A 57,671-nucleotide genomic window follows, 5' to 3' on the forward strand; every position below is an offset into this window, starting at 1 on the left:
AACCTCGATCAGCCAGAAATCGCCGCCTCACTCGGCCTTCAAAAGGCTGGGTCGGTGATCTCCACCGGTGCCGAGATCGTCGTCAGCGGTAACATCGGCTGCCTCACCCAGCTAAAAATGCACCTCAAGAAGCTTGGATCATCGATTCAGGTGAAACACACGCTGCAAGTTCTGCGTGATGCCATGCGCACATCCTCATGACCTGGTCCCAAAACTACGATCCCCTCGGCAATCTGATCCTTTCCTCGCTGGTGGCGGCGATCCCTGTGGTGGTGCTTCTCGGCCTTCTCGCCTTCTGGCATGTACGCGCGCATTTCGCGGCGCTGGCAGGACTTCTCACTGCCGCCGCCATTGCGATCGGAGTCTATGGCATGCCGGCAAAACTGGCAGGCATGGCCGCCGTGAACGGCGCTTTCTTCGGCCTCTTCCCCATTGGCTGGATCGTGCTGAATGCGATGTTCGTTTACAACCTCTCCGTGGAGACCGGACAGTTCGCGGTGCTGCAGCGGCAGATCGCCAGCGTGACCAGTGACCGCCGCATCCAGGCTCTTCTCATCGCTTTCAGCTTCGGAGCCTTCATCGAAGGTGCCGCAGGCTTTGGCGCGCCCGTGGCCATCACCGGCGCGCTCATGATCGGTCTCGGCTTCAAGCCTCTCGAGGCCGCGAAGCTCGCACTTATTGGCAATACCGCCCCGGTGGCTTTCGGTTCGCTCGGCATCCCGCTGACCACGCTGTCCAGCGTCACCGGACTCGATCTGATCCAGCTGAGTGCCATGGTCGGCCGCCAGCTGCCTCTGTTCTCCTTGATTGTGCCCTTTTGGTTAGTCGCCGCACAGGTGGGCTGGCGCGGCATGCTCGGCGTGTGGCCCGCATGTTTCGTCACAGGCGCCAGCTTTGCTGTGATGCAGTTTGTCGTCAGCAACTACCACGGCCCTTGGTTGGTGGACATCATCAGCGCTGTGGTGGCCATGGTGTCGCTCGTCCTCTTCATGAAGGTCTGGAAGCCCGCGGACGAACCGAAGAAAGAGCCAGCACCACCTGAGCCGCGCGGAGCGGCCCCATGGAAGGCCTGGCTGCCATGGATCTTCCTCACAGCAGGTGTCTTCCTCTGGAGCGTGCCAGCCGTGAAGAGCGGCTTGAACGGCCTTTTCAATTGGGAAATTGAGGTGCCACACCTGCACAACGCCGTGGAGCGAGTTCCTCCTGTTGTCGCCCACCCCGAGGTGGAGAAGGCCGTGTTTAAGTTCAATGCGCTTTCAGCCACGGGCACAGCCGCCATGATGGCAGGCATGCTGGCTGGTTTGTGTCTCGGCCTCTCTCCGCTGAGAGTGCTTCGCGTGTATGGCGCCACTCTCTGGAAGCTGCGTGTGTCCATGCTCACCATCTCCCTCATGCTCGCGCTGGGTTTCGTCACACGCTACAGCGGCACGGACACCACCATGGGACTCATGATGGCTGGCACCGGAGTGCTCTTTCCTTTCTTCTCACCCATCATCGGCTGGCTCGGCGTGGCTCTCACCGGCAGCGATACTTCGTCGAACGTCTTGTTCGGCAATCTTCAGCAGGTTACCGCAAATCAGCTCGATCTCTCTCCCATCCACATGGCTGCTTCAAACAGCAGCGGCGGTGTCATGGGCAAGATGATCGATGCGCAGAGCATCGTCGTCGCCAGCGTGGCCACCGGTGGCCGGCCGGACAGCCCGGACGCAGGCACCGTGCTGCGCAGTGTGTTCTGGCACAGCGTGGTGCTGGCCGTGCTCATGGGTCTGCTGGTCATGGCCCAGGCCTATCTCATGCCCTGGATCGTGCCTGGGAAGTGATGATCGGCTGACATTTTCGCGGGCGGTTGGCGTTCTTGACCGGCAACCACCATGAACCGCACCCGCCGCCGCTTTCTCCGCCAGGCTCTCCAGGCCTCCACCGCACTGGCTCTTCCACCTGTGCTGAAGGCAGCGGACAAAAAGGACGCCTTCTCCTTCGTCCTGCTCGGAGACCTGCACTTCGACAAGCTGGAGCACCACGACATGAAGTGGCTGCAGGAGCACAAGGCGGGCGACCTGAGCCAGATCAACAACTACACCCGCATCACCAAGGACATCACCCCGCGCCTTTTTGCGACGGTGAAGGAGACTCTCGCGGCGCTCAATCAATCCCCCGAAACCCGCGCCGCCTTTGTCCTGCAGGCAGGCGATCTCGTGGAAGGTCTTTGCGGCACCGAGGAACTCTCCGCTGTGCAAAATCGTGAGGCACTGGTCTTTGTGGAAAGCATGAAGCTCGGCGTGCCCTTCGTCTTCACCAAAGGCAATCACGATGTGACTGGCGATGGCGCGGTGGAAGCCTTCAAGCACGTGTTTCACGACTTCCTCACGCAACAAACCTCCAGCTTCACCGGTGCTGGCAAGATCGACAGCGCGTGTTACTCCATCGAGCACGCCAACGCACAGTTCTGCTTCTTTGATGCCTATGAAAAGCCCAGCCTTGAATGGTTGGAAGCCGCTCTCGCCAAGCGCACTGCGCAGCACTGCTTCGTGACCATTCACCCACCCGTGGTGCCGTATGGCGCACGTGCCACTTGGTATCTCTACAATTCCGAGCGCGACAAATCACGCCGCGAAAAATTGCTCGACTTGTTAGGCAAGAACAACGCCTTCGTGCTCGGTGGCCACATCCATCGGTTCAACACCATCTGCCGCACCACGCCCGGCGGAGGCCGCTTTGCCCAGCTCGCCATCAGCAGCGTGGTCGGCAATGCCGAGGTGAAGCCCGACACCGAGCTCGACGGCCTGAAAGACTACAATGGCGACCAGATCCGCGTGGAGCCCAAGCACTCACCTGAAACAGAGGCCCAACGCCGTGCCGTGTATGCCTCTGAAGCCCCGTTTGTGAAGTCCTTCGCCTATGCGGACATCCCCGGGCATGCGACAATCAGCATCAATGGCTCTCAGGTGCAGGCCGTGATGTACTCCGGCATCACGCGAAACGTCTACAAGACCGTGGACCTGACGAAGCTGCTGGCATCGTAGGCGATAGGTATTGTGGCTGCTTCGCGCGCCCTTTGGGGGCTAACCCCTAGTTAGTCGGGTCACCCAAATTGGCCTGCTTCCCAGGTTCTCCCCATCAATATCATGCATGACTCACCAGGAAAAATTTTCCTGGTCCCGCCTCGCTGCTGTCTTGACGAACGAGCTGAGTCTAATCAGCTTTCTCTCTGCGCGGCCAAAATACGGCCCACCCCCGTTTGTCGCGCCGACCATCCACCCAACCCATGTCCACAGCCCCAGCTCTTTCGCCTTCGTCTGTGAAGGCGCTTCGTAATGCCGTCATCCGCCTCGCCGGTAATTCGCAGGACGGCATCCAGTCCATCGGCGGCATCCTGGCCCGTCTCGCCGGGCGCACGCAGCAGGACGTGATGACCTACATGACCATTCCGTCCACCATCAGCGGCGGTCCGTCCATCTTCCAGGTGCATCTCGGCAGCGGGGAAGTCCTGCACCCGGGTGATGACAGTGACGTGCTCGTGGCCTTTTACCAGCACAGCTATGACAGCCACATCAGCGCGGTAGCGGATGGCGGCATCTGCTTTTACGACAGCGGCGAGGTGACGGAGCTGAAGCATGAACGTGGCATCCACCACATTGGCGTGCCCTTCACCAGTGCCACCGTGGAGGCCGTGGGCGGCAGCGCCCGTGACCGTGGCAAAAACATCTTTGTGTTAGGCATGCTCTGCGCCGTCTTCCGTCTGGATAAAGACAAGGTTGCAGGGATCCTCGCTCGCCAGTTTGGCAAGAAGGATGAGAGCGTGCTGCGGAATGCCATGCTGGCCTTTGACGCTGGCTTTGCCTACCCAGTCGGAGACATCACCACCTTCCACTTTGAAGAGGGCGAGCATAAGGACGAGCACCGAATCAGCAGTGATGGAAACACCGTCATGGCCATGGGCCTCATCGCCGCCGGTGTGCGCTATGGATCGGCCTATCCAATTACGCCGTGGTCCAGCATCATGGAAACCCTGCGCACCGAGCTGCCGAGGTATGGCGGCATCTATGTGCAGGCTGAGGACGAGCTCGCCGCCGTGTCCATGACCATCGGCGCGGCCTTCGCCGGGCATCTCGCCGTCACCGGCAGTGCAGGTCCTGGATTGAGTTTAAAGATGGAGGCGCTGAGCTATGCCAGCATGGCGGAGATCCCGCTCATCGTCATCAACGTGCAGCGCGGCGGTCCCTCCACCGGCATGCCCACAAGCATCGAGCAGAGTGACCTCATGCAGGCCATCTACGGCAGTCACGGGGATTGCCCCCGCATCGTCCTGGCCCCGCAGGATGTGGAAGATTGCTTCTACATCGCGCTTGAGGCCGGCCGCCTGGCCCGTGAATACTCCTGCCCGGTCATCATTTTGAGCGACCAGGCCCTCAGCAGCCGCATCGAGGCCTTCACCGAGCCTGACCTAACCAAACATTGGATCGAGCCCACGCTGGATCTCTCGGACCGTGGCGCGGATTTCAAGCCCTACCCGCTGGATGCCATGACCCGTCATGCGCCTCCCGGCACCAAGATCAATGGCAAATACCCGCACGTCACCGGTCTGGAGCATGACGAGTGGGGCCACCCGAGTGGCAATGCCAAGATGCACCAGAAGATGACGGACAAGCGCCGCAACAAGCTGGTGGACCTCAGCAAAAAGCTGCCGCTCCCCGAGATCTATGGCGATCAAGAGGGCGATCTCCTGCTCATCTCCTGGGGCAGCAACTATGGCCAGATGAAGGAGAGCGTGAACCGCCTGCGTGCTGAAGGTCACAAGGTCGGAGCTGCGCATCTGCGCCACATCCACCCCATGCCCGCCGGTTTGGACAGGCTCTGGGCAGGCTTTAAGAAAGTGGCCGTGGTGGAGCTGAACGACGTGGGCGTCTACGGCTACGGCCAGCTCGCCATGATGATCCGCGCCGCCTATGCGGATCCAAAAATCCAGTCCATCTGCAAGACGGACGGACTCACCTTCCGCATCCGCGAGATCGTGACCGGCTCTGAAAAAATCATGCGTGGTGATGCCTGACCATCTCCATTTCTCCACCACTCCAGTTTCGTTGAACCACTTTTCTAACTAACAATATGTCCTCACCCACCCTGGACACTTCATCCGCAACTCCTGCCACCGCCCTGGTCACCCCGCCTGCGGAGGAGAAGCTCACGAAGAAAATCCTCACCGCCGACCACCCCACCTGGTGCCCCGGCTGTGGTGACTTCGCCGTGCTCGCCGCCTTTTACAAGGTGCTGGAGAAGCTCCAGTATCCGCATGAGAAGATCGTCTGCGTGGCCGGCATCGGCTGCTCCAGCCGCTTCCCGTATTTCATGAATACGCACGGCATCCATTTCATCCATGGCCGTGCGCTGCCGCTGGCCACGGGTGTCTCGCTGAGCCGTCCGGACGTGCACGTCTTTGTCTTCGGCGGTGATGGCGATGGCTTCTCCATCGGCGGCAATCACCTGAACCATGCCGCGCGCAAAAACATCAAGCTCACTTATGTGATCATGGACAACTACGTCTATGGCCTCACCAAGAAGCAGACCAGCCCCACGAGCCCCATCGGCTTCAAGTCCAAGACGGATCCCACCGGCAGCATCGACCGCCCCATCAACCCCATGAAGCAGCTCCTCGCCAGTGGTGCCACCTTCATCGCCCGCACGCATGCCGCGCAGGTGAAGCATATGGTGGATACCTTTGAGCGCGCCATCAAGCATGACGGCTTCAGCGTCGTCGAGTGCCTCAGCGAGTGCGTCATGTTCTACGAAGGCAGCTTTGACGACAGCACCCCGCGCAAAGGCGGCACCTATGAGATCATCGACGAAGCCCAGCACGACGTGAAGGACGATGTGGCGGCTTTCCAGCTCGCGGACCTGCCCAGCCCCGGCAAGTTCGGCGTCTTCTACGAAGTCCAGCGCCCAACCAAAAATGCTCTTGAGCAAAAGTGGATCGATGAAACCCAGGCCAAGCTCGGCGACACTCCCCAGCGCGAGCTGCTGAGGAAACGCTTCGAAACCATGCGTTGATCAGTTTCACAGTCCCTACCTTCAAGGCAGGAGTCCACATCGGGCTCCTGCTTTTTTATTCGCTTTCACCCAAATTTTCCAACCGCTGATGAGACGCTAATAGGACGCTAATACCCAAGCCATTTTTCAACCACTGATGGACACTGATGAGCACTCATATCAAACCTTCAGATGCTTGGGCATTAGCGTTTAATTAGCGTCCTATTAGCGGTTAAAGAACTTCTTGGGCTCGGTCATTAGTGACTATCAGTGTCCATCAGTGGTAAAAAAACCATCGTTTAGACGGACTGGGTGCGTCCGATTTCACACAATCCTTGTCCGATGCCTTTTGGCTCTGATAGCGTTGGTTTGACCTGTCCCAACCCGTCCCGTCCAGCCTGCCATGAAAAGCCTCCTTTTCACCCTCCTTGCCGCCTCCTGCCTTCCCGCCACGGCCGCCACCCAGATCACCTGGAAGCGCCAGCAGCTGCATGGCGACTTCTACTCCGAAGGCGCGGCCATTGGCGATATCAATGGCGATGGCAAGCCGGACGTGGTCTCCGGCCCCTTCTGGTGGGAAGGCCCCGCCTTTGAGAAGAAGCACGCCTTCTACGAGCCAAAAATCTTTTCCATCAATGGCTACTCCGACAACTTCTTCGCCTATGTCCATGACTTCAACGGCGACCAGAAGAACGACATCCTCGTTCTCGGCTTCCCCGGCAAGGAAGCGCGCTTGTATCTGAACGTAGAACGGACTTTCCAGTCCGTTCCTCCGGGGGCACCAGAGGAAACGAGTTCGAAAACTCGTTCTACGTATTGGCCCATGCACATCGTCGCGGACGTGGTGGACAATGAATCCCCCGTCTTCACCGACATCACTGGCGATGGCAAACCCGAGATCGTCTGCAGCACCGGCGGCAGCTTCGGCTGGTTCGCCCCGAACTGGGAGAAGCCCACGGAGAAGTGGAATTTCATCCCAGCGACCGATGACCTGAAGGTGGCCAAGTTCACCCACGGCCTCGGTGTTGGCGATGTGGATGGCGATGGCAAAATGGATCTCCTCGAAGCACGGCGCTGGTGGGAGAACACAAGTGTGGTGCAGGCCTCTGGCCTGCCCAATGCAGCCGGGACGGCTGCACCACTCTGGTCTCAGCACAATTTTGCGGCAGGCATCGGCGGAGGCGCGCAGATGTTCGCCTACGACTTTGATGGCAATGGCACCAATGATGTCTTCACCAGTCTGGCTGCGCATCGCTATGGCGTCGCCGTCTTCCTTCAGAACAAAACCGAGAACCGAGAACCAGGAACCGCGAACTGGCAGCGCATCATGCTCGCCACCGAGCAGCCGCAGGACAACGACTACGGCATCGTCTTCTCCCAGCCGCACGCCGCGTACCTTGCAGACATCGATGGCGATGGCGTGAAGGACATCGTCACTGGCAAGCGCTACTGGGCGCACAATGGTCATGACCCGGACGAGCGCGGCGCCCGTGTGATCTACTGGTATCAAACCAAGCGTGATGGCAAGGGCGGTGTGGACTTCGTCCCGCATCTCGTCGATGCCGAAAGCGGTGTCGGTGTGGACGTGCAGGTCGGTGACGTGAATGGCGACAAGCTCCCTGACATCGTCGTCGGCAACAAAGCCGGTGTCTATATCCTCACTCAAGAGCGCAAGGAGACTACGGCTGATCTCACGCCGAAGAAGCTCTACGGCCCGGCCCTCAAGCCGCAGAAGGACTACGCGAAAGGCCAGTCGCCTCAGGATGCGCTGAAAGCCATGCAGCTCCCTGGTGGCTTCAAGGCCGAGCTCATTGCTGCCGAACCAGATGTGGTGCAGCCTATCGCCTTCACCTTTGACGAGCGCGGCCGCATCTGGGTCGTGGAAGGCAACAGCTATCCAAAGCCCCGCGAAGTCGGTGCTGGTCAGGACCGCATCAAGATCCTCGAGGACAAGGACGGTGACGGCACCTATGAGACGAACCAACTCTTCTGCGAAGGCCTGAATCTCGTCAGCGGCATCGAGCTCGGTTTCGGTGGCGTCTGGGTCGGTGCCGCGCCCTATCTCATGTTCATTCCCAGGGATGGAGACAAGCCACTGCCGCTCGGCAGTACCCGGGCCATTCCTGGCCCGTCTGGAGCCGATGGAGCCAAGAATAGCCCGACTACACAGGTCCCCGGCATCAACTTCACCGCCTACGCGTTGTTAGACGGCTGGGGCTCCCAGGACACTCACGAAACGCTCAACAGCTTCATCTGGGGGCCAGACGGCTGGCTCTACGGCTGCCACGGTGTCTTCACGCATTCGAAGGTCGGCAAGCCCGGCACTCCGGATGACCAGCGTCAGCCCATCAATGCGGGCATCTGGCGTTATCATCCCGTGCGTCATGAGTTTGAGATCTTCGCCCACGGCACCAGCAATCCCTGGGGCCTCGACTACGACCAGCATGGTGAGTGGTTTGTCACCGCCTGTGTGATCCCGCATCTTTATCATATCGTCCCCGGCGGACGTTATCAGCGCCAGGCAGGCCAGCACTTCAATGCCTACACCTATGAGGACATCAAGACCATCGCCGATCACGCGCACTATGCTGGCAATCCGCGTCCGGATGTCTCCCAGGACAAGACCACGGGTGCAGGCATCGTGAACAATGACACGAATGCCCTCGGCGGCGGTCACGCGCACTGCGGTCTCGCCATTTATCAGAGCAGCCAGTTCCCGCTCACGTATCGAAATCAATTGTTGTTCGGCAACCTGCACGGTCATCGCCTCGTCGCGAACTACACCGACCCGCACGGCAGCACCTACACCGGCAAACACGGCGCGGATTTCATGCGTGCGAACGACATGCACTTCATCCCCGTCACCCAAAAGGTCGGCCCTGATGGCTCCCTCTACGTCAGTGACTGGAGTGACCAGCAGATCTGCCACCGCGGCAGCAACGCCGTCGAAAACTGGGACCGCAGCAACGGGCGTATTTATCGCGTGTCGTATGACCGTAAAACGAGTTTTCCAACTCGTTTTCAGTTTCCAGGGGGGGAGGCGATCTGGGGAACGAGTTGGAAAACTCGTTCTACATTCGACCTCGCCAAGGAAAGCGATGAGACCCTGGCCAAACTGGCCGTGCAGACCGAAAACGAATGGTTCTCCCGCATGGCGAGACGTGTGCTGATGGAGCGTTCGACGGAACGCATGTGGCTGCTTGATGGCGACAAAGGCCCACCGTCCAGGGCATTGTCGTTTCTGAGTGACGAAGTTTTGTATCCGGTAGGTGGCAAGTCAGCCTACTCTGACACTGCCAAATTGCGCGCATTCTGGACACTCAAGCTCTCACCCATGCGGATCAGTCTCCAATCCGAAGAGCATGCATGGCCAAGGAGTGACGCGGAGCGGGCTTGGGCGATTCGTATGCTGCCCTATCCAGGATTTTCCTCCAAACATGAGTCGAAGGATGTCAGGGTTGAGCTTTCCCAAGATGACTTGGCTCTGGTGGCAAAATTGGGAAATGAAGAGAAGGTCCCCGTTCTTCGTCGCGAGTTTGCCTCCCTCCTTCAGCGTCTTCCGCAAGACCAGCGCAAGGATCTCGCCGCTTCCCTCCTCAAGCACGGCGAGGACAAAGATGATCCCATGATCCCGCTGCTCATCTGGTATGGCATCGAGCCTGTCGTGGCCGCTGATGCCGCCACGGGCCTGCAACTCGCCTCCGTTTCCAAACTGCCGAAGGTCACGGAGTTCATCTACCGCCGCATGGCCAGTGAGGAAGCAGGCCGTCAGGGCCTCTTGAAGCTTGCCGCCGAGACGAATGACAACGCGCAGCGCGACTTCCTCCTGCAGGCCGTTCTCACCGCCGCACGCGGCGGCAGCAAGATCACCCAACCTGCGAATTGGTCCACGATGCGCGAACGCTTCGTTGGAGTGAAGGCTTCAGCCGATGCTGGGAAATCCGATTCGCCTAAAGGCTCGACTCCGACCTCTGCTACGCAAGCACTCCTCGAACTCGAAGCCCACATGGGCATCGACAGCGCCCTGAAGCACTTCCGGGATCAACTCGCCTCCACCACCGCTCCTGCCGCCGAGCGTGAAGCCGCGCTGAGCGTGCTCCTCCAGGCCCGCGATGCCGCCACCTCCAAGATCCTTCTCACACTCATCCAGAGCGATGCCCCAGGCACGCTGAAGCGGAAAGCCATCCAGGCCCTCACCTCACTCAAAGATCCCGAAACACCGCAGGTGCTCAGCGCCGCGCTCATCAAACTGCCTCCCGGTGATCTTCCAGACGCCATCAACACACTGGCCTCCACGAAGGAAGGCTCCATTGCGCTCCTGAAAGCGGTTGAGGCCAAGACCGTGCCTTCCACCGCCCTCTCACCCTTCCTGGTGCGCCAGCTCGCGGCCTTCAAGGATGCGCAGCTGGATGCCCTCATCAAATCCGCCTGGGGCGATGTGAACGCACCGAAGGCAGATTTGGCCGAACGCACGAAGAAGTATCGCGATCTCCTCACGCCCGCCGCTTTGGCGAAAGGCGATGCCGCGAAAGGCAAGATCCTCTTCATGGGCACCTGTGGCGCATGTCATAAATTGTTAGGTGAAGGCCAGAACGTCGGCCCCGACATCACGGGCAGCAATCGCGCCGATCTGAACTACCTGCTCGAAAACGTGCTCGATCCGAACGCGGTGATCGGCAAGGCTTACCAGCTCAACCTCTTCACCATGAAGGACGGTCGTGTCATGAGCGGTGTCATCAAGGAGGAGAACCCCACGGCGGTGAAGATCGCCATGATGGGCGGGATTGAGTTCACCCTGCCGCAGGGTGACATCGAGAAGCGTGAAGTCTCCAAGCTCAGCACCATGCCCGAAGGTTTGTTTGATGCTTTGCCATCGGAGAGTGTCATTGATCTGGTGAAGTATCTGCAGAGCGGTAACGTAGACCGGACTTTCCAGTCCGGTGAAACGAGTTCGAAAACTCGTTCTACGCCAGGAGCCCTCGAAGGTGAATCTCTGAAGGTCCTCGAGATCACCGGTGGCACCACGAAGAAGCAAGGGATGGGCGGCTTTGGCAATCGCTGGAGCGGCGGCTCCCAGCTCTGGTGGACAGGTGGCAAGCCAGACGACAAACTAACGTTGGTTATTCCTGTGAAGGAGTCTGGCAAATACGCGCTCCACGCCGCGCTCACCATGGCGAAGGATTATGGCGTGACCAGCATCATGCTGGATGGCAAGCCTATCGCCTCCTCCTTTGATGGTTACAACGCTGACAAGGTCGTCCTCACGGACGAGCTCGACTGGGGCACGCATGAACTCACCGCTGGAGATCACCAGCTCACCTTCACCCTGGCAGCCCCCAATCCCGCCGCCAAGCCCAGCAACATGGTCGGACTTGATTATGTGCGGCTGGAGAAGAAGTAAGGCATATCAGGTTGGTCGCCTTCCGCATCCGCTCTGGCTGCCCCCACCTCATTTTCCAGGCTTGCCTTCGACCTCAAAGTCCCGCAGACTCTAAGGCCATGAACGCGACCCTCTCGCCTTCCTTCTGGATTATGAGCCTGATGAGCATGGCCTCGCTGGGCATCTCGCTGACCCTGCTGGTCAAGGACGAGCCCAAGGGTGACGACGTCAAACCCGCAGCCCCGGCTCAGGTCACCACGTCTGCGGTCATTCCGCACCTCCAGCTTCCGCCTGCCATGGAAGCTCCCATGCTCAGCCTTCCTGAAACCCCGCTGCTGAAACCCACCATGCCTGGCAAGATCTCGCCCGAGAACCTCGCGAAGATGCGGCGGGCCAACTTCAGCCGCATGCGGCTTGATGAGACCATGATGAATGGCGAGCTTGACCGCACTAAATACGTGCCCGCTGGAGCCACTGACCCCGACTCCATGTGGCGCGGCCAGGTGGACCGTGCCAACCGCACCCTTCAGGAAACCGGCATGGGGCATTTGAACCTTCGCGGTCGTTGAGCGGTCAGGTGGAGCATCATCGTCATCATGCGTGATCTCCACTCCACGAAAGCCATGTGGCTCAAAGCATGGCTGTTTCTCTTCATCGGCCTCTTCTCCGCCGCGCTGCTGCTCGTTGAAAACTGGAGCTGGCGCACCTCGGCGTTGCTGGCGCTCTGCGTCTGGGGTTTCAGCCGTGCTTATTACTTCGCCTTCTACGTCATCGAGCACTGGGTGGACCCGCAGTTCAAATTCAGCGGGCTGGGGCACTTCATCTCCTGGTGGTGGACAAAAGGGAAGGGGCGGAGGTGAGCTCGCCAGCATGGGCGTTCTCCCCACATAGCGCCGCCTTCATCACTTTAGGGCCAAAACAAAACAGCTCCGGCGAAGATCACCGGAGCTGCTTCAAAGATGAATGGCTAACCAGTTTTTACACCAGCATCAGCGCCGGGTTTTCCAGCAGCTTGCGCATCTCGGCGAGGAAGGTGGCAGCCACCGCACCGTCCACCACACGGTGGTCGCCGCTGAGGCCGATCCACATGCGCTGACCGGCCACGATGGCGCCCTTGTCATTCACGACCGGCACCTTGCGGATGCTGCCGATGGACAGGATGGCGGCCTGCGGCGGATTGATGATGGCGGAGAACTGGTCGATGCCGAAGGCGCCGAGGTTGGACACCGTGATGGTGCCGCCGGCAAAGTCATCCGGGCTGAGCTTCTTGTTCTTCGCCTTGGCAGCCAGGTCCTTCACGGCGGCGCTGATCTCAGCCAGCGTCTTCTTCTCCGCCTGCTTGATCACCGGAGTCACCAGACCGTCATCGATGGCGATGGCGACACTAAGGCCCACGGACTTGAATTTCACGATGGCATCTCCATCCCACGCGGCGTTGATGGCAGGCTGGGCCTGGGCGGCGCGGATCACGGACTTCAGGATGAAGTCGTTCACGGTGTATTTCACACCGCCGCTCTTCTCGGCGCTGGCATTCAGATGCGCGCGGAAGTCCATGAGCGGCGTCGCGTCGATCTCCACCTGCAGGTAGAAGTGTGGGATCTGAGTCTTGGAGGCCAGCAGGCGCTCGGCGATGATGTTGCGCATCGTGCTGGTCGGCACGCGCTCGTCTTCCGGGCCGTAGGTCGGGCGGATCGCAGGCGTGGCGGCCACACGGGCGCCAGCGCTGCCACCACCGACCGGGGCATTTTCCACGTCTGCACGGACGATGCGGCCACCAGGGCCGGTGCCTTCGATGGAGCCGAGGTCCACACCCTTCTCAGCGGCGATCTTCTTGGCCAGCGGGCTGGCCTTCACACGCACATTGCTGGCAGCGGCACGGCTGACAGGCCGCGGAGCAGAGGGGAGACGCGGGCCTGGGGCGGCCACTTTCTTGGCACCAGCACCACCAGCGGCTTTTTCTTCCTTCGGCGCAGGCGCGGCAGCGGCCTGGGCCTTGGCGATCAGTTCGTCCAGATTTGCGGGGGCTTCCTCGCCCTCTTCCAGCACCACGGCCAGCGGGCTGCCCAGGGGCACCTTCACGCCAGGGGTGGCGATGAGCTTCAGGATCTTGCCTTCAAAGGGGCTGGCATACTCCATCGTGGCCTTGTCCGTCTCCACGTCTGCGATCGGCTTGCCCACTTCCACGGCATCACCTTCTTTGATGGTCCATTTGGCCAGCGTGCCCTCGGTCATGGTGTCGCTGAGCTTGGGCATTTCGATGATCTTGGGCATAACGGGGCAGGGGGTAAAAGCGGGTTCGGGGTGTCTGTGAGGCGGCGAGACTAGACGAGTCCGCCGCCGGACTCAAATCCCTCGTGCCGGGAATTTTCCGGGGTGGGGGGAGCCCCCTGGGAAAGCCTGAGCACAAGACGGCCCATGTTTAGGTCTCAGAGAGCACCCCCAAACCCCGTGAAGTGCCACGCTTGGGCTAGGGCCCTACCCCCTCGGCGTTGTCCGGAGTCAAAACACGGCCTCTTCAGCCGTTACGGGCTTGTGGCTGCTTGCCGACGAGGGAAATGTTCGCCTTCCTCAGGGTCTGGCGTTACACGAGACCGGTTTCACACGTTTCTCTTTGCTCATGAAGCTTTCCCTCCTTCCTGCCCTTGTTTTGCTGCTCGCTGCCAGCTTGGTCTCAGGCCAGACCCCTGCACCAGCCCCGGAGCCTGCCTCAAAAAAAACAGCCGCGAAGGGCCACAACCATCCCGAAGGCTTCACGGAGTTGAAAATTGGCGATGCCGCGCCTGCCTTTGACCTCCTGGGCATCGATGAGGAAAAGCACACCCTGGCCGAGTATGCGGACGCTCCGCTGCTCATGATCGCCTTCATCAGCAATCACTGCCCCACCTCCCAGGCCGTGGAAGGCCGCCTGAAGCAGATCGTGAAGGATTATAAGGGCAAGGGCCTGCGCGTGGTCGGCATTAACCCGAACGACCCCGCCGCCCTCCGTCCAGATGAGCTCGGCTACTCCAAATACAACGACAGCTTCCCTGAGATGAAGCGCCACGCCAAGGAGCAGGAGTTTAACTTCCCCTACCTCTACGATGGCGAGACCCAGGCCGTGGCCAAAGCCTACGGCTGTCTGGCCACGCCGCACGTCATGCTCTTCGATAAAGAGCGCAAACTGCGCTACCAGGGCCGTCTGGACGACTCCCGCTATGTCGATGCCGCCACGGTGACCTCCCACGATGCGCGCAACGCCATCGATGCCCTCCTTGCAGGCAAACCGGTGCCCGTGGAAGTCACCAAGCCGCATGGCTGCTCCACCAAGTGGCTCGACAAGCGCAGCGAAGTCATCACCGACAATGAGAAGTGGGAAAAAGGCGAGGTCACTGTGGAGCTCATCGATGCCGCCGGCGTCGCCGCCCTGCGCAAGAACGACACCAAAAAAGTCCGCCTCTTCAACGTCTGGGCCACCTGGTGCGGACCTTGTGTGGCAGAGTTCCCCGAGCTCGTCGCCACGGCGCGTAAATTCGGCCTGCGTGACTTTGAGTTCATCAGCATCAGCATCAACGAACCCGGCGAGATGAAGGAAGTAAAAGAGTTCCTGGAGAAGCACAACGCCATCGTCCCGGACAAGATCAAGCCCTCTCTCAAAGCCGAGGGCCGCAGCGGCAACGCCTACATCTACAACGCCCCGAACACCGATGCCCTCATCCAGGCGCTAGATCCCGAGTGGCCCGGTCCCATCCCGCACACCCTCGTCGTGGCCCCCGGTGGAGCCGTCATCTATCGCCACAACGAAGAAGTGAATGGCGATGAGCTCCGCGAAAAAATCCTCGAGGCCATGGGCCGCTTTTACGTGCCTGAGAAGTAAGTATTTCCTAGCTGTTGCCGAACAACAAGCATGACCAAATTTCCCAAGATCCGGCGCCTTATGCGCCTCCGGGCTGTTTTGGTGCCAGGCCTGCTCCTCGCTGCCTTCCTGGCCTTTGCGCGGAGCCTGCCCGTCATAGGCCTGGTGCTTGCGGGGCTGGCTTTCTGCCTGTTCCTCGGCTTTACCGGCCCCCAGGAGGAGCTGGTGGTGAAACTGCCGCAGCAGCAGGGCTTTGAACGGTGGCGCTACTGGTGCGGCCAGGTCATCCGGTACCTTTTCATGCTCTGGCTCATCAGCCAGCCCGAGCTGGAAGCCTTCCTCCACCGGGTGAATCACGGCCAGGCGCTCTGGGACTGGCGCCTGATCCTGCCCGCCATCATCCTGGCCACCCTAGGCATCATCTCAGGCCTGCGCCGCGCCTCCAGTTTCACCGACCAGCAGATCTACGACTGGCTGGAGGAGAAGCAGGAAGCATAGGCCGTTCGACAGATCGCGTAATGACTGGACATCATGCGCTCCAAATCCCGCAGGGGCATTCCGGTTATGGTAAAATCTCGATCCGCACCTGGCCGCTTGTCATGGCGGACTTTGTCACATTCACCGGCGGGCCAGTGATGCCAGGCAGGAGGAAATAGCCCGTGCCCATGTGCATGTATGAAAACAGGACGCCCTGGAAGGTCAGCGTGCGGGACACCTCCGGGAGGCCGGCATTGAAGGGATTGGTGTCCTTCAGTGTCATTGTGCCGATGAACGTGCCTTTGGTTAGGTCAATCTTGGTGATCTTCACCTGGCTTGGGTTGGGAGTGGAAGAGGAGAGCACATGCGTGACACTCATGCTGAACACCTGGTCCAGGTCGATGAAACTCCTCACGTCTTCGATCCCGCCATCCAGGAAGTCCAGCCGGTACGTCGCAGGCGCTGGACGGTCCAGCAGCGTCTTGCCTGCCACCGGTGGCAGGTATTCACTGCCATTGGCTTGAAGCGTCGCGCTCTCAAATCCATTCCCAAAGGCGCGCATCACCTGTGGCTTCTTGTGCCAGCGCAGCGGCCCGGTCACCAGACGAGTGCCAGCCGAGATGCGCAGCGTCTGGGTGAGGGATCCCAGGCCCTTGCCAAACACAACAAACAACGGCACGCGGCCATCCGCCCACACTGCTGACGTCTGAGCTGGGATCACCGTGCCATCTGCCAGCTGCCCCGACCAGCTCACCGCACCTGCAGGTGTGACGGTGAAGGTCAGGAAGCCGTCTCCCTGGGGGATGCTTGTGGCCGTGGAGGTGGGGGGCAGCACCACCGTGAAGTTGCCCTTGTAACTGTCTGCGGGCTTGGTCTTCGCGTCCCAAACATGACGTCCGCCTTCCAGCTCCAGGCTGACCGGTTCAGCTCCAGGCAGCGTCACATCGCCTGAGATAAAGTCGGTCTCATCATCATTCATCCGCACCACCAGATCCACATTTGGTTTGCCCGTGCGCTTCACACTTGTCCGCAGCACCGCATGTTCAGGATCTGGCTCCGCCGGATTCTCCGCCGTGCTCAGCTTGCCGGTGAAGGGATGGCTTCCGGCTCCTAGTTTCAGCGTGCCCGAGACAGCTCCCGTCTTCGTCACCGTTATGGTCATGAAACCACCGAGTCTGTCCGTCAGCGTGGTGTCACTCTCAATGACCGCTGAGAAGCTGCCCACCACCGTGGCCGGGATGTCCAGCACCGTGATATCAAAGCTGATCGTGTTGGACTCACCTTGCACGTTCTTCGCCTTCACCGTCACCGTGGAGGTCTTGGCTTCAGAGGGATATCCCGTGATCTTGCCGCTGGCATTGGAAAGCGTCAGCCCCTTCGGCAAACCGGTCGCCATGTAGGTCACCGGTCCGTTCTGAGTCGGGATGCCCAGCTCGTAACTCGCGCTAATGGCCGCCAGCGGGATCGGATCAGGCACCGTCAGCACCGGCACAGCGCTCACGCCGCTCTGAGTCACCGTGTGCGTCTTGCCACCCACATTCACCGTCGCCGTGCGCGCTGTCTTGGAAGCATTTGGAGCCGGGATGAACGTCACTGAAGTCGTCCCAGGCGCTGGTGGCACAAAGCTCAGCCACGAAACATTCTCGATCACCCCAAAAGGCGCATTGGCGATGACCGCCAGCTCATACGGTGGGCTGTCTGCAGACACCGTCACATCCGGCCCGATGCTGCAGGTGCCCAGCGTTAGCGTCACCGTGGCAGGACTGCTTTTACCGCGATAGGCATCACCTGCGGCATAACTAAATGTTCCGCCAGAAAATCCAGCCGCCCCGGTGAACACCAGCGTGTTCCCCACCTTTGTCACCTTGCCCGCCGTCGCAGCCGGCTGCGTGAACGAGGCGATGTTCAGCACATCTCCCGGATCCACATCATTGCCTAGCACCGGAATCACCACCTGCCCACCGGGCAGCACCACCGCCGAGTCCGCCACGGCCACCGGCAGGCGGTTCAGCGTGGTGAAAGTCTTGTCTTCTCCATTGGCCGATCCCATCACCCCCTCGGCACGCACCCTGAAGTGATACTTTGTGTTAGGTAAAAGCCCGGTGATCGTCGCGGACACGTTGGTTTTTGAGTAACCTGTGACGGTATCCGGCGTGGCTGCCACCTGACTGCCATAGTCGGGGGTTGTTCCATATTCAAAGAGCACCCAGCGTTCTGAGCCTCGCGCATCCACCTCAGTTTTCAGAGTGGCTCCATCCATGGTGACTCCCGTGACCGTCGGTCTGGTTGTGGCGGGTGGAGTCGAGTCACCACCTGTGGCGGTCATGACGATGTCAAAATAGTATTCGTTGAAGTCATTGTTCGTGATGCGCAAAACCGCACTCCTGGCCCCCTGGTCACCCGGGCTGGCTTGCACGACGAAACTGGTGTTTCCCCCTGGGGGAACGGGGGCGGTTGGTGGAACAAGGATTGTGTAGTCGTAAGGGTTTTGCCCGGACTTGATGAAGGTCAGGTCTGTGAGGTCTTCATTGCCAAGATTGTTGATGACAAAGGTCTTTCGAGCCACCCCCCGGGGCCAGCCGCTCGCGACACGTCCGAATGACACAGTGCCGCCACTGGCCACGTTGACCCCTGCTTCACGGACCTCGATTTCAGACCCCCGTCCAAAGCATTGGATGCTGAAGGTATAAACCGGCTCATCAGGGGCATCACTCCGGATGGTCACAGTGGCAGTTTGCAAGCCTAGGGCGCGCGGTGAGCATGTGATGTCAAAAGATACCCGGCCATTGCTGCTTGTGTAGGTTTGTGCCGGCTGGCGTGAGACGAAGAAATGGTCGCTGTAAAAATGGTTGCCGTAAATTTCCACATACGGGGTGCCGGTGAATTGCAGCATTCCAACACCTTTATTGGCGATCCAGAAAGTGCGCTTCACCGTGTCACCCACTTGCGGCACATTGCCGAAATCGGTGAGGTCGCCGGATTCGGGCGTCGTGTCTCCGTTGACGATTTCCTTGCCATTGCCCGTCACAGAGATGTCACGCAGGGCTCCCTCAAAGATGACCATCGAACTGCCGGAAGATACTCCGGATCGGCTGGGCAAGCCAGTGATTGTCTTGCCAGCCAGGACACCCCTGGAAAAGCCGCCCTCGCGATAGACGTTTACAGGAACTCGGCTGCGAGTGGCAGAGCTGTCGTCTCCGAGCTGGCCATCGTAGTTGTAGCCCCAAGCCACCAATGTGTTGTCTGTGCACAGGGCCAGGTTGTGCTTTTCCCCGCAGGCAATGCTGACGACTGTTTTGTCGGCGAGTGCGCTTGAGCCGGGAGTGATATTCACCATCACAGGCAAAGTCCGGCTCATTCCGCTGTCATCTCCGATCTGACCCTCGTCATTCTCCCCCCAGGAAGCAATCGTCCCATCTGAGCAGAGCGCTATGTTGTGGCTTTCGCCAGCGCAGATGGACGTGACAGTCTTGTTCGCCAGTACCCCGGTCACAGACACCGTCACTGGCAGCAGGCGGGAGGTCGTCGAGCCATCCCCCAACTGCCCTTTTGCATTGCCTCCCCAGGCCACCATGCTGCCATCCGCGCACAACGCGACACTGTGAGACCAACCCACTGCCATGGATGTCACTACCTTTCCCGACAAGGCGCTCATTCCTTCCGTGGCATTCACGGCCACGGGCACCCGGCGTTGCACGGAACCGCCGTCTCCCAACTGACCACTCCCGCCGGCACCCCACGCGGCGAGAGTGCCGTCCGAACATAAGGCGAGATTGTGACTCGAGCCTGCTGCCAGAGCCGTCACAACTTTGCCATGTAGAGTGCTAGTGCCGGTCGCAGTGTCCACAGGGACTGGGACGGCGCTGTCGGTGATGGTTCCGTTCCCGAGTTCAGCATTATAGTTGCTGCCCCATGCGCTCACCGTTCCATCGGAGCAGAGGGCGAGACTGTGATTGTACCCTGCGGCAATCGCCACGACCTTCTTACCAGACAGGGAACTGACCCCATCTGTGGTATTGACCCCCACCGGCGCGCTTTTCTTGACCAAAGTATTGTCTCCGAGCTGGCCCCACTGGTTACTACCCCAGGCATACACTTTACCCTCGGTCGTCAAGGCCAGCGTGTGTGCTCCACCCTGGGACACCTGGGCAAGGGTCTTTCCTTCCAGCAAGCCACTGATATCTGCCAGTTCCGGTGTGTCATGCCGGAAATCGCCGTAATTGCTAACAGCAAGCTGCCCTGAAGAATTGTTTCCCCATGCGGCCAGCACGGTCCTGGGCCACAGCAGCACCAGATCATTGTTACCCTCGCCGCCGTAATACCAGACCACGAACGGATACGTCACTCCATTGTAGTTGAGGTTCACTGTCGAGCCGTTGGGGAGGTTGCTGAAAGTGCCTTCAAGGAATGCAGGCCCGGTATTTTTCACCACCGTCAGATTTGTCCCTGGTTCTGGCGCGAAGTTCAAAGTGAGGCTGGCTTCCCCCGTTGCTGCATAGTTGTCTGCCGTGACGGCAGCGTCGACGCCATTGTCAAAGCTGAAGCCTCCTAAACTGCCCACTCCCTGAATGCCAAAAGTGTAGAACGACTCGTCGTGATCATCGCTCATCACGCTAACCGTGGCATGGCGGATTCCCGCTGCCTTCGGATCAAAGGCAATCTGGAAAGTTGTCGTTCCGCTCAGTGGATCCAATGGAGAGACAGGTCCGGATGCCACGATGAAATCGGCAGCATGAGGGCCGCTGATGGTCACCTTTGGTGCACCGGTCAGATTTAGCTCCGCCATCCCGGTGTTTGTAATGGTAAAAGTCCGCACCCTTGCCTGGGTATTCAACAGCACCGTGCTAAAGTTCGTATGGTCGGCAAAGTCCGGGCTCATGTCCCCGTTGAGAATCTCTCTGCCATTCCCTCGGACGGTTATCTCGTTGAACGGCACTCGATAAATGGACAACACATGAGAGGCAGTATGACATGCGCTCGGCAGGCGTGAGACTCTCACGCCACCAAGGGCACTAACTCCCACGATCTGCTCGACAACCACGGGCCTGCTACCCCCGCTTCTATTGTTGACGCCCCAAAACACAAGCGTGTTGTCTGCGAGTAGCGCCAAAGAAGATGCGCTGGCCGCAGCAACGCTCACCACTTGCTTGTTCGACAATGCACCGGAAGTGATTGAGACCGGCAGTGCACGGCCCGGCAAAGTGTCCCCAAGTTGCCAGCTCGAATTATCGCCCCAGCCTGTGACAGTGCCGTCTGTGCAAAGTGCCAGACTGTGACTATGCCCGGCAGAGATAGCTGCCACATTCTTGCCAAAAAGAGCGCTGGTGCCACTGGCGCTGTTCACCGGCGCCACCACGGATCGTTGCGAGACGGTATCCCCGAGTGCACCGGAACCCCATGACATCAGTGTGCCATCGGAACATAGAGCCAGATTGTGACTACGGCCTGAAGAGATGGAAACCACCTTCTTCCCATCCATAGCTACGGCATCAGCCCCTGTGCTCACCGGTGAGAGCCTTTGAATCAGTGTCCCATCTCCCAGTTGGCCTGACCCATTGCCCCCGCAAGACACCATGGTTCCATCCGAGCAGAGCACCAGGGTGTGATCCTGCCCCGCACTCACAGACACGGCAGATTTGCCGGACAGAGCGCTGGCTCCGCTGAGGGTGTTCATCATCACTGGCATGGGGCGATTTTGGGTTGTGCCGTCCCCGAGCTGCCCGGAGTCATTGCGGCCCCAGCCCACCACGGTCCCATCAGAGCAGACGGCCAGACTGTGATTCCTGCCTGCCGTCAGATACACCACTTCTTTTCCATATAAGGCACTTGTACCACTTTCAGTATTCACTGCCACAGGCAGGATGGCCTCGGTCGTCGAGCTATTGCCGAGCGCGCCATTAAAATCGGATCCCCAACTATAGACTCGGCCTTCGGTGGTGAGGGCTAGGCTGAAAATGCCGCCTTGAACGACTTGTACAACCGTTTTGCCAGCCAGGACCCCCGCCTGATCCACTCGCGTGGGAACCCGCTTGTCGGCTCGTGTTCCATCTCCGAGCTGGCCGTATAAGTTGTGTCCCCACCCAGCTACCAAGGTGTACGGCCACAGCAGCACCAGATCATTGTTCCCCTCACCGCCATAGTACCAGGCCACGAAGGGATAGGTCGCACCATTGTAGCTCAGGTTCACTGTCGCCCCGTTCGCCAGATTGCTGAAAGCGCCCTCAATGAACGGAAGCCCAGTGTTCTTCACCACCGTCAGGTTCGTGCCGGGGTCGGGGGCAAAGTTCAGCGTGAAATCCACCTCGCCCGCAGGTGCGTAGCTGGAGGCTGTCACCGGCACATCCGTGGCTGCATTGAAGGCGGCAGACAGCGCGGCATCCGCGCTCGGAGCGGCCAGAAGCAAACCCGCCAGGGCTGGCAAAACACAGCGCGAGACAGCACGCAGGCTTACGCGAAAAAGAGAACGAAAAGTCAGATCCAGGCTCATCAAAAAAGGGCCTTTAGGCCAAGCTCTTAACATCGCCTCAAACCTGGCCTGACTCAATGTGTATTTACGCCGTCGTTACGGCCATCTCGACCATCGATTCGCAGACAAATGCGTTTCCCCCCAGCCTTTTCACTCTTCATTTCCACCTTTTTCCGATCTACGTGACCAGAAGCAGCGGATGTGACCACTTTGACCGTTGCATTCCCCCCCTGCCGCCTAGAATCGCCCTCCGCGCTGGTGCGGGCATCCATTTTCCTCCTCCCTTCGAATTTCACCCATCATGTCTCATAAAGTCCTCATCATCGGTGCCGGCGGCGTCGGCCGTGTCGTCACTCACAAATGCGCCCAGCTTCCGGAAGTCTTCGGAGAGATCATGCTGGCCAGCCGCACCAAGTCGAAGTGTGACAGCATCGCCGCTGAGCTGAAGCGCCCCATCCAGACCGCCGCCGTGGATGCGGACAATGTGCCGGAGCTCGTCAAACTGCTGAAGGACTTCAAGCCCGAGGTCGTTATCAATGTGGCTCTGCCTTACCAGGACCTCACCATCATGGATGCCTGCCTCGAGGCCGGCGTGCATTACATCGACACCGCGAACTACGAGCCGAAGGACGTCGCCAAATTCGAATACCACTGGCAGTGGGCCTATCAGGAGAAATTCAAGGCCGCCGGCCTCACCGCCCTCCTCGGCTGCGGTTTCGATCCTGGCGTAACCAATGTTTATACCGCTTACGCCCTGAAGCATCACTTCAGCAAGATCGACACCCTCGACATCCTGGACTGCAACGCTGGCGACCACGGCAAGGCCTTCGCCACCAACTTCAATCCTGAAATCAATCTGCGCGAGGTCACCGCGAACGGCCGCTACTGGGAAAACGGCCAGTGGGTCGAGACCAAGCCGCTTGAGATCAAGCGCAGCTTCCCGTTCCCGGACGGCATCGGCCCGAAGAACATCTACTGCCTCTACCACGAGGAGCTGGAAAGCCTCACCAAGCACATCCCCATGCGCCGCGCGCGCTTCTGGATGACCTTTGGCGATGCCTACATCAAGCACATGGAAGTGCTGGTGAACGTCGGCATGACCGGCATCCATCCCGTGAAGCACAAGGGCGTGGACATCATCCCCATCGAGTTCCTCAAGACGCTCCTGCCAGAGCCCGGAACCCTCGGTCCTGATACCAAGGGCAAGACCTGCATCGGCAACTGGATCGAAGGCACCGGCAAGGACGGCCAGTTCAAGCGCTACTACGTTTACAACATCTGCGACCACCAGGAGTGCTACCGCGAGACAAACAGTCAGGGCGTGAGCTACACCACGGGCGTCCCCGCCATGATCGCCGCTCGCCAGCTCCTCACCAATCCGGCGGAGTATCGCCAGCCCGGCGTCTGGAACGTCGAGCAGCTCAATCCAGATCCCTTCATGGAAGACCTCAACAAATACGGCCTCCCCTGGCTTGAGACCTTCCCAACGGAGCCCCTTCCTGGCGAACCTGCCGCGAAGTAAGACGAACCAAAGATTCTTCAAAAATCACAAGAGCCCTTCCTTCACAGGAAGGGCTTCTTTTTTACCTGGCATCTCATATTTCAAGGCATGGTCGTGATCTGCACGCGTCCGCTCAGCGTCGGGGACTTGGTCACATCCACCGGCGGGCCTGCGATGGCTGGCAGCAGGAAGTAACCCGTGCCAAAGTTGAGATGTGGCACCAGCACACCCTGGAATGTCACCGGGCGTGAAACTTGCGGTAGGGAGGCGTTAAAGGGATTGGGATCCTTTAGCGTCATCGTGCCCATGTAGGTTCCCTTCACCACATCGATCTTTGTGAGCTTGATCTGTGCGGGATTTCCCTCCGCCGGCCTGGAACCCTGATGCTGGGTGCTGATGCTGAAGCTAATGGAAGGCACAAACTGGCTGGCGTCCTCAATCCCGCCGCTCTTGAAATCCAGGTTCACAAGGGCCGGTGCATTCAGCCCGAGGATCGTCTTGTTCGGGCCCGGCGGCACATACTTACCACCCGAGGCCTGAAGCGTCGCGTTCCCGAAGCCATCCGCATACGCGCGCACCACCTGTGGCTTCTTGTGCCAGCGCAACGGGCCGGTGGCCGCACGCGTTGCGGAAGATATAGTTAGGCTTTGGGTGAGTGATCCGAGGCCCTTCCCAAACACGATGAACAACGGCACTCTACCGTCCGCCCACAGGGTGCAGGTTTGCGCCGGCATCACCGTGCCGTCCGCGAGCTGGCCGGACCAGCTCACAGCGCCTGCGGGTGTGACCGTCATGGTCAGGAAGCCGTCTCCCTGCGGAATGTCCGCCGCGGTGGAGGTGGGCTGCAGGGCCACGGTGTAGTAGCCTTGGTAGTTGTCCGCAGGTTTGGTCTTGGCATCCCAGACGTGGCGGCTGCCTTCCAGCTCCAGGCTGGCGGGCTCGGCTCCTGCAAGGGTGACCTCGCCGGAGATGAGGTCGGTTTCGTCATCATTCATCCTAACCAAGAGCTCGACATTGGGCCTGCCTGCGCGCTTCACGCTCGTGCGCAGCACGGGATGCAGGGGATCAGGAGCGGCGGGGGTCTCCGCTGTGTTGAGCCTGCCGGTGAAGGGATGGCTGCCTGCGCCGAGTTTCAGCGTGCCGGTGACACCGCCGGTCTTGGTCACGGTCATGGTCATGAAGCCGCCGAGCTTGTCGGTCAGTGCCGTGTCATCTTCAACAAGAGCTGAGAAGCTGCCCACGACGGAGGCCGGGATATCGAGCACGGTGATGTTAAAGCTGATGGAGCTCGAGTCACCCTGCACGTTCTTGGCTTTCACGGTGACGCTGGAGGTCTTGGCCTCGGTGGGATAACCCGTGATCTTGCCGGTGGCATTGGAAAGGGTGAGGCCTTTGGGCAGGTTGGTCGCGGTGTAGGTGACGGGGCCGTTTTCAGTCGGGATGGCGAGCTCATAGTTCGCGCTGATGGCGGCCTGCGGGATGAAGGGTGGCACGGTGAGCACGGGCACGGCGCTCACGCCGCTCTGAGTCACCGTGTGGGTCTTGCCACCGACGTTCACGGTGGCGGTGCGCGATGTCTTCGAAGCATTAGGAGCTGGAATGAAGGTCACCGAAGTCGCATTCGCGGCCGGAGGCAGGAAGCTGAGCCACGAAGTGTTTTCGATGACACCCCAAGGCGCATTGGCGGTCACGGTGAGGGCATACGGCGGACTGTCTGCAGGAATAGTGACGTCGGGTCCGATCTCGCAGCTTCCCAGTGTCAGCGTCACCGTGGCAGCAGTGCTTTTACCACGGTTGGCATCCCCGGCGGCATAACTAAATGTGCCGCCATTGAAGCTAGCTGCCGCGGTGAAGACCAGGGTGTTGCCCACCTTCGTGACCTTGCCCACGGCCGGTGCTGGCTGGGTGAAGGAGGCGATGTTCAGGACGTCTCCTGGATCGGTGTCATTCGCCAGCACCGGGATCACCACCTGCCCGCCCGGCAGCACCACGGCGGAGTCCGCCAGCGCCACTGGGAGACGGTTGAGCGTGGTGAAAGTCTTGTTCTTGGTGACCGCCGAACCCACGGGGCCAGCGACACCCGCACGGAAATGATAGGTCGTGTTCGGCAGCAGGCCTGACAGCACGGCGGAGATCTGGGTGGGGCCAGCCGTCACGGTGCCCGGCGTTGCCTCCACCCGGCTGCCGTAGGTGTTGGTGGTGCCATATTCAAAGTAGACCTGACGCTCATGGCCCTTGCCATTCACCTCGGCTTTCAATGTCGCTCCATCGAAGGAGATGCCCGTGACAGATTCTTTGCCTGCTATTGGCGCGGAACTACTAACGCCGCTCATCGTGAGATTGATGAAGTAGCTGCCTTCATTGAGATCGTTGTTTTCGATCTCCAGAGTGGCTGTTCGTGTGCTAAAGTGGCTTGGATTGCCTTGAATAGTAAAGGTGGTGCTGCCTCCAGGCGCTACTGATCCGGCGGGCTGTGTGAGCACCGTAAAATCGTCAGCGTTTTCGCCGTATTTGGTGACCTGCAAGTTGCTGGGAATGTTGGTGCGCCCTCTCAAATCCGCCGTCCCAAGGTTGTTGATCACGAAGGTTTTCACGAAGGACTGGCTGTTGCCGGCGACCGCCACTTCTCCGAGTGCAAACGTGCTGCCGCTGGCCACGTTGTTTCCGGACTCACGGATTTCGATCTCCGGTGTCACACCCGTGCCACGGACCACAAAAGTGTAGGGATCTTCATCGGGATCATTGCTGCGGATCGTTACCGTGGCTGTACGCACCCCCAGACCGTTGGGGGTGAAAGAGAGTCTGAATCTCGCCAGTCCACGGCTCGTGATGGTGGTTGGCAGCGGCGGGGGGGAAGTGCCGTTATTGGGATTGTAGAGAACGAATGAGAAATTCCCAGGATTGGGGCCGCCGATCGTCACAAGTTCGCCAAACGGGGGATTGGGATTCAAAGTCAGCCGTTCAATTCCCCGATTAGAGATGGAAAAGTCATGGACGGCTGACTCCTGCAAAAGCACGGGCTCAAACTCGGTGAGATCTGCCGGGCTGGGAGTGGTGTCACCATCCACGATCTCCACCAGAGTGTTGCTGGGTGTGCCTGGGAAGAGTCCGGAAACTTGAATCTCTGGTGGTGAGGGAGTGAAGATCGCCACGGAGCTCTCGCTGTCGGTGAGCGAGACTGGCAGACCTGTCACCGGCAGGCCGGCGAGCACGCTGACATCCTCTTCTGTGCTGACGAGACCGGGCACTGATCGTGTAGTCGTGGAGTTGTCTCCGAGCTGGCCGCGACTGTTGGCGCCCCAGCTCGCCAGGCTGCCGTCCGAGCAGAGAGCCAGATTATGTCCTGAGCCCACGGCAACGGCGGTCACCGTTTTGCCATGCAAGGCACTCACGCCCGCAACTGTGCTGACCGCGACCGGGCTGAGCAAGCTCCTTCCCCACTCCGCGACGGTGCCATCCGAGCACAGGGCCAGACACTGATCCGCAGCTGCCATGCTCACCACCGTCTTGCCGAAAAGCGCGCTGCTGCCCTCGGCCGTGGACACTGCCACCGGCTCGGAGGGATTACCTGTCGTGCCGATCCCCAGCGAACCGTTGAGATTGCTACCCCAGCTCACCAGTGTGCCGTCAGAGCAGAGGGCCAGGGTGTGCATGGGACCTGCCTTCACGGACAGCACTGTTTTTTCAGCCAGAACTCCATACACAACAGCCCTGGGCAGGCTGCCGCCTGACTCAAAGCCATTGCCAAGCTGGGCGTTGCTGTTTGACCCCCAGGCGGCCACCTTGCCATCTGAGCACAGGGCCACGCTGTGGAAGCGCCCGGCGGTGATGGCGGTGACCGTTTTGCCCATCAGAGCGCTGACGCCGATATTGTTCACCTGGACGGGGATCGAAAGTTGTGTCCCTCCTGCAGCCCCAAGTTGTCCTTGAGTGTTGCTTCCCCAGGCGCTCACGGTGCCGTCAGAGCACAGCGCCAGACTATGATTGGCACCTGCTGCAATGGCCACCACCGTCTTGCCTGCCAGCGAGCTGCCAGCGTCGGTCTGGACCGGGTAGGCGGACCTGCCATCTCCCCCCAAGTAGCCCAGCTGCCCCGAGTAAGAACTGCCCCATGAGTAGACCTTGCCCTCTGTCGTGAGCGCGAGGCAGTGGGAGTCTCCCATGGCGAGCTGGACGATGGTCTTGCCCTCGAGCACGCCAGTCCGGTCCACTCGCGTAGGCGCCAGCTTGACGGGGGGGAAGGTATTGGGAAAAGACCCGGTGAGCTGGTAGTCTTGATTGTCTCCCCAGCCTGCGATGAAGGTCTTGGCCCACAGCAGCACCAGATCGTTGCTCCCCTCGCCACCGTAATACCAGGCCACGAAGGGGTAGGTCTTGCCGTCGTAGGTCAGGTTCACAGTGCCTCCATTTGGCACTCCCGCAAAGGTGCCTTGAATGAATGAAGTGCCAGTGTTTTTGACCACTGTCAGATTTGTTCCAGGTGCTGGCGCGAAATTTAGCGTGAGCTGGACGGTGCCAGATGCATACAGGCCATCCGTGGTGATCGGCACATCGGATGCCGAGTTGAAGGTGAAATCAGGGCTGACACCCACACCCTGAATTGTGAAGACATAAGTGCTTTCGTCAGTATCATTATTGGTTATGCTTACAGTTGCCTTGCGGAGGCCTGGAGCCGTGGAGTTGAAGGCCACCTGAAAGCTGGACTGCCCTCCAAAGGAAAGCGAGCTGGCAGGCTGGCTGGTGACGGTGAAATCACTCGCGTTCGGGCCGCTGATCGTCACCTGGGGGCTGCCCGTCAGGTTCAGCGGTGCCGCTCCGGAATTAGATGCGGTGAACATCCGCGTGACTGCGCTGCCTTGAACGATGGCCCCGCTAAACGTGGTGTGGTCACCCAGGCTGGGTGACGTGTCACCGCTGGCGATTTCCATGCCATTGCCGTTGATAGTGATCTCAGGCGTGGCTTGCACGCCATAGATTACCACAGAAAATCTAGCGTCTGGCGCAGATCCTGCCAGCGCCGTGACTCGCTGACCGGCAAGAGCACTTGTCCCCGGAGCCGTATTCACTGCCACGGCCGTGAAATAGCTGGACTGCGTGCTGCCCTTCCCGATCTGGCCGTAGGTGTTATCACCCCACGCCACGACCGTTCCGTCAGAGCACAGCGCCATGCTATGCGTCAGCCCGGCTGACAAAGCTGTCACTGTCTTTCCAAACAAGGCGCTCTGGCCCGAGATTGCGTTCACCTGCCGAGGGAAAACACTCCTGTCCCACGTTTCGGACGGCCCCATGCCGAGCCGGCCTTGGTAAGCCCACCCACACGCAGCCAGAGTCCCGTCTGAACACAAAATGATGGTATGCTGCTGGCCTGCGACAAGGGAGGTCACTTGACGGCCATGCAGGAAGCTTACCCCAGCCTCGGTGTTCATCACCGTAGGAGTCAGCCTGTTCGTCATGGTTCCATCACCCAGATTGCCGTGCTGATTCAGGCCCCATCCCACGACGGAGCCATCTTCACAGAGCACTAGACTGCTCGAGGCTGCGGCCGCCAGAGATCTCACCGCTTTTCCAGCCAAGGCGCTGCGTCCGAGTTCTCGATCCACGAGGACCGGCACCCACCGGTTTGTTTGGCTGTTGTCTCCCAACTGTCCATAATGGTTGCGTCCCCAGGAAACCAGGCTGCCATCACTACATAGCGCCAAGTTGAACGACTCACCTGCGGCGATGGAGGTCACCGTCTTGCCGGCAAGGGCACTCAGCCCCGCCGTCGTGTTCACCAAGACTGGCATCTCCCGTGATGTCTGGCTGTTATCTCCGAGTTGACCAAATGGGTTGTATCCCCAGCTGACCAAGGAGCCATCACTGCAAAGGGCCAGGCTGTAGGAGTCACCGCCTGCGGCCACGGCCACCACAGTCTTGCCGTGGAGAGCGCTTACACCGCTGTCTGTGTTTACCGGTGCTGGCAGGGAAAAGCTTCCCGGAGTGGTGGCGGTAAAGCCCAGAAAGCCATTTTTGCCCCATGCATACACCCTGCCTTCGGTGGTCAATGCAAGCGTGTGATAAGTCCCGCAGGACACCTGGACGATCGTTTTGTCCGCCAGCACACCCGTTCTATCAACCATCACTGGAGCATCACGCTGAACGAGCGTGCCATCTCCAAGAGTTCCATGTTCATTCCAACCCCAGGCAGCGAGTTTGGTGTGCGCCCACAGCAGCACGAGATCATTGTTTCCCTCACCGCCGTAATACCAGGCCACGAAGGGGTAGGTCTTGCCGTCAAAGCTGAGGTTCACGGCCGCGCCGTTCGCCAGATTGGTGAAGGCACCGACCATGAAGGGCACTCCGGTGTTCTTCACCACGGTCAGGTTCGTCCCAGGGGTGGGCGCGAAGTTCAAGGTAAAGTCCACGTCACCTGCAGGCGTGTAGCTGGCGGCCGTCACAGGCACATCAGCGGCGGCATTGAAGGTGGCCGAGAGGGCCGCCTGCGCGCTGGGGGCCGCTAAAAGCAGGCTCGCCAGAACGGGCAAGGTGCGGCAGAAGACTTGGCTGAGAGAGGAACGAAGGGACGAATTCAAGCGCATCGTGAAAGGCTATTAAGCTAGACGTCTAGTATGCCTCCTCAACGCGCCTGATACAATATGTATTTACGCTGTGTTTACAGTCGGATGAGCGATGTATTGCTATTTCAAGCCCCTCGTTCTGGCGAACGAGCCTACGAGAGTGTGCAAGCGCCCGCTGGCCTAACCACTAATACCGCAGCAGCTTCCGCAACTCCGCGGCGATGCTGGAAGCCATCATGATCATCTCTAGAGTTCCTTTCTCGGAGGAGGTGAATCCTGGGCTCAACGCACTTTTTCGGCGCAGCACCCGCAAAGCCAGCGATGCGAGTTGTCGGGCATTCGCACCCTGCGTAGTCCGCCCCATGTCTTTGCGCGATAATTGTCTGGGGCTGTTTCTTCGAGTAGTCGCGTAAGTGCAGCGCGGGCGAGGCGCGCTGCCTCACTTTGGCCCTTGAGATTGCATGCCGCTTCCTCTTCGAGGATGGCTAGAGCCTCGTCGAGCTTTTCTGATTCGGGGGCTTCCAGGTCCAGGTGTTTTGCAAGCGCGGTCATGAACTTCAGCTCACTCTCCACTTCCTTGGCCACCTCAGCCCCCGCCATCAAAGGCACACCGGCAATCCCCAGCTGCAATCCAGCGCTGAGCAACTTCGTTCCGCGTGCAATCCACGGGGCCGTTTTTCTCCACCATTCTCGATCCTTCGTGAACTCCACGGCACCTTCAGTCCAGGCGTGAATACCATCCGCAGACTCGCAGTAGGGCGTGATCACATAAGCCTTCTTGAAGTAACTCGCCGGATTCCATGCACTCCGGTCCTTGGTGTGAATGGAGATAATCCCCGGTGCCGATGTGGCATCGCGGTCATTCAGCAGCTCGTTCATCTGGGCCAGATATTCGTGCAGCTTCAGTTCGGCCTGCTGCTTGAACTCGTCGGAGAGATGGGCTTGTCCTTTGAGGAGCTCGTTCAGTTTGTCAGCGTGATCATCTGCCCACTCCACCACTGTGCAAATATCACGCACGAACGGTTTGGCCCAATCTGGTTCCTTATCGAGTTCCTCTCGTAACATTCTCCTGACTCTCTGTGCGATGAAGTCGTTGAAACTGCTGAACCCCCCGATAAGCACACGTGGGTCTACTTGATGATCTTCGAACTCACAATCGATAGCCTCCCTTTGGTTAGCGAGAGCAGTATAGATACGCTTTTCGGTGTACAGACCCTTGCATCGGTGCTCGCGACCAGCAGCACTCACCTTGATGCAACCGAAAGAACGTTCCGCCGATAAGCCCCCAAAGAAAGAGAAGACGGCTTGGATGTATCCATTGATCTGCTCGCACATCGCTTGAGGAAAGGCGGCTCGGACTTCGACACGAAGCACTCTCTCATCCGGCACAAACTCGCACAAGGCCTCGCTTGGCACTGGACTATTCGTCCTCAAGAACACGCCATTGTGCCAGTAGATTCCTTTGGGGTGGCCCGCCGTTTTCACAATCATGTGATGAGTCTTCACGATGAATCGGCTCATGATGCCCATCGGCGGGCGAATGTTAAGCTTGTATTCCATCCTCCGCATCTTGATCCCATCTTCGTCACTCCATGGTATCGGAGGTGGCACATACCCAAACCGCAGAGGCACGAGGCAGCATTGGCTAATTCCTTCCAGATCATAGCACAACTCAAACTCCTTCATGCAGTTATGGAAGGTCGAAAACATACCGTCATAGTTTGCATCGCTCCAGATAGCCTCCATTCGCTTTAACTCGATCTCACCCTTATCTTCAGAGAGCTTGCCATCTTCCATCACCTTGCTGATGGCCTTGGTCAGCCACTGGGGTTTGATCACCACGAAATCGCTCAGATCGGGGCAATCCGGAAATTGCGTGATGGCGCCAATGCGTTCCATGGCACCAGCCGCGCCATCATAGTTATCTGAATTCACTGAAGCCTTTTTCAAAATAGCATTCAGTTTTGCTCGCGACAGGTGGGCAGTCTTCGTTCTCGCTTTGGCTTTCAGTGCCATCTCCGCCCTTTCGTAAGTTTGGGGCCAGGGTGTTCCCATAAACTCCAGGTTGGCCGCAGCTCGCCGGAGAAAATCACGAAGCTTTTCAATGTTCTTGCCATTTTCACACCCCACAGGAAAGAACCACTCCTCCGCCAGCATCTCGGCGTATTGAGTTTGAATGCGGTCCATCGGAATGTGAGGAGAACGTTCTTCACATTGGCTGATGACGATGGCAACCTTGGCTTTAGGTGCGCGGGCACGAATAGTGTCCAACCAATATTCCGCTCGATCTATCAAGAAAAGATCGCGGCACTTGAAGACCAGCAGATAAAGCGCCTGTGACGTCAGAAAGAACTGATGGGTCTGATGGCTGATTTCCTGCCCCTCAAAATCCCAGATGTTGAGTGTGATATCTTTGGCGCTATCGGCCTCGTCATCGGGATTCTTCACTATCCAAGGCACCACATCTACACCACGGGTGGACACTTGCTTGCGGAATGGTTCTCCACGCAAAGCACGGGAAACGCAGGTCTTTCCTTCGTTTCCATCCCCTAGGATAAGCAACTTCGCCTCGTAGCGCTTGTTCGCGCCTTTACCCATTTCACGAAGATAGCGTTTGATGCCATCAAGGCCGCTGTTATAAGCGGCATCAAGTTCGGGGTGGAGCGGATTTCTTTCGAGATTGAGATCGGCTAGGTATTCGAGTTCGACCAACCACCCGGGGAGAGTTCGCAGATGACAATCTTGAGCCCAGATAGTCTTTATTGCCGACAATCTCCGAATGACTTCAGGAAATTCTTCCAACGGGCATCCGCCAGCATTATCACCTAGGTCTAGGCTTGTGAGAGCTTGGCAGCCTGCTAACTCCAAAGGTAAACTGCGAATATTGTTATTCCCGATCGCCAAATCTTCGAGGGATTTTAATGAGCCTATCCAATCTGGAATGTTTTCAATCCGATTGGAAAATAAATTCAATAACCTAAGCCGCTTAAGTCGTGAAATGGAAACGGGCACAAATTCCAGTTTATTGCGTGCTAGGTTTAACTCCTCCAATTGGGCCAACTCTTTTATTCGTTCCGGTAGCGTTGTTAGGTTGTTGTTGGAAAGATCGAGGTGCTTTAGTTGCGTTAACTTGAGCAGCTTGTCAGGCAGCACCTTCAGTTGGTTTGAGGCTATGCTAAGTGATTGCAACTGGTTTAGATGTTGCACGCAATCAGGGAGTCCATTTAGTAAATTATACGAGATGTCTAGTGTCTGCAAAGACGTTAGTTGGCTCAACGTTTCCGGCAGGTCCCTCAATCGATTGTTCGAGATGTCCAGCGTTTGTAAAGCCGTCAACTGCCCCAGCCATTCAGGTAGCACTTTCAGGTCATGGTTTGCGAGTAGAAGAGAGCGCAATGTTCCGAGCTTGCTTAGCGTCTCTGGTAACTCGGTCAAATTTTCGCCTTCTCTTCGTGTGTGCAAGTCGGTCAAATCCAACTTGGTAGCGCCTGAACGAAGAGCTGCCTTGATCTTTTGTTCAGCTTTCCTGTAAGCCTCATTATGTGCCATGGTAAGTGATGGAAAGAATTGTGAAACAGGCATGCTTGATCAAATGAAATGACCAAGGGGTGGCTAATCGATGGAATCCAAGCGAGAAATCTCCGTGTTGGCAAGACAGTGCTCAAAACGGCGTGGGGATTGTCTACAAAAACTGGCCGAGGATGCCGTCACAAGTTCATGCAGCGTTGCAGCGGTGACTTTTTCGCCTAACGACTAATACCGCAGCAGCTTTCTCAGCTCCGCGGCGATGCTCGAGGTGGTGGGACGGTGGCTCTTCCACAGGTTCGGGTGATACGGGATGGGCGTGTCCTTGCTGTTCAGGCGCAGGGGCGGAGCATCCAGAAGATGGAAGGCCTCGCTGGCGACTCGCGCGATGACTTCAGAGGTCACACCGCCCCAGGGGAAGGCCTCGCCGACCACGAGCAGACGACCGGTTCGGGCCACGGAGGCCAGGATGGTGTCCGTGTCCATGGGCTTCACGGAGCGCAGGTCCACCACCTCCACCTCATAGCCGTCCAGACGCAGCTCCTCAGCGGCGCGGAGGGACTCATGCAGCATGGCGCTGTAGGTGACCACGGTGGCGTCACGTCCGGGCCGCGCGATGCGTGCCTTGCCGATGGGCATGGACTGGCCAAAATCGTCCGCCTTCAGGTGGTAGTAGAGAAACTTGTGCTCGCAGAAGATGACCGGGTCTTCCAGCTTCACGCTGTCCAGCAGCATCCAGTAGGCATCCTCCACGGTGGCGGGGGTCAGGATGACCAGGCCGGGATAGTGGGCATAGATGCTCTCCATGCTCTGGCTGTGGAAAGGGCCGCTGCCAGCGGTGCCGCCGGAGGGCAGGCGGATGGTGATGGGGCAGGGGGTGTTGGTGCGCCAGTAGAGCGTGGCCGCCTGGTTCACGATCTGGTTGAACCCGACGGAGGAGAAATCCGCGAACTGCATCTCAATGATCGGCCTCGCGCCTTCCACGGCGGCACCGATGGCCATGCCGATCATGGCGTCCTCGCTGATGGGCGCATCAAAGACGCGCCCGGGGAACTCCCGGCCGAGGTTCTTTGTGGCTTTAAAAGCTCCGCCGAAGGTGCCGATGTCCTGCCCGTAAAGGAACACATTGGGGTTCTCTTTGAGGGCTTCGTATTGGGCTTCGCGGATGGCTTCGAGATACGTGATGCTGCTCATCCTTCCTGCCCCTCCACGAGCCAGGCGGTCGAAAGCGCCTGCCAGTTTTCCCGATACGGATCCGGCGCGGGTTCCTTCATCACCAGCCCCATTGCCTGCTCCACCTCACGTTTGGCGTCCTGCTGCATGTCTAGCACATCCTTTTCCGTCAGCCAGCCGTGCTCCACGGCCTGCCTCTGCGCCACGGCCAGGCAGTCACGGCCTTCATGCGTGTGCTTTTGCAGGTCTGGCACATAGGAGGCGTCATCATGCTCACCATGTCCGCCCAGCCTGAGCAGGCGGCCCACCACGATCTGCGGCCCTTCGCCAGCGCGCGCCTGCTGATAAGCGGCGCGGAAAGTCTTCACACACTCCAGGAGGTCCGTACCGTCCACGCAGTGCCCGGCCACACCATAGCCGGCGGCACGGTCCACAAGGTTTTCACAGGCATACTGGCGGGCAGTGGGGGTGGAGTAGGCGTATTGATTGTTCGCGATGCTGACCACAAGCGGCAGTTTCTCCACGGCGGCCATGTTCATGCCTTCATGAAAAGCGCCTGTCGAGGTGCCGCCATCACCGATGCTGGTGGCACCCACGGTGTCACCGAGCCGCCCCTGCAGCCTGCGGGCAAACAAAGCGCCCGCGACGACGGAAAGCAGGCTGCCGAGGTGCGAGATCATGGCCATGTAGCCGATCTTCGGCTGCCCGCGGTGGATGTTGCCATCACGACCGCGCATGGGGCCGGTCACGGTGCCTAGATAGGTGCGCAGGGTATCGATCACCGGCTCGCCATAGGCGATGCGCCCGGCCTGGTCGCGAATGAGCGGGCCATAGACATCCTTTCCCCAGCGGAGGTGGATGCCTGACGCGGCGCTGAAGGCCTCCTGGCCACGGCCGAGGTAAACCCCGCCGACGATGCGGCCACCTGCACGGTAGAGACTTCCCAGTTTCTCCTCCAGCGTGCGTGAGAGCACCATGCTGCGGAGAGCCTTCAAAAAGTCCTCTCGGAACTCAGCGAGAGGCTCAGCGGTAGTGGAGGTTTTGGAAGCGGCGGAAGGCACGGCAGATTTCGGGAGGAAATCCCGGTCTCCAAGAAACCAAGGATACCGGACATCCAGTAAATGCTTTCACACTCCCCTGCGGATGTCCAGAGAGGAATCACACCCCTAGGCGGTTCTCAGTTCAGTGTTCTCGGTTAGAGGCACTCCCAAATGTGTTACCCATGTTCTGAACCTGTACCGAGGGGCACGGGTGAATGGTACGGATAGGTCCCATGGGGCCTATATGAATGAATGCCCAACTGGGAACCGTGAACTGAGACCGAGAACCCAAGGAGAACTTCCATACGCCCTACAAAATTGTAATCGCCTCCTCCTCCGTCCGTCGCTTAAATCGCGGTCAATTCAGCCGAACTCCCGAACGTGTTTGAACTCTTCCAGGCCGCGATCACGCCGCATCAAATCCTCCTCTCACTTCTCCTGGTGCTGGTGGTCCTCTACTGGCTCCTCGTCATCTTAGGGGCGCTGGACTTTGAAACCGACCTTCCAGACGATCTCTCCGATGGCGATGCGGATGTGAGTCATGGCCACGGGGTGAACACCGGCGGTGCCTGGCTCACGGCGGGGCGCTTCTTTGGCTTCTCGCAGGTGCCCATCGTGGTGTGGATGAGCTTCATGATCCTCTTTATGTGGTTCATCTCCCTGGCGCTGAATGAGCTGTGGAATGCCGAGGCCAGCACGGGCCAGGCCCTGCTGCTCATCCTGCCGAATCTCCTCCTCAGTGCCATTAGCACGAAGCTGGTCACCATTCCGGTCGCGAAGCTCTTCAAGGCCATGGCGGATGCGGACACCGAGGCGGAGGAGGTCATCGGCCGCACTGGCATCGTCTGCTCCATCGAGGCGGACGAGCGCTACGGCCAGCTCGAGATCAATGCACGCGGCGTGCCGCTGCTGATCAACGTGCGCACCCGGCCCGGCGAACCAACTTTGCCGAAAGGAACCCCTGCGCGTGTCACCGAAGCCGGCCCCGACCACGTCTGGTATTTCATCGAGCCTCTCCAATCATAAATCATAAATCAAAAATCGTAAATCATAAATATGCATCCCACACCACCCCTCGCCGCCGTCCTGCTGGAAGGCAGCATCCTCGTCGTCGTTATCGCCGCTGGCATCCTTCTGGGCGTGCTCATCCTCTTCTCGCGCTTCTTCCGGAAGGTCACACAGGGCCAGGCCATCGTGCGAAACGGCATCGGCGGCACGAAGGTGTCCTTCAATGGCATGATCGTCATCCCGGTGGCGCATCAGGCCGAATACATGGACATCTCCGTGAAGCGAATCGAGATCGAGCGAAAGGCCAATGAAGGCCTGATCTGCAAAGACAACCTCCGCGCGGACATCAAGGTGGCCTTCTTCGTGCGGGTGAACAAAACTCCGGAGGACGTGCTGCGCGTGGCGCAGAGCATCGGCTGTGCCCGTGCCAGTGCGGTGGACACCATCCGCGTGCTCTTTGATGCGAAGTTCTCCGAGGCCCTGAAGACGGTGGGCAAGCGTTTCGACTTTGTGCAGCTTTACAATGAGCGTGATCACTTCAAGAGCGAGATCCTGAAGGTCATCGGCACAGATCTGAACGGCTTCACGCTGGATGACTGCGCCATCGACTTCCTCGAGCAGACCCGCCTCGAAAACCTCGATCCCGACAACATCCTCGATGCCGAAGGCATCAAGAAAATCACCGAGCTCACTGCTGCCCAGGCCAAGCTCTCGAATAACATTCAGCGTGACAAAGAAAAGGTCATCAAGCAGCAGGACGTGCAGGCTCGCGAGGCCATCCTGGAGCTCGAGCGCCAGCTCGCCGAGACTGAGTCCAAGCAGAAGCGTGATGTCGAAAGCGTGCGTGCCCGCGAGCAGGCTGAAACCATGAAGGTGCAGGAAGAAGAGCGCCTGAAAGCCGAACGCGCGAAGATCGCCGCGGATGAGGAGATCGCCATCGCCACGGAGAACAAGGACCGCCAGGTGCTCGTCGCCCAGCGTAACAAAGAACGCACGGATGCGGTCGAGGTGGAGCGTGTCACCCGTGACCGCGATCTCGAGATCATCGATCGCCAGCGCGTGACCACGCTCAAGAGCATCGAGAAAGAGAAGGCCGTGGAAATTGAGAAGAAGAACATCCAGGAGGTCATCAAGGACCGCGTGGCTCTGGAGAAGACCGTGGTGGTCGAGCAGCAGAAGATGAAGGACACGGAGGCCTTTGCCACCGCTGATCGCGAGAAGCAGGTGGCCCTGACCAATGCGGAGAAAAACGCCCAGGAGCAGCTCATCCAGAAGATCAAGGAAGCCGAGGCCGCCAAGCAGGCTGCCCAGCTCGCTGCTGAGCAGGCTGCCTTCACCGCCATCAAAGCTGCCGAGGCCGCCAAGCAGTCCGCCGAACTGCATGCTCAGGAAATCCTCACGCTTGCCGAGGCTCGCCAGGAATCCGCCGCCAAGGATGCCTCCGCCGAGAAATCTCTCGCTGAAGGCAGAACCGCCAGCTCCGCCGCCATCGGGCTTGGCGAAGCCCAGGTCTTGCTCGCGAAGGCCGAGGCCTCGCAGAAACAGGGCACTGTGGATGCCGAGGTTACGCAGCTCAAGCTCGCTGCTGAAGCTGATGGCATCACCAAGAAGGCTCAGGCCATGAAGCTGCTCGAAGACGCGGGTCGTGCTCACGAGGAGTTCAAGCTCAACCTCGACAAGGACAAGTCGATCGCCCTCGCGGAGATCCACATCCAGAAGGACATCGCCGCCGCCCAGGCCGGCGTGCTCGGCGAGGCCATGAAGTCTGCGAAGATCGAGATCATCGGCGGCGAAACCCAGTTCTTCGACAAGATCACCAACGCCATCGGCAATGCCCGCGCCATCGACCGCATGGTGGAGGGCAGCCGCACGCTCACGGATGTGAAGGAAACCTTCTTCAATGGAGATCCCGACTACTTCAAAGCCCAGCTCAAGACCATCATCGACCAGTTTGGCCTAACCAGTGAAGATACCAAGAACCTCACCCTCAGCGCCCTGTTTGCCAAATTGATCGGCCTCAATCCTGATGCCAGCACCGTGAACAAGCTCACCGGCATGATCGGCGCCGCCTCCAGGTTCGGCCTCACCGAGCAGACCGTGGCGGGCCTTCTCGCCTCCAAAGCAGTAAAAAAGTAATCCCGATGCCCGCGCCACTCCAGGCCTCCGGCACTCGCGCCAGCGTCCTGGAGTGCGCCAGTCCTCTGGCGCTCTCACGTGTCCCCTGATCTGCAAAAAGGCCACCAAAGGCCCGAGCACTCCCCAAGCCCCCCTCGCGCGTATCGTTCACGCTCATCATACTGGCCGCTCACTGCCCCATGGTTGATCTCCTTCCATCACCCAATCTTGAAAACGCTCGCGACGCGATTCGCAAAACCTTGGACGAGCCTGCGCCGTTCCAACCGCTCTGGGATCTGGCCAAAAAGCTTCGTGACGAAGGAATGCCTCAATCAGTCATGAATGACCTCTTTGCGGAGTTTCAAAGCCGGCATGAGAATGATGTCGATGAGACACGCTATAATGCTGTCTTGGATGTCTTGGATTACGTTGTCGGCTGGTGTGCGGGTGATGAGCTCTATCCCGCCAACAAGTAACCTATCGTTGTCTTCCAATGGCCATCGCCGCTCCATCCGCCCACAGCACGACCTCCTCACCCGAGATCGTGGATCGGGAGATCGTGGTCTTGCTCCCCGACCAGGAGCCGGAACATTGGAAAAAAGTGACGTGGGGCACAGCCACCCGAGTCGTCTGGACCGTGATCTCCGTGGTGCTTCATCTCGCGGCTGCATCCTCGACCCCTGGATGGATCGTCGTCCTCATCCTTCTGCATCTGGTCTGGTCCATCACCTCCATCTGGCGAGACACCCATGGCTGAAACTCTTTCATCGTCGAACCCCAACGGGGTTCCGAACCTTTATACTGTGTTGAATGGCTGATCCCGCCCCATCTCCTCTCCAGTCTCCGTCCCAGCTTGAAGCCGGGGCTTATGAGGTCATCCGCCAGCGTCTCGCAAAGCATGGTGCGGAGCTTCAGCGGCGTCTGGATCTCCTGAACAATGACCGCAAGGCCGAGTTCGGCGGCATCGAGACCGCGCTGCTCACCACGACGCGGCTGACCACGGACAACAACTGCGTGCCGCGTGACATGGCCGCCATCGGGCCGAAACGCTTTTTGTTCGGCTACAATGTTCATCTGGGTCTGCGCACCACGATGAAGATCGAGGATGTCTTCGCGGTGTATGACTACCATGCGGAGGATCACAGCTTCCACGTCAACAAGGACAACCTGCTCGGTGACCCGCAGTTCGCGGAGGATTTTGGTTATCTCTACAGCTACTACAAGCACGCGACCTTCCTGAAGTTTCACCGCATCGGCCCGCATCTCTACATGGGCTTTCAGGTGGGACAGCGCGCCACCGAGGTGAAAACCTTCAAGTGGCTGGTCAATGATGAGGCGGGAACAATAAAATATCTCGGCAACCGCAGCGATCACGAGTTCGTCTTCCCCACGCCGCAGGAGTTTGCGTGGAAGAAGGCCACGCGTGACATGTATCGCCACGGGGCGCATCCGCACATCAGCATCGAGGACCGTGTGTTTGTGGAGACCGTGGGCGGTGACCTCACAGTCAAGGTGGAGAACAACACGGACACTGGCCGCGGCATCTACAGCGAGCCGGTCGAGAACAAGGACCAGACGCTGGATGATGCCGAGGTGCACTACGCCATCGTGGGCAATCTCATCCTGATGAAGGTGCTGCCTTATCAGGAGAAGCAGTGGCGCCATCTCGTCTTCAATGAGCGCACGCGTGAGGCGCATCGCATTGATAGCATCGCCGAAAGCTGCGTGCTGCTGCCGGATGATCACGGCATTCTCTTTCCGCATGGTTACGTGCTGCAAACCGGCGAGGTGCGCCGCTTCGACACGGGCCTGCCGCCCATGCGTTTTGAGAAGCGCATCGCTGCTGCGAATGGCGAGGACACGCTTTACGTCTTCAGCCATCTGGAGAGCGGCACCTACCTGCTGCTCAGTTACAATCTCATCACGCAGAGCATCGCCACGCCGCAGCCCTGCCATGGTTACAGCCTCTTTCCCACGGGCGAGCTCATTGTCTTTGATTCTGATCCGGAGCCGCGCAAGCACCACGTGGTGCAGGTCTGGCGCACGCCCTTCCTCACGGCGGATGTCAGCGAGGCGAAGGCCGCGCAGACCTTCCTCAGCAAGATCGGCAACGCGGAAATCGTCCGCGCCATGGCCGAGGTCAACGGTGTGCTCACCCTGCTCGCGAAGGATGATTCCTTCTCCGGTCTGTATGTCGAGCTCGTGCGGGCCACGGGCGATGTGGCGGATAGTTACTTTTGGGTAGGCCAGACCGAGGCGCATGATCTCAAAAGCACGCTGCTGGAGATCAAAGGCACGGCTGAAGCCGCTCTGGCCGAGTTTGAAAAAGTGCGCCGCATGCGCAAAACAGCGGCGGAGCAGACCAACGCCCTTCAGGAGAAGGTGCAGAAGGCTCTCGGTGCTGCGGCGAACACGGACCCGAGTGACATCCTCGGCTTCGTGCAGCTTCTCACGACGCTGCGTGAGCTTCGTGGTCAGGCCATCTCTTTACGCGATGTTCGTTATACCGATGCTGCCGCCATCGACCAGATGGACAAGTCCCTGGCGGAAGGCACGGACAAGCTCAGCGGCAAGTGCGTGGCCTTCCTGCTCAAGCCAGAAGCGCTGGACCCGTATCGCAAGCAGATCACCGAGCAGCAGGCCCGCGTGCCGAATCTCGCGAAAGTGACTGAAGCTCAAGAGGTCGAGGAAGCGCTCGCGAAATCCAGCAATGAGCTGGAGATGCTTACGGCCATCGTCAGCGGCCTGAAGATCCAGGATGCCACGGAGACCACGCGCATCATTGAAGGGATCTCCACGCTCTTTGCTCAGCTCAACCAGGTGCGCAGTGTGCTGCGCAACCGGCGCAATGATCTGGCGAAGTCTGAAGGTGCCGCGCAGTTCCAGGCGCAGCTCAGCCTGCTCAGCCAGAGCGTGCTGAACTACCTGGAGGTGGCCACCACGCCGGAGAAGTGTGATGAGTCTCTCACGCGAGTGCTGGTGCAGATCGAGGAGATGGAGACACGCTTCTCCGACTTCGATGACTATGCCGCCGAGCTGATCAAGAAGCGCGAGGAGGTGCAGACCGCCTTTGAGTCGCGCCGCCAGAGCCTGACGGATGCGCTGAACCGCCGCTGCAACAGCCTCGGCCAGTCCGCCGAGCGCATCCTCAGCAGCATCCGCAATCGCCTAACCACTTTTGCCAAACCCGAGGAGGTTCACGCCTGGCTCGCCGCGGATGCCATGGTGGCGAAGCTGCGCGATCTCATCGACGAACTGCGCAAGCTGGGTGACAGCGTGCGCGCGGACGAGCTGACCACACGCCTCAAGACCGTCCAGCAGGACTCGCTGAAGCAGATTCGTGACAAGGCGGAGATCTTTGTGGGAGGTGGTGACCTCATCAAATTCGGCCAGCACCAGTTCAGCGTGAACAAGCAGCCGCTGGAGCTGGCCATCCTGCCGCGCGATGGCAGCCTGGCCTTCCATCTCACCGGCACGCGCTTCTTTGAAAAGGTGGTCAATGCCGAGCTGGAGACCCAGCGCAGCGTTTGGGATCAGGCTGTGGTTTCGGAGAACGCGGAGGTGTATCGTGCGGAGTATCTCGCGTGGCAGATGCACAAGGCTGGCGCGAGTGATGACGTGGCCGCTTTCATGTCCCAGCGCTACCATGAAGGTTACACCAAAGGTGTGCATGATCATGATGCAGCCCTTATCCTCAAGCCTCTCCGCGAGATGGGAGGTGCCCTCGGCCTCCTCCGCCACTCTCCCGCCGCCCGCGGCTACGCCCGTCTCTTCTGGCACGCCTGGATCGAGGACACCGACAAAAAATCCCTCACCGCCCGCATGCAGTCGAAAGGCAAGATGCGCGAGCTCCTTGGCCTAACCAAATCCGAAGTCGATCCAGCCCTCGTTCGCCGCATCGACCAAAGCATGCGCGCCAGCGTCCTGGACTGCGCCAGCCCTCTGGCGCTCTCCGAAGGCCAAACGGCTCCCGCAGCCACAACAGCACTCACGCAGTCCTCCGTCTCTCAAATCGCCGCCTGCCTTGTCGACGAGCTCCAATCTAAGCATCCTTTCTCGCGCTCCGCGGCGGCCATTGATCTTCTGCGCACCTTCCGCAAGGAACTCACCGCGAAGCGTGCGACGAAGGATTTTGAAGACACGCTTGAAGCCCTTTCTTCAGAGCCCTGGCTGGCCTTTGAGATCACTCTTGAATGGCTTAGCGCTCTCAATCCGGGTGCTGATAGCGGCGTGCTCATCGAGACTGCGGCCATGGTGGTCGTCAAAGACACACCGCCTGCTGCCACGCCCACGGAGCCTGCTTCACGCGTGACACTCAGCGGTCTCACGGGCACGCATGGGCGCATCAGCGAGGCGAACCTCGAGCTCGACTACTATGAGTTCACCACGCGCTTGCAGCGGTATGAAGCGGAGGTCGTGCCTGCGTTTGAGGCCTTCCAGCAGCTCAAGCACAGCCTCAGTGAAAGTCGTCGCAAGGACCTGCGCCTGGATCAGTTCAAGGCCGGTGTGCTCAGCTCCTTCGTGCGCAATCGTCTCATCGATAAAGTCTACTTGCCGCTCATCGGCGCGAACCTGGCGAAGCAGCTCGGCACGGCGGGCAAGGACACTCGCACGGACCGCATGGGACTTCTCTTGCTCATCTCGCCACCGGGTTACGGCAAGACCACGCTCATGGAGTATGTGGCGAGCCGCCTCGGCATCACGTTGGTGAAGATCAACGGACCTGCGCTCGGTCATCAGGTGACCTCGCTGGATCCTTCCGAAGCGAAGAATGCCAGTGCGCGCGAGGAGATCGAGAAGCTCAACCTCGCGTTCGAGATGGGTGACAACGTGATGATCTATCTGGATGACATCCAGCACACGAACCCCGAGTTCCTGCAGAAGTTCATCCCGCTCTGCGACGGCACGCGCAAGATCGAGGGTGTGTTCCAAGGCGAGGCCAAGACCTATGATCTGCGCGGTCGCAAGGTCGCCGTGGTCATGGCGGGCAACCCTTACACGGAAGTCGGTGGCAAGTTCCAGGTGCCGGACATGCTCGCGAATCGAGCGGACACCTATAATCTGGGCGACATCCTTGGCGGGCATCAAGACGCCTTCAAGGACAGCTACATCGAGAACGGCCTAACGAGTAATTCGACCTTGTCACGCATCGCCGCGCGCAGTCATGCGGATGCGCTCGCCGTTTTGAAGATCGCCCAGACGAAGAGCCGCGAAGGTGTGGAGTTCGAAGGCAGCTTCAGCGCGGAGGAGATCAATGATGCCGTCGCGGTGATGGAGAAGCTCCTGCATGTGCGCGAGATCATTTTGCGCGTGAACCAGGAGTATGTGCGCAGCGCCGCCACGGAGGATGCCTACCGCACCGAGCCGCCCTTCAAGCTCCAGGGCAGCTACCGCAACATGAACAAGATCACGGAGAAGATCGTGCCGCTCATGACGGATGCCGAGGTGGCGCAGCTCATCGCGGATCACTATCGTGGCGAAGCCCAGACGCTCAGCGCCGCTGCCGAGGCGAACCTTTTGAAATGGCGCGAGATCAATGGCCTGGCCACGGATGCGGACAAGGCGCGCTGGCTTGAAATCAAGAGCACGTTCAAGCGCAACCTGCTCACGGGGGGCGCGGGTGAGAATGATCCGATCAACCGCATCACCGGCCACATGAGCGCCTTTACCGCGGGCTTGGAGAAGATCGAGCAGGCGGTGTCGCAGCCGACGCTGTCTGATCTCACGATCGAGAAGCTCCGCACGATCATCGAAGGTCTTCGCGCCGTGCCGGTGAATGTCGAGATCAAGGTGCAGCCGGTGGAGAAGGAAGTCGCCGGAGAGCCGCCGATTGATGTCACGAGCGAGGTGGAGCAGCCGACGTTGGGGAGGAAGAGGAAGAAGGGGGAGTGATCCAGCGCGTGCGAAGGCGCGGCGGCGTCCGTACCTTTTTCCTGCTTTACTCACCATTTGATTTTTAATGAGAAGGTCTTTGGATTGGAGAACCACGGAGTGGTTCACCGTGAATAGCCAGGGGTGACCGAAGGGAACCCCTGGTAGGATCACGATGATGCATTACCAAATTTCAATCCCGGAGGGATTGCCCAATGCGCGGAAGAGCTTCATTCACGGCAGATAGTCGGGCTGCCATTCCAGGCCCACTGTGCGGACCATCCTCTGTAGTTCCTGCACATAGCTTTCCCTGGCATGATGTTGTTCTTGTCCCTTGATGTAGTCAATCAAGACTGGTCTGGCATCCGCCGACAGGGTGAAGGCTCCGTAACCTTCCTGCCAGTAGTCGAATGCAGAAAAAACATGCTGTCCTTTGATCCAAGCTGACGACGCGGTCTTGATCTCTTTGACCAGATTGGCAAGCGCGATGGTGGGATGTAGGGAAGTCAGAAGATGCAGGTGGTCCTCGACACCACCGATGCGATAAACGTGGCAGTTACGCTCCTCAGCGACACCCCAGATCAATTTGAAGAGCTCATCACGGCGAGGTTTGTCCAGGGCAGGAATACGGTTCTTGGTCCCAAAGACGATGTGGTAAGTGATGTCTGTGTAGGTTGGCATGGTGAGGGGAAAAATGGAGATGCGGTGAGGATTGGGCAACTCCTACGGAGTTGATTCATAGAAGTGTTTTCAACGCGACTAACCAGGGGTTCCGCTCGCTTACGCTCGCTGCACCCCTGGCTATTCATGGTGAACCACTCCGTGGTTCAAGGCAGAATTCTTCGCTCTCCAGCGGTGCAAACTTATGGGTAAAGCTCAGCTCTCTGCCACAGCACTCCGGGACGCTCCGCGACTGCCGTGCTAGTTCGTCAACTCCTCAATCATCACGACTTCTTAATCATCCTTTTCTCGACGGCAGGCCCTTCACCTTGGTAGCTTCGCTGTTCATGAAAAGGCATCGTCCCCCAACAAAGGCCGTGATTCACCGTCTGGCATGAGAGTCCTTTTTACAAAGCCTTGACGGACCATCGAACACAATCACGCCACTGCTTTCCAACGTCTCGCTCGCGTCAGCCCAACCCTCCCCCCTAACCAACCATGCGTGTCTCGCACTCCTTCAGCGTCGTCTTGGTTCTCCTGGCCCTCTCAGGCCTTATCCGCGGGCAGCAGCCCTCTGCACCATCGGCTCCTGCATCGGCCCAGCCTCCGGCGGCTCTGACACCGCCGCCACCGACACCGCCTGTGGTCACGCCTCCACCGGCTGCGACTCGGCCCAATGTTCCAGTGCCACGGTCTCCGGCACTGCCGTCCCAGGCACGTCTGCCGACAGCGGCGGGGCCGATCAACCCAGGGGCTGCCGCGCCTGCTGACACCCGCACGCCGACAATTGAGCGTGAGCGCACGGTGTATGTGCCTTTTGAGGACCTCGAGAAGGTCTTCAAGGATGGTGGCAAGGGTGTGTTCCTGCCTTACCGCGAGTTCCTCGATCTCTGGAACGAGCTGACTTTGAAGCGTGAGAAGGATGACAAGCCACCGCCCGCAGATGCGGTGCTGGCACGCGCTGAATACACGGGACGCGTGGAGGGTGAGAGCCTGATCCTGGATGCGAAGATCACGGTCGAGTCCTTTAAAAAGGGCTGGGTGCTGCTGCCGCTGGTGACCACCAATGCGCCAGCGATTGGTGAAGCTGAAACAGGCAAGGCGGTGCTGCGCATGAAAGAAGGCGGCGCGGATGTGCTGCTGCCGGAGAAGGGAAGCTATGAGCTGAATCTGAAGATCTATGCGCCGATCAAGCGCAGCGATGGCAGGCAGCGCGTCTCGCTGAATCTGCCACGCGCGGCGGTGTCGCGTCTCAGCATCGCGGTGCCGGGAGAGGGGCTGGAGTTCACGCTGAATCCTGCGGCGGCCTACACCACGCAGGTGGCAGAAGGGAAGACGCAGTTCTCCTGCTTCTTCGGCAGCGGCGGAGCCCAGGAGATCGCGTGGGGCGCGGCGCAGGCGGTGACGCAGATGCAGCCGCTGGTGCTGGCGAGCACGAAGATGACCACGCGCATCGGCGTGGCCTCCGTGAGCACGCAGGCAGATATTGCCTATCGAATTCTGCGTTCACCGGTGGCGGAGCTGCAGATCAAGCTGCCTGTCACGCAGGAAGTGCTGGGTGTCACGGGAGCTGGCATCAAGGAATGGAAGATCAACTCGGCTCCGGCAGCGGCGAATCTGGAGCAGGCGCAGAAGACGCTGGTCATCACCTTGGAAAAGCCGGTGCGGGATGACTTCAGCCTCAAGCTGCAGCTTGAAAAACCTGTGGCTGCCTTGCCTGCAGAGGTGCGGGTGCCGGAGATCGAGATCGTGGGCGCGGCGCAGGCCAGCGGCGAGGTTACACTGAGCAGCGAGAGCCAGATTGATTTCACGCCGAAGACTCTCACGGCGGTGGCACGCAGCCAGACGGCAGGCAGCGGCAATGTCTTCCGTGTGCTGCGCCAGCCTTATGTCTTCACGCTGGACGTGACCGAGGCGCGCCCGCAGGTGGAGATCACCTCGGGCCTCAGCGTCGAGGTGCTGCGTGACTCCACGAAGCTCGAAGCTGCGCTGAAGGTGGAGGCGCGGCGTGTGGGGCTCTTCGACCTGAAGATCACGCTGCCAGCGGGTCTCGTGATCACGGACGTCAGAGGCGACGACATCGCTGAATGGAAGGCTGATACCACGGCCACACCGCCGGTGCTGAACATCAAGCTCAAGCAGCAGAAGCTCGGCGGCTTCAGTCTTGTCATCACAGGCCGCCAGACGCGCGATCTCCTGGCGGATGTGACACTGCCGGTGCTGCAGCCGCAGGATGTGACGCGGCATGAGGCCACGATGGAAGTGGGCGTGCATTCCAGCCTGGAGGCGAACACGAAGGCGCTGGGGGATTTCCAGCAGGAGGATGTGGCTTCGCAGTCCTCGTCGCAACTGCTGCCGCGCTTGGGAGGCGGGCTGGAGACCTCGCTGGCTTTCCGTTACCGCGATGCGGCGAAGCCTGCGGTGCTGTCTTTGAAGAGCCGCAGCAGCCAGACGAATGTGGAGGTGCTCACCCTGGTGGAAGTGCGCGAGCAGTCCACCCGGCACACCTGGACACTGGCTTTTGACATCGCGTATGCGGCGGCGGACCGCTTCATCCTGGCGGTGCCGAAGGCGGTGGCCGCGGACATCCGCCTGGTGGATCCGCTGGTGAAGGAGGTAAACAAAGCCTACGCGCCTGCGACACCGCCGACGCTTCCCGACCTAACGAATTACGCTCTGTGGGAGGTCATCCTGCGCGGCGAGAAGCTGGGCAGTTTCACACTTAGCCTGAGCCTGGAGAAGCCCGCGCCGATCGAGCAGGGGAAGACCGGCAAGGTGGACCTGTTGCAGGTGCATGTGCCCGGTGCCTTCCAGGAAACCGGCCAGGTGGCTGTGGTGAAGGCTGACAGCCTGGAGATCCGCAAGTCCGATGCGGAGACGCTGGAGGAGATCGACACACGCGAGCTGCGCGCAGAGCTGCAGCGGCCGGGTGTCTTCCTGGCCTACAAATACCGCAGCCTGCCGGTGAAGCTCAGTGTGGAGCTGGCGCGCAACAGCTTCCTGGCGGTGCCGCAGGCGGTCGTGACTCATGCGGACCTCATCACCGCTGTGGCCACGGATCGTGCGCAGACCACGGAGGCGCTGTATTGGGTGCGGAACAATGATTTGCAGTTCCTGGTCGTGCGTCTTCCGAAGGGGGCGCGCATTGTGAGTGATGTGTTTGTGAACCGCGAGTCCCAGCAGCCGATGCGCCGCGAGAGTTCGGATGATCTTTTGGTTAGGCTTCCCGGTGGCGCGACCACGCGCGAGTCCATCCCGGTGCGCTTTGTCTATGAGATGCCCAGCCCTGCGGCGGGCGAGAAACTGGGCTGGTGGGGTCATGTCACCGTCGGGCCGCCGACGCTCGCCGAGGTGGGTGTGCTGGAGACGCGGCACCGAGTGTATCTGCCTGAGGCCTGGCACTACACCAGTGTCACCGGGCCGCTCACACGCATCGCCACGGAGCGCGGCTGGGGCGCGGTGCGGCGTGTGATTGATCCGCTCATTCCTGCCTTTGGTCCGAATCTGGTGGCGCTGGAGCGCAGCAGCTGGGGCGAGCCTCCGGCGGTGGCTGGTGACCTGCGCACGCTCTATGGTCTGCAGGTGCCGCAGCAGGGACATCTGGAGACGCTGCGCCGTCTCGGTCCTCCAGCGGAGATCGGGCTCGGTTTCCGTGGCAAGAAGGTGTCTTATTTCTACAATTGCCTCTTCTTCATGGTCGCATTGTTGGTTGGGCTGTGGCTCTCGTCCGCACCTGCGCGGGTCAAGCTGCTCTACATCGCGCTCGGTGGCATCGGTGCCATGCTGCTGACGGGGCTGGTCGGGCCTGCGAACATCCCGATCGCCACGTCCATCATGCTCGCGGTCGCTCTGGTGGCAGCGTTCTGGTTCTGCCGTGCGGCGCTGGCGGTCTTTGCAGGGATCTTCAAGGCGAAGCCACAGCCGCAGCCGCGACCTGTGGCGGCTGCGACGCCTCCGCCTGTGCCTGCACCGACTCCGCCAGTTGCTTCGCCACTGGCTGCGCCTGCACCATCACCGGAACCGCCACCGGCTTCCTCGTCATCATCCACATCCACCACTTCCTCCACCCCTGACCAGCCGCAGCCATGAGCCTCCGCATGACTTTGGATTCGCGTGATCCGAATGCCAGGCGGCCTCGCGGATCACCCCCATGGCGCGGTCTGCCCGTCGTGGTCTTGTTGCTCTCTTTGTTAGGTGTTTTTGCCCAGGCTGCGGAGCCGACGGTGAAGGAGCCGACCCGGAAAGAGCTGTGGGTGCCTTCCGAGCATCTGGAAAAGGTGCTGAAAGAGCATCCGAACGCCGTGCTGCTCTCACCCGAGCAGTATGAGGCGCTGATCCGTGATGCAGGAAGGGTGAAGCCGCTGAAGGATCCGAAGGACAAGCCGCCGGTGGATCTCATGGTGGAAAACCTGGTGCTGCGCGGCACGCTGAATCCTGAGGCGGGCTCCATCCGGCTCAGCGGCACGCTCACCTTTTATTCCGCCAGTGAGGAATGGGTGGCTCTGGATGTGCCCTGGCATCTGCCGCTTGTCTCGGCGCATGCAGAGGGTGGCACCCTGCTGGTTTCGTTGAGCAAGGACAGCGGGATCCTCCTGAGCGGACCTGCCGGGCTGCAGACGGAGCGGACCCTGAAAGTGCATGCGAAGGGAGTCGGGCGGCATCGTCTGACCTTTGAGAGCGACGTGCCGGTTCATCGCAGTCATCAGTCGGGCGCGAGCTCGCTTTTTATCTGCGGATTCAGGATGCACGGCTACCTCGACCTCGTGGCACCTGCGGAGTTTCGTCTGCTGGACGGCACGCCCTACACACGCCTGCCAGACGGGACGCTGCGGCTCGTGATCGGTCAATCTGCGATCTACCAGGTTCCTGTGCGTGACTCCAAAGGCCCTCGCACTTTGAGCATCCCGCTGCTGCTAGTGGCGAACTGGAACAGGGGTGACGCGGGAGAGAGGCCGGATGCGCCCCGGTTCAACCCCATGAAGAAGCTGGAGGCCACGATCAGCGAATCTGAGGTGCTGGCCACGCTGCACCTCCACGCCTCGCGTTTCACGCGCACGACGGGCCGCCATGAGTTTCAGTTCAAGCTGAGCCCCGGCGCGCAGGTGACATCCGCCACGAGCTCTGAAGATGTGCAGTGGCATCAGCTGAATGACACGCTGCATCTGTCTCTTCCGGGAAACACGAACTCCGCCCCGCTGGCCATTGGTCTCCGGCTTCCGCGAGATCCGGCTGCGACAGAGGTCACCCTGCCGCATGTGATCCTGCCTTCCGCAGTGGATGTGCCGGTGGTGCTCACGCTGTCTGAAGGGGTGGAGCTGCTATCATCAACACGTGAATTCACCGCGCCGCTGGATGCGCTGCCGAAGCTCACGGTGCGCGCTGCGAAGCCGCGTCTGGAGGTGGATGCGGATCTGGTGGCGAAACTGGAGAAGGACAGTGTCTCTCTCATGCGCACGCTGAACCTGCGCACGGACCGGCCGGTGCATGAGCTGCGCCTGACGCTGCCTGCGGGAGAGGAGTTTGTGCGCATTGAGAGCGATGCGAAGAGCTTTGAGTGGAAGCGGGTGACGAATCATCTGGAGCTGCGCTTTCCGCTGGGGGTGAAGGCCGCGGAGCCGCAGAAGGTCACACTGAGCACGCGCCAGAAACTGCTGAAGGCATGGACGGGGCCGCGCCAGCCTGAGCTGGTGAAGATCCAGCCGATCACCATCCCTGAAGCGGTGAAGGTGGCAGGCTACAATGCGCTGGCTTTTGATGATGCGTGGCGCGTCGCTTTGAAGGGCGCCGCGGGTCTGGAAGATCGTGATGTGCAGCTCTCCCCGGTGAAAGGGCGCATGGCCTGGTTCAGTCTGCGTGACTGGGAGCTGAGCTTCGAGGTGGAGCGCGCGGAGCCTGTCTACTCTGCGGAGATCACGGCCTATGCGCTGCCGCGTGCGCGCACGGTGGAGATCGAGGGGCAGGTGCGGCTGGACATCAGCGCGGCACCGCTGCGCAGCTTCCAGCTGAAACTGCCGCCAGCCGCCGCGAAGTTGCTGCGCATGACATCGCCGCTCATTGGCGAACAGAAGCTGGAGGATGCCACGGGTGTCTGGAGCTACACGCTGCGGCAAGAGAGCACGGGCACGCACGCGCTGCGCTTCCGCCTGAGCCTGCCCGCGGAGGTCACGGCCACTGCCGAACAAACTTTAAAAGCACTGCTGCCAGTGTTTGAGATGCCCGCCGCGCGCCGCTTTGCCGGGACGTGGGTCATCGAGGCAAACACGGACACGCAGGTGAGCTTTGAGACGCAGTCCCTGCAACCGCTGGATGTGCTGCGCGCGCCTCCGGTGAGCGGTTATCAGCCACGGCATCGCCTGATCGCGGCTTACACCTATGGCACGGGGGCGAACACGCTGTCCCTCACGGCGAAGCGGCACGCGCATTCGGATCTTGCCACACTCGTGGTTAGGAAACTGCTGCTCACCACCGTGCTCAGCGCGGATGGCACGCGGCGGCATGAGGCCATCTTCCTCGTGAAGCACACGGGAGAGCAGTTCATGCCGGTGAAGCTGCCCGCGAAGGCGAGGCTGCTCTCGCTCGAGGTCGAGCACCTCGGCGCGAAGCCTGTGAACGGCGCGGATGGCATGATCGCCATCTCACTGCCCGCAGGCAGCCAGTCCGCGCTGATCTCCCTGATCTATGAGGAGGAGGGCGAGCCCTGGACCTCCGCAGGTGAAGAAAAAATCCAGCCGCCGGAGTTTCTCGCGGGTCTCCCGGTGCTGGAGACGGAGTGGCATGTGCACGCGCCGAACGGCCGTCATTATGAGCTGGGAGGTCATTTCATGGATCTGGTGGAGTCCGCGCATGTGCCGGGGCTGATCAAGCGCCTGAACCAGTGGACCTCCGGCTCCTCACTCCGCAGTGGCCCAACCGAAAGTGTGATCGAAAGGGCGAGGCGGGAGGTTTTGGGGGATGTGGAGGCCTGGAAGGCGGAGCAGGCGAAGGTGGAGGTGACAGTGTTCCGGCTTTCGCGCCTGGTCGTTCCGCAAGTCCAGTTCTCCGGCGCCTCGCTGCGAGAGGCGGTGGAGTTTCTGAACATCGAGTTCAACCAGCTGGAGCGCGCGTTGGACCCAGGAACACCACGTTTGTCTTTCGTTCTGACCAACACCGCTGCCGCCAATCCGGCGCAGATCACCCTGGATCTGCAGGATGTGCCCATGATGGAGGCGCTGCGCTATATCACGGAACTCGGAGGCGTGACGTTCCGCCTCACCGAGAGTGGAGTGGTGATCGAACCTCATCATGCACGGACTGAGCAGATGTCCGGAAGGATCTTCAAGGTGACCAGTGCGCTGGTGGAGAAGCTGGAGGAGGACCCCTTCGCTTCCGCAGCGCAAAAACTCCCCGCAGGCACGAGCGAGTGGTGGCTGGACGTCTTGAGGAAGACGGGCGTTGCTTTTCCAGATCAGGCCAGGGTGGTGGCAGATCCAGATCATGGTGAGATCATCGTCCGCAACACCGAAGACGCTCTCAGCCTGGTGGAGCATTTTCTCTCCTCCCTGATGGATCCAGTGACAAGCGCCATGCTTTATTCTGTGGAGGATCCCCGCCTTCTTTCCATGAACAACGAGGCGTGGGAGACCGGGGCCAGGGCGCCATCCGTCCAGGCTCTCATGTCCAACAAACTGAACAGCATTGTGATTCCGCAGGTTCAGTTCAGCAATGCCACGATCGAGGAGGCACTGGAGTTTTTACGGGTGAAGAACCGTGACCTGGATACCTTGGAAACCGATCCATCGAGAAAGGGTGTGTCGTTTATCTTGAAGGGAGGAGACGAACCTTCCCAGGCGCGCATTTCCCTGGATCTCAAAGATGTGCCGCTGGGAGAAGCGCTGCGCTATGTGACGGAGCTGGCGGGCATGAAATACAAGGTGGAGCCTTATGCGGTCGTTGTGGTTCCGCTCTCTGAGACAACCACGGAGCAGTTCACTCGCACCTACAAGGTGCCGCCAGATTGGAACTATCGTGGTTTCGGTCGGGCGATAGGCATTTCCGAAATAGGCTTATCGCGGGCACCTGCTGATCCGTTTGCGGCAGGTGGAGCCACGGCTACCGCGAACTCGGGTCTGATTCGCCGCGCCACGGCCATCGACAATGTCAAGGAGCAGGGCATCCCGTTCCCCGCTGGGGCTTCTGCTGCCTATAATGCAGCGACAGGAGAGCTGATCGTGAAGAACACGGGGCCAAATCTGGATCTCATCGAGAGCCTTGTGGATTCGATTCCGTATGTGGCCGGGAACGCGGGCCTGGGTGCCAGCACGAAGACGGGTCTCATCTCCCTGGACCTGGATCTGCCGACGGCGGGACAGGTGCTGAAATTCTCCGGGCATCAGGCGCCGGAGGTGCTGACGCTGCGGCATGTGAGCTGGGAGCGCCAGCTTGGTTTTGCCATGCTGGCGATGATCGCGGGCCTGGGAGCCTGCCTGCTCTGGGCGCGAAAGCGACCCTGGCGCACCAGCTTCCTCGTCGTGGCTTTGTTCACGCTCGGCGGTCCGGTGGTGCTGGGTGGTCCTGCACTGGCGCTGGCGAATGCTTTTCTTTTTGGCTGGCTGATGGCGCTGGTGCTGCGCGGTGCGTGGTGGCTGGTGAAGGATGTGTCTGCGGTGCGTGGTGAGCTGAATGGAAAGGAGGCGGTCGTATGAAAACTCTTTTGTTAGACTTGAGCCGGTTTGTCCTTCTTCTAGCCCCGCGGGCTTGCGCATCAAAGTGGAACAGGTTTGCAACCTGTTTCCAGTTAGGCCACGAGAGGCCTTGGTGGCGCCTACAACCAGACAGGTTAAAAACCTGTCCCACTTTGCTCCGCGATGAGCACGATGCGATGATTGTGGACCAGGGTGGCCTCGCCAAGGCTCGCCAACCCTTCGCTATGATGCGGAAGGCCGTTGACCTTCGGGGGAGGGAAAGGCAGATGCAGGATGGTCATTCATGCCGAACCTCTACGAGGTTCGGCAGGGCCGTGTGGATGCTTTTGGCTGCTATGATGCTGTCATGCTCCGCGTTTGCTGAAGAGGCCAAGGCCGGGCCAGCGAGCGGGACAGAGATGCAGACACTCATCTTTGTAGTCACCCCTGAGATGAGCGAGGTCTTGCAGAGATACATGCCTGAAGAGACGCCTGAAGCACCGCGTTTGAAGGACGAAGCACTGTTACATAAGATGGGCATCCCATTTCCTGAGGGTGCAGAAGTGATCAAGCACGGACGAACTGCGAACCAGCTCATCGTGCGTAACACTCCAGAGAACCTCGCGCTGATTCAGCAACTGGTGGATGCGCTCAAATCAGAGGCCGAAGGCGGGGAGAAGGCAAACACACTGGCACCCATGATCGACAAGCTGCACCATCCTGATGCGGGCTCAACGAATGGACCGAGCCTTGTCTTCATGCTCCTGATCACCAGTGCCATGCTGGTGATTGGCCTCGGAGTTGTCTGGCTGCTTCTGAAGCAAAGAAGCGACAAGACAAAACTCAAGGCTTCTGGCTCCATGGCCATGCTGGCAATCCTGTCCGCCTTGATGCTTACCCCTGCAGTCGCTTCCGCTGCCGAGGCGGTTCCTGCGCAGCCGGATCCGGCGCCGCACACGGTGATTGTGCCTTATGATGCGACGAAGCTTCCGGCCGAACAAAAAGCGCAGCGGCTTTATCTGCCGTATGAGAGCTTTCAGAAGCTGTGGCAGCAGGCGAAGGAGAACCGGCGGCCGGAGGTGGTGCCGGCGGACGAGCATGCGTTTGAGATCCTTTCCGCGCTGCATGAGGTGCGGGTGGAGGATCGCGGACTGGTCATCGAGTCGAAGATCGAGGCAGTGCTGCGCGGGCACTGGACTCGCCTTCCGCTGCCCTACATGAGCGGCAAGACGGCACTGCTGGTGGGCGAGGTGCAGGTGGATGGCAAAGCGGCGGCGCTGAATGACGGCGCGGTGGTTTTGGAAGATCCGGGGGTGCATCAGATCCATCTCACGGCCACGCTGGCGCTGGAGCGTGACTGGAAGAAGGCGGAGCTGCAGGTGCCGCCTGCGGTGGGTGCGCTGCTGGCGGTGCACACGCCAAAGTCCGATGGCTGGCTGCGCATCAACGGACAGTTTGCAAGCGCGGTGGAGGAGAAGGACGCAGGGCGTGTCTTCACCACGGGCATCAGCGCGCAGAACCAGCTGGTGCTGGAGCGCAGCGCGCGCGGACTGGATCGCGGTGAGGGGCCGGTGACCTCCGCGCGTGTAAGTGCCACGCTGACTTTGCGCGAGCATCAGCGCGAGGCGCTGGAGACGCGCATCGTGTATGAGTTTCCGGGCAGCACGCGGAGGCGGGTGAGCTTCACGATCGACACGGCGGAGCAGGAGCTGAGCACGGTGAATGCCGAGCTGCAGCGGGAGGCTGTGCCTGTGGAGAGCATGGCGGTGCGCCAGGAGGGCACGCTGCGCCTGCATGAGGTGACCTTTGCGCGGGAGGTGACGGACCAGGTGGAGCTGGTGCTGAGCACGCTGGGGAAGAAGCCCGGGCAGGCGGTGATCGCGCCGCAGGCGGAGGCGCAGCGTGTGCAGGAGGTCCTGAGCATTCTGCATGATGAGACGATGGAGCTGAAGGCGCAGCCCACGGCCACACAGCGCCGTGTGCAGGCCACGGCGGTGGAAGGACTCACGGCCATGGCCTATGAGCAGAGCGCGCACGCGCCGCTGGCCATCACGGTGACGCAGCGCGCGCAGCTCACCAGGGCCACGGTGGACTATGTCTTCCAGCTCAGTCCGCAGAAGATCGAGCTGATCGCGGCGCTGTCCTTGCAGCGCCGGATCGGCAAATGGAACCATCTGCGCGTCACGCTGCCTCCGGGTGGCTATGAGGTGCAGGGGGTGACCGGCCCGGCCCTGCTGGGCTGGCAGCATGAGGGCGCTGATCTCTTCCTGCATCTGACGCCAGACGTGGCGCAGATGGATGCACGGCTGGTGGTGCATCTGGCACGCACGGTGGCGCAGCCTGCGGTGTCGTGGACCTTGGAGCCGCTTGGCCTAACAGGATTTGAAAAAGTCACGGGACGTGTGCTGGTGACGGCTCATGCGGCCAGCGAGGTGCGGCTGCCCGCGCTCAGCCCGGGTTTGAAGGAAGTGGATGCCACGGTGTTGGACAGCGTGATCGCCATCGCGCCGCCGATCGAGAAGAAGCGGGCGCTGGAGTTTGAGGATCATGCGTGGAAGCTGGCGGTGCCGCTGACACCGCAGGTGGCACGCTTTGTGGCAGAGGGAGTGGCCCTGGTGCTCGTCTCAGATGCCGGGGTGCGTCTCTCGCAGCAGATCGGCGTGCAGGTCACGCAGGGCGCGCTGCGCCAGGCCACGGTGCGGCTGCCTGCCAGCCTGCCGGAGGCGGTGGTCACGGGACCGCAGCTGCGTGAGCTGCGCAGCCGCGTGGAGGGCGCAGTGCGCATCTATGACTGCACCTTTCAGTCGGATGTGCTGGACCGCGCCGAGCTGACGTTTGATCATGACCTGCCGCTCGGCGCGACGCTGGATGTGCCGTTTGCGAATGTGGACGCGGCGGAGCGCATCACGCGTTATTTTGTGACGGACAATGTCTCGGCGCGTGAGGCGAGTGTGGCGGAGAAGACGGGGATCGAGTCGGTGTCCAAGGAGGCGATGCCGTATCTTCCGGCAGATCTGGCGCGGCCGCAGTTTTACCGCTCCACCGGCGCGGGCACGTTGAAGCTGGCCTTCCAGCAGCTCACCGCCACGGAGGCGAATGCTGCGCTGGTGACGCTGGCGGATATCACCACCGTGCTGCGCGCGGACGGGGAGCGCTGGGACACGATTCAATACTCTTTGTTAAACCGGACGCTGCAGTTCCTGCCGGTGAAGCTCAGCGGCAGCAGCGAGCTCATGAGCGCGAGTGTGAATGGCGAGCCTGTGCGCGCCGATGAGGAGAAGCGCGCGGATGGTGTGGTGAAGCTGATCCCGCTGATCCAGACGAAGCCCGGCCATCGTGCGCTGGAGGTGCGTCTGGTGTGCCGCGTCAAGTCTTCTGGCGA

At 60.0% G+C, this 57,671-nt stretch carries 26 protein-coding genes (2 of these 26 only partly in view); 19 read left to right on the forward strand and 7 right to left on the reverse strand.

Annotated features, from left to right (window positions below):
* The 8 genes from BGE01nite_RS05925 to BGE01nite_RS05960 all read left to right on the forward strand — a co-directional run.
* On the forward strand, positions 1–201 hold the 3' portion of the coding sequence (locus BGE01nite_RS05925) for a (Fe-S)-binding protein (RefSeq protein ID WP_146849413.1). It extends 1,053 nt beyond the left edge of the window; 201 of the gene's 1,254 nt are visible here — the last part of the coding sequence; its start codon lies beyond the left edge, outside the window; the stop codon is at positions 199–201.
* Complete coding sequence (locus tag BGE01nite_RS05930; RefSeq protein WP_146849415.1) at positions 198–1,820, forward strand: L-lactate permease; 1,623 nt, start codon at positions 198–200, stop codon at positions 1,818–1,820. Before BGE01nite_RS05925 ends, BGE01nite_RS05930 begins: the two co-directional genes overlap by 4 nt.
* Positions 1,821–1,871: 51 nt before the next feature.
* Positions 1,872–3,023: a metallophosphoesterase family protein gene (locus BGE01nite_RS05935; protein WP_146849417.1), complete on the forward strand. Its 1,152-nt coding sequence runs from the start codon at positions 1,872–1,874 to the stop codon at positions 3,021–3,023.
* Positions 3,024–3,265: 242 nt separating this feature from the next.
* Positions 3,266–5,050 carry a 2-oxoacid:acceptor oxidoreductase subunit alpha gene (locus BGE01nite_RS05940; protein ID WP_146849418.1) on the forward strand — a complete coding sequence of 595 codons (1,785 nt, stop codon included), beginning with the start codon at positions 3,266–3,268 and terminating at the stop codon, positions 5,048–5,050.
* Between the two features lie 56 nt (positions 5,051–5,106).
* A complete protein-coding gene (locus BGE01nite_RS05945; RefSeq protein ID WP_146849421.1) occupies positions 5,107–6,045 on the forward strand; it encodes a thiamine pyrophosphate-dependent enzyme in 939 nt (312 codons plus the stop codon).
* Positions 6,046–6,427: 382 nt separating this feature from the next.
* Positions 6,428–11,425 carry a PVC-type heme-binding CxxCH protein gene (locus BGE01nite_RS05950; RefSeq protein ID WP_146849423.1) on the forward strand — a complete coding sequence of 1,666 codons (4,998 nt, stop codon included), beginning with the start codon at positions 6,428–6,430 and terminating at the stop codon, positions 11,423–11,425.
* 98 nt (positions 11,426–11,523) lie between these two features.
* Positions 11,524–11,973 (forward strand): hypothetical protein, encoded by a 450-nt coding sequence (locus BGE01nite_RS05955; protein ID WP_146849426.1) that lies wholly within the window; start codon positions 11,524–11,526, stop codon positions 11,971–11,973.
* Between the two features lie 27 nt (positions 11,974–12,000).
* Positions 12,001–12,264 (forward strand): hypothetical protein, encoded by a 264-nt coding sequence (locus tag BGE01nite_RS05960; RefSeq protein ID WP_146849428.1) that lies wholly within the window; start codon positions 12,001–12,003, stop codon positions 12,262–12,264.
* 118 nt (positions 12,265–12,382) lie between these two features.
* Here BGE01nite_RS05960 and BGE01nite_RS05965 read toward each other — a convergent pair whose 3' ends face one another.
* A complete protein-coding gene (locus BGE01nite_RS05965) occupies positions 12,383–13,675 on the reverse strand; it encodes a dihydrolipoamide acetyltransferase family protein (protein ID WP_146849430.1) in 1,293 nt (430 codons plus the stop codon).
* A 346-nt stretch (positions 13,676–14,021) separates the two neighbouring features.
* Between BGE01nite_RS05965 and BGE01nite_RS05970 the strand changes: the two genes are divergently transcribed.
* Together BGE01nite_RS05970 and BGE01nite_RS05975 are read left to right on the forward strand one after the other, a co-directional pair.
* Positions 14,022–15,257 carry a redoxin family protein gene (locus BGE01nite_RS05970; RefSeq protein WP_146849432.1) on the forward strand — a complete coding sequence of 412 codons (1,236 nt, stop codon included), beginning with the start codon at positions 14,022–14,024 and terminating at the stop codon, positions 15,255–15,257.
* 30 nt (positions 15,258–15,287) lie between these two features.
* The gene (locus tag BGE01nite_RS05975; RefSeq protein ID WP_146849434.1) at positions 15,288–15,734 is read left to right on the forward strand and encodes a hypothetical protein; all 447 of its coding nucleotides are present in this window, start codon (positions 15,288–15,290) and stop codon (positions 15,732–15,734) included.
* Positions 15,735–15,798: 64 nt separating this feature from the next.
* Here the strand turns inward: BGE01nite_RS05975 and BGE01nite_RS05980 are convergent, their stop codons facing one another.
* Entirely contained in the window at positions 15,799–22,200 is a 6,402-nt protein-coding gene (locus tag BGE01nite_RS05980; RefSeq protein WP_170266624.1) for an RCC1 domain-containing protein, read from the reverse strand.
* Positions 22,201–22,480: 280 nt separating this feature from the next.
* Here BGE01nite_RS05980 and BGE01nite_RS05985 point away from each other — a divergent pair, with 280 nt between their 5' ends.
* Positions 22,481–23,701, forward strand: a complete 1,221-nt coding sequence (locus BGE01nite_RS05985) for a saccharopine dehydrogenase family protein (RefSeq protein ID WP_146849440.1) — start codon at positions 22,481–22,483, stop codon at positions 23,699–23,701.
* Between the two features lie 80 nt (positions 23,702–23,781).
* Here BGE01nite_RS05985 and BGE01nite_RS05990 read toward each other — a convergent pair whose 3' ends face one another.
* The 4 genes from BGE01nite_RS05990 to BGE01nite_RS06005 form a co-directional block, all read right to left on the reverse strand.
* Positions 23,782–30,252, reverse strand: coding sequence for an RCC1 domain-containing protein (locus BGE01nite_RS05990; protein WP_170266625.1), 6,471 nt, complete (start codon positions 30,250–30,252; stop codon positions 23,782–23,784).
* Positions 30,253–30,519: 267 nt separating this feature from the next.
* Positions 30,520–33,819 (reverse strand): leucine-rich repeat domain-containing protein, encoded by a 3,300-nt coding sequence (locus tag BGE01nite_RS05995; RefSeq protein WP_146849445.1) that lies wholly within the window; start codon positions 33,817–33,819, stop codon positions 30,520–30,522.
* A gap of 171 nt (positions 33,820–33,990) precedes the next feature.
* Positions 33,991–34,956, reverse strand: a complete 966-nt coding sequence (locus BGE01nite_RS06000) for an alpha-ketoacid dehydrogenase subunit beta (protein WP_146849448.1) — start codon at positions 34,954–34,956, stop codon at positions 33,991–33,993.
* Positions 34,953–35,996: a thiamine pyrophosphate-dependent dehydrogenase E1 component subunit alpha gene (locus BGE01nite_RS06005; RefSeq protein WP_246145670.1), complete on the reverse strand. Its 1,044-nt coding sequence runs from the start codon at positions 35,994–35,996 to the stop codon at positions 34,953–34,955. The genes BGE01nite_RS06000 and BGE01nite_RS06005 overlap by 4 nt, the downstream gene beginning before the upstream one ends.
* A gap of 360 nt (positions 35,997–36,356) precedes the next feature.
* On the opposite strand from BGE01nite_RS06005, the gene BGE01nite_RS06010 reads away from it, so the two are divergent.
* The 5 genes from BGE01nite_RS06010 (at position 36,357) to BGE01nite_RS06030 (ending at position 44,990) form a co-directional block, all read left to right on the forward strand.
* Entirely contained in the window at positions 36,357–37,001 is a 645-nt protein-coding gene (locus BGE01nite_RS06010; protein WP_146849450.1) for a hypothetical protein, read from the forward strand.
* Positions 37,002–37,031: 30 nt separating this feature from the next.
* Positions 37,032–39,119 carry a flotillin family protein gene (locus BGE01nite_RS06015; RefSeq protein WP_146849453.1) on the forward strand — a complete coding sequence of 696 codons (2,088 nt, stop codon included), beginning with the start codon at positions 37,032–37,034 and terminating at the stop codon, positions 39,117–39,119.
* A 179-nt stretch (positions 39,120–39,298) separates the two neighbouring features.
* On the forward strand, positions 39,299–39,574 hold the full coding sequence (locus tag BGE01nite_RS06020; protein ID WP_146849455.1) for a hypothetical protein: 276 nt from the start codon (positions 39,299–39,301) through the stop codon (positions 39,572–39,574).
* Positions 39,575–39,591: 17 nt separating this feature from the next.
* Positions 39,592–39,855: a hypothetical protein gene (locus BGE01nite_RS06025; protein ID WP_146849458.1), complete on the forward strand. Its 264-nt coding sequence runs from the start codon at positions 39,592–39,594 to the stop codon at positions 39,853–39,855.
* 53 nt (positions 39,856–39,908) lie between these two features.
* Positions 39,909–44,990, forward strand: coding sequence for a DNA repair ATPase (locus tag BGE01nite_RS06030; protein ID WP_146849460.1), 5,082 nt, complete (start codon positions 39,909–39,911; stop codon positions 44,988–44,990).
* 213 nt (positions 44,991–45,203) lie between these two features.
* Here BGE01nite_RS06030 and tnpA read toward each other — a convergent pair whose 3' ends face one another.
* Positions 45,204–45,650 (reverse strand): IS200/IS605 family transposase, encoded by a 447-nt coding sequence (tnpA, locus tag BGE01nite_RS06035; RefSeq protein ID WP_146849463.1) that lies wholly within the window; start codon positions 45,648–45,650, stop codon positions 45,204–45,206.
* 477 nt (positions 45,651–46,127) lie between these two features.
* On the opposite strand from tnpA, the gene BGE01nite_RS06040 reads away from it, so the two are divergent.
* From BGE01nite_RS06040 to BGE01nite_RS06050, 3 genes are all read left to right on the forward strand, one after another.
* The gene (locus BGE01nite_RS06040) at positions 46,128–49,718 is read left to right on the forward strand and encodes a hypothetical protein (protein ID WP_146849466.1); all 3,591 of its coding nucleotides are present in this window, start codon (positions 46,128–46,130) and stop codon (positions 49,716–49,718) included.
* Positions 49,715–54,310 carry a hypothetical protein gene (locus BGE01nite_RS06045; RefSeq protein WP_146849468.1) on the forward strand — a complete coding sequence of 1,532 codons (4,596 nt, stop codon included), beginning with the start codon at positions 49,715–49,717 and terminating at the stop codon, positions 54,308–54,310. The genes BGE01nite_RS06040 and BGE01nite_RS06045 overlap by 4 nt, the downstream gene beginning before the upstream one ends.
* A gap of 398 nt (positions 54,311–54,708) precedes the next feature.
* Positions 54,709–57,671: the 5' portion of an S-layer family protein gene (locus BGE01nite_RS06050; RefSeq protein WP_146849470.1), read on the forward strand. 1,549 nt of this gene lie beyond the right edge of the window; only the first 2,963 of its 4,512 coding nucleotides appear in the window; it begins with the start codon at positions 54,709–54,711; the stop codon falls past the right edge of the window.

The sequence above is a fragment of the Prosthecobacter gellanilyticus genome (assembly GCF_007992435.1).
GTDB lineage: Bacteria > Verrucomicrobiota > Verrucomicrobiia > Verrucomicrobiales > Verrucomicrobiaceae > Prosthecobacter > Prosthecobacter gellanilyticus.

Excerpts from the sequence above, each read along its gene's own strand:
- BGE01nite_RS05930 (WP_146849415.1), top strand. The coding sequence starts at position 198 with ATGACCTGGTCCCAAAACTACGATCCCCTCGGCAATCTGATCCTTTCC.
- BGE01nite_RS05935 (WP_146849417.1), top strand. The coding sequence starts at position 1,872 with ATGAACCGCACCCGCCGCCGCTTTCTCCGCCAGGCTCTCCAGGCCTCC.
- BGE01nite_RS05940 (WP_146849418.1), top strand. The coding sequence starts at position 3,266 with ATGTCCACAGCCCCAGCTCTTTCGCCTTCGTCTGTGAAGGCGCTTCGT.
- BGE01nite_RS05945 (WP_146849421.1), top strand. The coding sequence starts at position 5,107 with ATGTCCTCACCCACCCTGGACACTTCATCCGCAACTCCTGCCACCGCC.
- BGE01nite_RS05950 (WP_146849423.1), top strand. The coding sequence starts at position 6,428 with ATGAAAAGCCTCCTTTTCACCCTCCTTGCCGCCTCCTGCCTTCCCGCC.
- BGE01nite_RS05955 (WP_146849426.1), top strand. The coding sequence starts at position 11,524 with ATGAACGCGACCCTCTCGCCTTCCTTCTGGATTATGAGCCTGATGAGC.
- BGE01nite_RS05960 (WP_146849428.1), top strand. The coding sequence starts at position 12,001 with ATGCGTGATCTCCACTCCACGAAAGCCATGTGGCTCAAAGCATGGCTG.
- BGE01nite_RS05965 (WP_146849430.1), bottom strand. The coding sequence starts at position 13,675 with ATGCCCAAGATCATCGAAATGCCCAAGCTCAGCGACACCATGACCGAG.
- BGE01nite_RS05970 (WP_146849432.1), top strand. The coding sequence starts at position 14,022 with ATGAAGCTTTCCCTCCTTCCTGCCCTTGTTTTGCTGCTCGCTGCCAGC.
- BGE01nite_RS05975 (WP_146849434.1), top strand. The coding sequence starts at position 15,288 with ATGACCAAATTTCCCAAGATCCGGCGCCTTATGCGCCTCCGGGCTGTT.
- BGE01nite_RS05980 (WP_170266624.1), bottom strand. The coding sequence starts at position 22,200 with ATGAGCCTGGATCTGACTTTTCGTTCTCTTTTTCGCGTAAGCCTGCGT.
- BGE01nite_RS05985 (WP_146849440.1), top strand. The coding sequence starts at position 22,481 with ATGTCTCATAAAGTCCTCATCATCGGTGCCGGCGGCGTCGGCCGTGTC.
- BGE01nite_RS05995 (WP_146849445.1), bottom strand. The coding sequence starts at position 33,819 with ATGCCTGTTTCACAATTCTTTCCATCACTTACCATGGCACATAATGAG.
- BGE01nite_RS06000 (WP_146849448.1), bottom strand. The coding sequence starts at position 34,956 with ATGAGCAGCATCACGTATCTCGAAGCCATCCGCGAAGCCCAATACGAA.
- BGE01nite_RS06015 (WP_146849453.1), top strand. The coding sequence starts at position 37,032 with ATGCATCCCACACCACCCCTCGCCGCCGTCCTGCTGGAAGGCAGCATC.
- BGE01nite_RS06020 (WP_146849455.1), top strand. The coding sequence starts at position 39,299 with ATGGTTGATCTCCTTCCATCACCCAATCTTGAAAACGCTCGCGACGCG.
- BGE01nite_RS06025 (WP_146849458.1), top strand. The coding sequence starts at position 39,592 with ATGGCCATCGCCGCTCCATCCGCCCACAGCACGACCTCCTCACCCGAG.
- BGE01nite_RS06030 (WP_146849460.1), top strand. The coding sequence starts at position 39,909 with ATGGCTGATCCCGCCCCATCTCCTCTCCAGTCTCCGTCCCAGCTTGAA.
- tnpA (WP_146849463.1), bottom strand. The coding sequence starts at position 45,650 with ATGCCAACCTACACAGACATCACTTACCACATCGTCTTTGGGACCAAG.
- BGE01nite_RS06040 (WP_146849466.1), top strand. The coding sequence starts at position 46,128 with ATGCGTGTCTCGCACTCCTTCAGCGTCGTCTTGGTTCTCCTGGCCCTC.
- BGE01nite_RS06045 (WP_146849468.1), top strand. The coding sequence starts at position 49,715 with ATGAGCCTCCGCATGACTTTGGATTCGCGTGATCCGAATGCCAGGCGG.